The sequence below is a fragment of the Actinoplanes sp. CA-252034 genome (genome assembly GCF_050956125.1).
GTDB lineage: Bacteria > Actinomycetota > Actinomycetes > Mycobacteriales > Micromonosporaceae > Actinoplanes.
The window spans coordinates 6657472-6712890 of record NZ_CP191846.1; the positions used below are offsets into that span (position 1 = coordinate 6657472).

54 protein-coding genes, 1 tRNA gene and 1 pseudogene (1 of these 56 only partly in view) are annotated in these 55419 nt (G+C 71.6%); 24 read left to right on the plus strand and 32 right to left on the minus strand.

Translation table 11 applies throughout. The annotated features are described in order from the left end of the window. A protein-coding gene (locus ACQPZW_RS30790; RefSeq protein ID WP_433789542.1) for an MFS transporter crosses the window boundary here: on the minus strand, positions 1 to 933 show its 5' portion. The gene continues 243 nt to the left of window position 1, outside the view; only the first 933 of its 1176 coding nucleotides appear in the window; the start codon lies at positions 931 to 933; its stop codon lies off the left edge, out of view. 39 nt (positions 934 to 972) lie between these two features. Here ACQPZW_RS30790 and ACQPZW_RS30795 point away from each other — a divergent pair, with 39 nt between their 5' ends. The 4 genes from ACQPZW_RS30795 to ACQPZW_RS30810 all read left to right on the plus strand — a co-directional run bounded on the left by ACQPZW_RS30795 (position 973) and on the right by ACQPZW_RS30810 (position 3052). Next, a complete protein-coding gene (locus tag ACQPZW_RS30795; RefSeq protein ID WP_433789543.1) occupies positions 973 to 1521 on the plus strand; it encodes a hypothetical protein in 549 nt (182 codons plus the stop codon). A 370-nt stretch (positions 1522 to 1891) separates the two neighbouring features. Next, positions 1892 to 2218, plus strand: a complete 327-nt coding sequence (locus ACQPZW_RS30800; protein ID WP_433789544.1) for a DMT family transporter — start codon at positions 1892 to 1894, stop codon at positions 2216 to 2218. 65 nt (positions 2219 to 2283) lie between these two features. Beyond that, complete coding sequence (locus ACQPZW_RS30805) at positions 2284 to 2766, plus strand: TetR/AcrR family transcriptional regulator (protein WP_433789545.1); 483 nt, start codon at positions 2284 to 2286, stop codon at positions 2764 to 2766. Positions 2767 to 2842: 76 nt separating this feature from the next. Then, a complete protein-coding gene (locus ACQPZW_RS30810; RefSeq protein ID WP_433789546.1) occupies positions 2843 to 3052 on the plus strand; it encodes a hypothetical protein in 210 nt (69 codons plus the stop codon). Positions 3053 to 3079: 27 nt separating this feature from the next. Here the strand turns inward: ACQPZW_RS30810 and ACQPZW_RS30815 are convergent, their stop codons facing one another. Together ACQPZW_RS30815 and ACQPZW_RS30820 are read right to left on the minus strand one after the other, a co-directional pair. Then, on the minus strand, positions 3080 to 3742 hold the full coding sequence (locus tag ACQPZW_RS30815; protein WP_433789547.1) for a response regulator: 663 nt from the start codon (positions 3740 to 3742) through the stop codon (positions 3080 to 3082). Further along, on the minus strand, positions 3735 to 4718 hold the full coding sequence (locus ACQPZW_RS30820; RefSeq protein WP_433789548.1) for a sensor histidine kinase: 984 nt from the start codon (positions 4716 to 4718) through the stop codon (positions 3735 to 3737). The genes ACQPZW_RS30815 and ACQPZW_RS30820 overlap by 8 nt, the downstream gene beginning before the upstream one ends. Before the next feature lie 293 nt (positions 4719 to 5011). Between ACQPZW_RS30820 and ACQPZW_RS30825 the strand changes: the two genes are divergently transcribed. Genes ACQPZW_RS30825 through mnhG form a run of 7 tightly spaced genes read left to right on the plus strand, consistent with a single transcriptional unit; the run spans position 5012 to position 12049 of the window. Then, entirely contained in the window at positions 5012 to 5497 is a 486-nt protein-coding gene (locus ACQPZW_RS30825) for a cation:proton antiporter regulatory subunit (protein WP_433789549.1), read from the plus strand. Beyond that, positions 5491 to 8514, plus strand: a complete 3024-nt coding sequence (locus ACQPZW_RS30830) for a Na+/H+ antiporter subunit A (RefSeq protein ID WP_433789550.1) — start codon at positions 5491 to 5493, stop codon at positions 8512 to 8514. Before ACQPZW_RS30825 ends, ACQPZW_RS30830 begins: the two co-directional genes overlap by 7 nt. Further along, positions 8511 to 8933 (plus strand): Na(+)/H(+) antiporter subunit C, encoded by a 423-nt coding sequence (locus tag ACQPZW_RS30835; protein WP_433789551.1) that lies wholly within the window; start codon positions 8511 to 8513, stop codon positions 8931 to 8933. The genes ACQPZW_RS30830 and ACQPZW_RS30835 overlap by 4 nt, the downstream gene beginning before the upstream one ends. Beyond that, a complete protein-coding gene (locus ACQPZW_RS30840) occupies positions 8930 to 10417 on the plus strand; it encodes a Na+/H+ antiporter subunit D (protein WP_433789552.1) in 1488 nt (495 codons plus the stop codon). The genes ACQPZW_RS30835 and ACQPZW_RS30840 overlap by 4 nt, the downstream gene beginning before the upstream one ends. After that, the gene (locus tag ACQPZW_RS30845) at positions 10417 to 10977 is read left to right on the plus strand and encodes a Na+/H+ antiporter subunit E (protein WP_433797664.1); all 561 of its coding nucleotides are present in this window, start codon (positions 10417 to 10419) and stop codon (positions 10975 to 10977) included. Before ACQPZW_RS30840 ends, ACQPZW_RS30845 begins: the two co-directional genes overlap by 1 nt. Next, complete coding sequence (locus ACQPZW_RS30850; protein ID WP_433789553.1) at positions 10974 to 11612, plus strand: monovalent cation/H+ antiporter complex subunit F; 639 nt, start codon at positions 10974 to 10976, stop codon at positions 11610 to 11612. The genes ACQPZW_RS30845 and ACQPZW_RS30850 overlap by 4 nt, the downstream gene beginning before the upstream one ends. Beyond that, positions 11609 to 12049 carry a monovalent cation/H(+) antiporter subunit G gene (mnhG, locus tag ACQPZW_RS30855; RefSeq protein ID WP_433789554.1) on the plus strand — a complete coding sequence of 147 codons (441 nt, stop codon included), beginning with the start codon at positions 11609 to 11611 and terminating at the stop codon, positions 12047 to 12049. The genes ACQPZW_RS30850 and mnhG overlap by 4 nt, the downstream gene beginning before the upstream one ends. 77 nt (positions 12050 to 12126) lie before the next feature. On the opposite strand, the gene ACQPZW_RS30860 is transcribed toward mnhG, so the two are convergent. The 3 genes from ACQPZW_RS30860 to ACQPZW_RS30870 all read right to left on the minus strand — a co-directional run bounded on the left by ACQPZW_RS30860 (position 12127) and on the right by ACQPZW_RS30870 (position 16335). Then, positions 12127 to 14721: a putative bifunctional diguanylate cyclase/phosphodiesterase gene (locus tag ACQPZW_RS30860; protein WP_433789555.1), complete on the minus strand. Its 2595-nt coding sequence runs from the start codon at positions 14719 to 14721 to the stop codon at positions 12127 to 12129. Positions 14722 to 14795: 74 nt separating this feature from the next. Further along, positions 14796 to 15149 (minus strand): hypothetical protein, encoded by a 354-nt coding sequence (locus tag ACQPZW_RS30865; RefSeq protein WP_433789556.1) that lies wholly within the window; start codon positions 15147 to 15149, stop codon positions 14796 to 14798. A 64-nt stretch (positions 15150 to 15213) separates the two neighbouring features. Then, on the minus strand, positions 15214 to 16335 hold the full coding sequence (locus tag ACQPZW_RS30870) for a hypothetical protein (protein ID WP_433789557.1): 1122 nt from the start codon (positions 16333 to 16335) through the stop codon (positions 15214 to 15216). Between the two features lie 97 nt (positions 16336 to 16432). On the opposite strand from ACQPZW_RS30870, the gene ACQPZW_RS30875 reads away from it, so the two are divergent. After that, positions 16433 to 16927 (plus strand): hypothetical protein, encoded by a 495-nt coding sequence (locus ACQPZW_RS30875; RefSeq protein ID WP_433789558.1) that lies wholly within the window; start codon positions 16433 to 16435, stop codon positions 16925 to 16927. A 47-nt stretch (positions 16928 to 16974) separates the two neighbouring features. Here the strand turns inward: ACQPZW_RS30875 and cysK are convergent, their stop codons facing one another. The 3 genes from cysK to ACQPZW_RS30890 all read right to left on the minus strand — a co-directional run bounded on the left by cysK (position 16975) and on the right by ACQPZW_RS30890 (position 19291). Beyond that, complete coding sequence (cysK, locus tag ACQPZW_RS30880) at positions 16975 to 17895, minus strand: cysteine synthase A (RefSeq protein ID WP_433789559.1); 921 nt, start codon at positions 17893 to 17895, stop codon at positions 16975 to 16977. After that, positions 17892 to 18443, minus strand: coding sequence for a serine O-acetyltransferase EpsC (gene epsC, locus ACQPZW_RS30885; RefSeq protein ID WP_433789560.1), 552 nt, complete (start codon positions 18441 to 18443; stop codon positions 17892 to 17894). The genes cysK and epsC overlap by 4 nt, the downstream gene beginning before the upstream one ends. Positions 18444 to 18703: 260 nt before the next feature. Then, positions 18704 to 19291, minus strand: coding sequence for a TetR/AcrR family transcriptional regulator (locus ACQPZW_RS30890; RefSeq protein WP_433789561.1), 588 nt, complete (start codon positions 19289 to 19291; stop codon positions 18704 to 18706). A gap of 256 nt (positions 19292 to 19547) precedes the next feature. Between ACQPZW_RS30890 and ACQPZW_RS30895 the strand changes: the two genes are divergently transcribed. Beyond that, complete coding sequence (locus ACQPZW_RS30895; protein WP_433789562.1) at positions 19548 to 19958, plus strand: nuclear transport factor 2 family protein; 411 nt, start codon at positions 19548 to 19550, stop codon at positions 19956 to 19958. On the opposite strand, the gene ACQPZW_RS30900 is transcribed toward ACQPZW_RS30895, so the two are convergent. The 3 genes and pseudogenes from ACQPZW_RS30900 to ACQPZW_RS30910 form a co-directional block, all read right to left on the minus strand. Beyond that, positions 19946 to 20494 carry a DUF4240 domain-containing protein gene (locus ACQPZW_RS30900; protein ID WP_433797665.1) on the minus strand — a complete coding sequence of 183 codons (549 nt, stop codon included), beginning with the start codon at positions 20492 to 20494 and terminating at the stop codon, positions 19946 to 19948. The genes ACQPZW_RS30895 and ACQPZW_RS30900 overlap by 13 nt on opposite strands. A 96-nt stretch (positions 20495 to 20590) precedes the next feature. Further along, a pseudogene (gene lepB / locus ACQPZW_RS30905) lies at positions 20591 to 21193 on the minus strand (signal peptidase I); the annotation flags it as partial. Positions 21194 to 21304: 111 nt separating this feature from the next. After that, positions 21305 to 23653, minus strand: a complete 2349-nt coding sequence (locus tag ACQPZW_RS30910) for a putative bifunctional diguanylate cyclase/phosphodiesterase (protein ID WP_433789563.1) — start codon at positions 23651 to 23653, stop codon at positions 21305 to 21307. 208 nt (positions 23654 to 23861) lie between these two features. Here ACQPZW_RS30910 and ACQPZW_RS30915 point away from each other — a divergent pair, with 208 nt between their 5' ends. After that, the gene (locus ACQPZW_RS30915) at positions 23862 to 24263 is read left to right on the plus strand and encodes a hypothetical protein (RefSeq protein ID WP_433789564.1); all 402 of its coding nucleotides are present in this window, start codon (positions 23862 to 23864) and stop codon (positions 24261 to 24263) included. 42 nt (positions 24264 to 24305) lie between these two features. On the opposite strand, the gene ACQPZW_RS30920 is transcribed toward ACQPZW_RS30915, so the two are convergent. The 10 genes from ACQPZW_RS30920 to ACQPZW_RS30965 form a co-directional block, all read right to left on the minus strand. Continuing rightward, positions 24306 to 26003 carry an acyl-CoA dehydrogenase family protein gene (locus ACQPZW_RS30920; protein WP_433789565.1) on the minus strand — a complete coding sequence of 566 codons (1698 nt, stop codon included), beginning with the start codon at positions 26001 to 26003 and terminating at the stop codon, positions 24306 to 24308. A gap of 12 nt (positions 26004 to 26015) precedes the next feature. Beyond that, complete coding sequence (locus ACQPZW_RS30925) at positions 26016 to 26561, minus strand: PadR family transcriptional regulator (protein ID WP_433789566.1); 546 nt, start codon at positions 26559 to 26561, stop codon at positions 26016 to 26018. Between the two features lie 430 nt (positions 26562 to 26991). Next, a complete protein-coding gene (locus tag ACQPZW_RS30930; protein WP_433789567.1) occupies positions 26992 to 27807 on the minus strand; it encodes an oxygenase MpaB family protein in 816 nt (271 codons plus the stop codon). A 169-nt stretch (positions 27808 to 27976) separates the two neighbouring features. Further along, positions 27977 to 29395, minus strand: coding sequence for a vWA domain-containing protein (locus ACQPZW_RS30935; RefSeq protein ID WP_433789568.1), 1419 nt, complete (start codon positions 29393 to 29395; stop codon positions 27977 to 27979). 436 nt (positions 29396 to 29831) lie between these two features. After that, a complete protein-coding gene (locus tag ACQPZW_RS30940) occupies positions 29832 to 31010 on the minus strand; it encodes an AAA family ATPase (protein WP_433789569.1) in 1179 nt (392 codons plus the stop codon). A gap of 265 nt (positions 31011 to 31275) precedes the next feature. Beyond that, on the minus strand, positions 31276 to 32904 hold the full coding sequence (locus ACQPZW_RS30945; protein ID WP_433789570.1) for an ankyrin repeat domain-containing protein: 1629 nt from the start codon (positions 32902 to 32904) through the stop codon (positions 31276 to 31278). A 43-nt stretch (positions 32905 to 32947) separates the two neighbouring features. Continuing rightward, positions 32948 to 34525: an ankyrin repeat domain-containing protein gene (locus ACQPZW_RS30950; RefSeq protein WP_433789571.1), complete on the minus strand. Its 1578-nt coding sequence runs from the start codon at positions 34523 to 34525 to the stop codon at positions 32948 to 32950. Next, positions 34522 to 35616: a gala protein gene (locus ACQPZW_RS30955; protein WP_433789572.1), complete on the minus strand. Its 1095-nt coding sequence runs from the start codon at positions 35614 to 35616 to the stop codon at positions 34522 to 34524. The genes ACQPZW_RS30950 and ACQPZW_RS30955 overlap by 4 nt, the downstream gene beginning before the upstream one ends. A gap of 35 nt (positions 35617 to 35651) precedes the next feature. Next, a tRNA-OTHER gene (locus ACQPZW_RS30960) sits at positions 35652 to 35724 on the minus strand. Positions 35725 to 35761: 37 nt separating this feature from the next. Then, on the minus strand, positions 35762 to 36406 hold the full coding sequence (locus tag ACQPZW_RS30965) for a TetR/AcrR family transcriptional regulator (protein ID WP_433789573.1): 645 nt from the start codon (positions 36404 to 36406) through the stop codon (positions 35762 to 35764). A gap of 42 nt (positions 36407 to 36448) precedes the next feature. Between ACQPZW_RS30965 and ACQPZW_RS30970 the strand changes: the two genes are divergently transcribed. Further along, the gene (locus ACQPZW_RS30970; protein WP_433789574.1) at positions 36449 to 37192 is read left to right on the plus strand and encodes a DUF4386 domain-containing protein; all 744 of its coding nucleotides are present in this window, start codon (positions 36449 to 36451) and stop codon (positions 37190 to 37192) included. On the opposite strand, the gene ACQPZW_RS30975 is transcribed toward ACQPZW_RS30970, so the two are convergent. The 3 genes from ACQPZW_RS30975 to ACQPZW_RS30985 all read right to left on the minus strand — a co-directional run bounded on the left by ACQPZW_RS30975 (position 37097) and on the right by ACQPZW_RS30985 (position 39772). Further along, positions 37097 to 37426, minus strand: coding sequence for a hydrogenase maturation nickel metallochaperone HypA (locus tag ACQPZW_RS30975; RefSeq protein ID WP_433789575.1), 330 nt, complete (start codon positions 37424 to 37426; stop codon positions 37097 to 37099). The genes ACQPZW_RS30970 and ACQPZW_RS30975 overlap by 96 nt on opposite strands. Before the next feature lie 139 nt (positions 37427 to 37565). Beyond that, entirely contained in the window at positions 37566 to 38150 is a 585-nt protein-coding gene (locus tag ACQPZW_RS30980) for a hypothetical protein (protein ID WP_433789576.1), read from the minus strand. A gap of 116 nt (positions 38151 to 38266) precedes the next feature. After that, positions 38267 to 39772 (minus strand): glycoside hydrolase family 5 protein, encoded by a 1506-nt coding sequence (locus tag ACQPZW_RS30985; RefSeq protein WP_433789577.1) that lies wholly within the window; start codon positions 39770 to 39772, stop codon positions 38267 to 38269. Positions 39773 to 40190: 418 nt separating this feature from the next. Here ACQPZW_RS30985 and ACQPZW_RS30990 point away from each other — a divergent pair, with 418 nt between their 5' ends. Genes ACQPZW_RS30990 through ACQPZW_RS31000 form a run of 3 tightly spaced genes read left to right on the plus strand, consistent with a single transcriptional unit; the run spans position 40191 to position 43629 of the window. Beyond that, positions 40191 to 41660, plus strand: coding sequence for an APC family permease (locus ACQPZW_RS30990; RefSeq protein WP_433789578.1), 1470 nt, complete (start codon positions 40191 to 40193; stop codon positions 41658 to 41660). Further along, positions 41657 to 42502 carry a hypothetical protein gene (locus ACQPZW_RS30995; RefSeq protein WP_433789579.1) on the plus strand — a complete coding sequence of 282 codons (846 nt, stop codon included), beginning with the start codon at positions 41657 to 41659 and terminating at the stop codon, positions 42500 to 42502. Before ACQPZW_RS30990 ends, ACQPZW_RS30995 begins: the two co-directional genes overlap by 4 nt. Continuing rightward, complete coding sequence (locus ACQPZW_RS31000; RefSeq protein ID WP_433789580.1) at positions 42502 to 43629, plus strand: pyridoxal-dependent decarboxylase; 1128 nt, start codon at positions 42502 to 42504, stop codon at positions 43627 to 43629. Before ACQPZW_RS30995 ends, ACQPZW_RS31000 begins: the two co-directional genes overlap by 1 nt. 133 nt (positions 43630 to 43762) lie before the next feature. Here the strand turns inward: ACQPZW_RS31000 and ACQPZW_RS31005 are convergent, their stop codons facing one another. The 3 genes from ACQPZW_RS31005 to ACQPZW_RS31015 are packed head-to-tail and all read right to left on the minus strand — an operon-like array spanning position 43763 to position 47369. Then, complete coding sequence (locus tag ACQPZW_RS31005) at positions 43763 to 45382, minus strand: acyl-CoA dehydrogenase family protein (protein WP_433789581.1); 1620 nt, start codon at positions 45380 to 45382, stop codon at positions 43763 to 43765. Then, on the minus strand, positions 45379 to 46737 hold the full coding sequence (locus tag ACQPZW_RS31010) for a patatin-like phospholipase family protein (RefSeq protein WP_433789582.1): 1359 nt from the start codon (positions 46735 to 46737) through the stop codon (positions 45379 to 45381). Before ACQPZW_RS31010 ends, ACQPZW_RS31005 begins: the two co-directional genes overlap by 4 nt. Further along, positions 46734 to 47369 (minus strand): TetR/AcrR family transcriptional regulator, encoded by a 636-nt coding sequence (locus ACQPZW_RS31015; RefSeq protein WP_433789583.1) that lies wholly within the window; start codon positions 47367 to 47369, stop codon positions 46734 to 46736. Before ACQPZW_RS31015 ends, ACQPZW_RS31010 begins: the two co-directional genes overlap by 4 nt. A 225-nt stretch (positions 47370 to 47594) precedes the next feature. Between ACQPZW_RS31015 and ACQPZW_RS31020 the strand changes: the two genes are divergently transcribed. Then, entirely contained in the window at positions 47595 to 47906 is a 312-nt protein-coding gene (locus ACQPZW_RS31020; RefSeq protein WP_433789584.1) for a hypothetical protein, read from the plus strand. Between the two features lie 97 nt (positions 47907 to 48003). Here ACQPZW_RS31020 and ACQPZW_RS31025 read toward each other — a convergent pair whose 3' ends face one another. Next, positions 48004 to 49203, minus strand: coding sequence for a calcium-binding protein (locus ACQPZW_RS31025; protein WP_433789585.1), 1200 nt, complete (start codon positions 49201 to 49203; stop codon positions 48004 to 48006). Positions 49204 to 49337: 134 nt separating this feature from the next. On the opposite strand from ACQPZW_RS31025, the gene ACQPZW_RS31030 reads away from it, so the two are divergent. The 3 genes from ACQPZW_RS31030 (at position 49338) to ACQPZW_RS31040 (ending at position 51431) form a co-directional block, all read left to right on the plus strand. Continuing rightward, entirely contained in the window at positions 49338 to 49766 is a 429-nt protein-coding gene (locus tag ACQPZW_RS31030; RefSeq protein ID WP_433789586.1) for an Rrf2 family transcriptional regulator, read from the plus strand. Between the two features lie 79 nt (positions 49767 to 49845). Further along, on the plus strand, positions 49846 to 50712 hold the full coding sequence (locus ACQPZW_RS31035) for an ABC transporter permease (protein ID WP_433789587.1): 867 nt from the start codon (positions 49846 to 49848) through the stop codon (positions 50710 to 50712). Between the two features lie 128 nt (positions 50713 to 50840). Next, complete coding sequence (locus ACQPZW_RS31040; RefSeq protein ID WP_433789588.1) at positions 50841 to 51431, plus strand: SMI1/KNR4 family protein; 591 nt, start codon at positions 50841 to 50843, stop codon at positions 51429 to 51431. Positions 51432 to 51521: 90 nt separating this feature from the next. Here ACQPZW_RS31040 and ACQPZW_RS31045 read toward each other — a convergent pair whose 3' ends face one another. Together ACQPZW_RS31045 and ACQPZW_RS31050 are read right to left on the minus strand one after the other, a co-directional pair. Next, positions 51522 to 52472, minus strand: coding sequence for a hypothetical protein (locus tag ACQPZW_RS31045; protein ID WP_433789589.1), 951 nt, complete (start codon positions 52470 to 52472; stop codon positions 51522 to 51524). Between the two features lie 450 nt (positions 52473 to 52922). Beyond that, the gene (locus tag ACQPZW_RS31050; RefSeq protein ID WP_433789590.1) at positions 52923 to 53309 is read right to left on the minus strand and encodes a TetR/AcrR family transcriptional regulator C-terminal domain-containing protein; all 387 of its coding nucleotides are present in this window, start codon (positions 53307 to 53309) and stop codon (positions 52923 to 52925) included. 1 nt (position 53310) lies between these two features. Between ACQPZW_RS31050 and ACQPZW_RS31055 the strand changes: the two genes are divergently transcribed. Beyond that, positions 53311 to 53778, plus strand: coding sequence for a DUF1772 domain-containing protein (locus tag ACQPZW_RS31055; RefSeq protein ID WP_433789591.1), 468 nt, complete (start codon positions 53311 to 53313; stop codon positions 53776 to 53778). 397 nt (positions 53779 to 54175) lie between these two features. Beyond that, entirely contained in the window at positions 54176 to 54538 is a 363-nt protein-coding gene (locus ACQPZW_RS31060) for a YciI family protein (protein WP_433789592.1), read from the plus strand. 170 nt (positions 54539 to 54708) lie between these two features. Here ACQPZW_RS31060 and ACQPZW_RS31065 read toward each other — a convergent pair whose 3' ends face one another. After that, entirely contained in the window at positions 54709 to 55350 is a 642-nt protein-coding gene (locus tag ACQPZW_RS31065; RefSeq protein WP_433789593.1) for a hypothetical protein, read from the minus strand. Between the last annotated feature and the right edge of the window lie 69 nt (positions 55351 to 55419).

The window sequence follows — 55419 nt, forward strand, 5'->3', positions numbered from 1 at the left end:
AGCCACACACGACACCCCGAGCCCCAGCAGGCCGAAACCGGCGACGCCGGCCGCCGGGTGGTCGATCAGCAGGCCCAGGCCGAGACCGGCGGCGGCGATCAGGCCGCTGGCCCGGATCAGGGTCACCGGCCCGAATCGCCCGGCGACCCGGTCGCCCACGAGCCGGCCTGCGGTCATCAGGATGGCGAACGCCGCATACCCGTACGCGGCGAAGCCCTCCGAGGCGCCGAGGTCGTCACGCAGATAGACCGCACTCCAGTCGGCAGCCGCGCCCTCGCCCACCAGCGTGCAGAGCACCACGACCCCGAAGAAGATCAGCAATGGCCGGCCGCCGGATGTGGTGGGCTCGTCCCCGGCCGTCATGTTCGCCGCTGCCGGCGAGGACGGCAGGATCCACCTCGATGCGGCGCCGGCCAGCACGACCGCGGCCAGGCCGACACTGATCAAGGTCACGGCGACACTCAACCCGGCATGCGCGAACAGGCTGCCCACGATCGCGCCGAGGAACCCGCCGATGCTGTAGACGGCGTGGAACGACGCCATGATCGGCCGCCCGTGGGCCCGCTCGACCTCGGCCGCGTTGGCGTTCATCGCGATGTTGAGCGTGCCGTGCACCGCCCCGAAGACGAACAGAGCCACGCTGAGCAGCACCAGCCCGTCGGCGAGCGCCGGTGGGATCAGCAGAGCACCCTCCAGTAGGGCGGCTGGGACGAGCACACGTGAGCTGCCGAAACGGTCGGTCAGACGGCCGATCAGCGCCATCCCGGTAATGCAGCCGGCCGCGAACGCCAGCAGCGCGATGCTGAGCCGCCCGTCGGTCAGGCCGAGGTTGTCCTTGACCGCCGGAATACGGGCCGTCCACACCCCGAGAGCGGCCCCGAACATCAGGAAGACCAGGGAGGTGGCGATCCGGCCACGGCGCACGTGGTTCATGAGGGGCACATTAGACCGACCCTCTGACAAAATCGGCGCATGCCGATCGTACGGAAGGTGATCGCCCTGCTCATGCTGGCCGGCGCCGCCGGCTGCGGTGACGAGCCCGGCATCGTCGACCCGCCGCCCTCGCTCCGGCCCAGCGGAGCGGCCGCTCCGGTCGTCGGCTGCACCGACGCGATCGCCCGGGAGGACTCACCCGGCGAGACCTACCAGGTGGTCGCCGGTGCCGCGGCTGTGCCTTCGAGCGACCAGGTGCTGGAGCCGGCTGAGCACACCTCCGGCGAGGGCCCGACCCGCTTGTTCGCCAAGTGGGGACTGCTGGTGCGCAGCGGCGCCACCGTCGATGTCGCCCTGCTGCCCGGCTGGGCCGACCGGGCCCGCCTGAGCTGGGGCGATACCGAAGTCGAGCCGGCCGACGCGGTGCGCGTCACCGCATGCGGGGATGGTGCGGCGTGGTCGGTCTTCGCCGGCGGCACCTGGGTGGCCGAGGCCGACTGCGTCCCGATCAGGATCACCACCGCCGACGGCACGGAGGCCATCGCCGAGTTGTCGATCGGCGCGCCGTGCAGCCGGCCGGGCGGCTGACGCCTGCGCCCGGTTTCTGAGGCGCCGCACGGCCCCGCATCCGCATCCGCATGCGGTTGCGGTTGCGGTTGCGGTTGCGGTTGCGGTTGCGGATAAGCATTCGCACGCGGCAGCGGTTGCGCATAAGCATTCGCACGCGGCAGCCCTTGCGCGGCAGGCGATGAACGCCACCGGGCGCGGGATGGCCGAGGGCGCCGTGCAGCGTCCCGAGAGCTGGGGACGTCGCGCCTTGCCGGTGACTTTGCTGGTCATCAGCCTGGGCGCGCTGTCCGCCGCGATCGGTGTGGGCCTCATCGCGCTGGCTCTGCGATGGCGCCTTCTTGTACGATCGTACTTGTACATCCGTACAAGATAAGATCGAAGGCCCGCCGTGCACTACCTGTTCCTGTTCATCGCGATCGCCGCCGAGCTCCTCGCCACCGCCCTGATGAAAAGCACCCACGGCTTCACCCGCCTGTGGCCCACCCTCGCCGTCCTCGCCGGTTACGGCGTGTCGTTCATCCTGCTGGCACAGGCGGTCAAGAGCATCGAGGTGGGCGTCGCCTACGCGATCTGGTCCGGTGTCGGCACCGCCGCGATCGTCGCGATCGGCGCGGTCTTCCTCGGCGAACCACTCACGACCGTTAAGGTGGCGGGCATTGCCCTCATCATCGGCGGAGTCGTGATGCTCAATCTCAACACCGGCGGCGCCCATTGACCGCTCGCCGCACCCAGCGCGCCCGTGATCCCGAGGCCCGTAGGGCGGCCCTGGCCGCAGCAGCGATGGAGATCGTGGCGGAGAGCGGTGTGGGCCGGACCACCCATCGAGCGGTGGCCGCCCGCGCGGGCCTGCCCCTGGGCGCGACGACCTACTACTATCCGACTCTCGACGACCTGATCGCGGCTGGTCTGCGGCACGCCCTGGACACTCTGCAGACCGACCTCCGGGCCTGGGACGAGCGCCTGCGCACGGCGCCCGACATGCCCGAAGCCCTGACGCAACTGGTCCAGGAGTATCTCGCCGACCGCCGCCAGGTCCGCATCGAGTATGAGCTGTTCGTCGCGGCCGCCCGCGACGAGGCTCTGCGCCCGCTGGCCGAGGCCTGGCTGAACGACATCCCGGAAACCCTGGTCACCGCCATCGGCACCGCGAAGGCGCGCGACATCTGCGCCCTGCTGGACGGCTTCATCCTCCAGGCTCTGGTGAGCGACACCGAACTCGATGCCGCACGCTTGACATCCGCAATCCGAAAACTAAGTGCATAAGACCCTCCTCTGGTACGGGCCACCGCTCCCTCGACCACACCACCGCGTCCCGTGACTCCCCCGCGACGTCCGCCCGGTGCAGGACGACACCGCGCGCGCCGGGCTGAATCCCGGCGCAAGGCTCATCGCCTCCCCACCGCACCACCTCCCACCCCACCATCTGCGCGTCCTGCAGCAGGCCACCGCAAGCACGTCCTGGAGCGGGCCGCCGCCCGCGCGTCCTGGAGCGGGCCGCCGCCCGCACGTCCTGCAGCGGGCCACCGCGCTGTGCGGAGCCGGCGCCTGACAGGCAAGCTCGAACAGCCGTGGTGGATCAGGGCTCGATCAGGCCGGCCCGGATCGCGTAGCGGGTCAGCTCGAGACGGTCGCGGAGGCCGAGCTTCTGCAGCAGGTTGGACCGGTGCCGTTCGACAGTCTTGACGCTGATCACCAGCAGGTCGGCGATCTCCTTGGACGAATGGCCCTCGGCGACCAGTTTCAGCACCTCCTCCTCGCGGTCGGTGATGGCACGGCCGGAGGCTGGGTCCTCACCGTCGGCCACGCGCTCCAGATAGTTGCGGATCAGCGCGTTGACGGCCCCCGGATACAGGAACGGCTCGCCGCGGACAGCGGCCCGGCACGCCTCGACGAGGTCCCGGTCGGCGACCGACTTGAGTACGTAGCCGGACGCGCCGGCCTTGAGCGCCTCGAAGAAGTACTGCTCGTTGTCATACATGGTCAGGATCAGGATGCTCATGTCGGGCAGAAGCCGGGACAGCTCACGTGCCGCCTGCAGGCCGGTCAGCCGTGGCATCGCGATGTCGAGGATCGCCAGGTCGGGCCGCTCCGCGCGGGCCTGCGTGATCGCCTCGGCACCGTCGGAGGCTTCGGCGACGACGGTCAGATCGGGCTCGCTGTCGAGGATGAGCCGCACTCCGCGCCGGACCAGAGCGTGATCGTCGGCGAGCAGGATGCGGGCGGGGCCGCGGTCAGTCATGGTGTTCCTCTCCGCCGAGTGGCACTCGCAACAGGACCTCGGTGCCCCGGCCGGGGGCGGGGCCGACGGTGAGGTCGGCGCCGATCAGCAGAGCGCGTTCTCGCATGCCCCGCACACCGGCGCCCTCGGGGGCATCGCCCACGCCGCGGCCGTCGTCACGGATGCGCAGCTCGACCTCTCCCGGGCCACCGCTGTCGGGTGGCACGCCGGGCAGGTCGGTGAGGCTGAGGGCCACCTGTCTGGCACCGGAGTGCCGGGCCGTGTTGGTCAGTGACTCCTGGGCGACCCGGTAGAGCACGAGCTCCGTCTCCTTTCCCAGATCCGGCAGATCGCCGTCGATGCTGCAGCGCACGGTCAGCCCGGTCGTCGAGAACTCGCCCGCCAGTGACTTGAGGGCGCTGGCCAGGCCCAGCTCTTCGAGAACCCCGGGGCGCAAGCGGCGGGCGATCCGGCGGATCTCGTCTAGCCCGTTACGGACGGTCTCCTGGACCTGCCGCACCTCGCCGGAAACCGGCTCGGGCGCATGATCGGCGACTCGCTTCAGCTCCAGCAGGACGGCGGTGAGGGTCTGCCCCACCTCGTCGTGCAGCTCCTGCGCGATCCGCTGACGCTCGGCCTCCTGCGCTGACAGCGCTCGGGCGGCGCTGGTGGCGCGCTCGGCTTCGAGCCGGTCGAGCATCGTGTTGAAGCTGCGGATCAGATCGGCGATGCCGCTGCGGCCGGTGACGGCCAGACGGTGCCCGGGACGCAGCAGGTCGACAGTGTTCATGGTGCGGGTGAGCCGGTCGAGGGGCGCCAGGCCGATCCGCAGCAGGCCGGCGTTGGCGACGAGCATCACCACGAGGACCCCGGTGAGGATCATCGCCTCGGTGACCAGCACCGGTGTCGACACCGTGAACGGGCCGACCATGAGCAGCGCGAACGCCGCCGTCACGACCACCGCGTTGAGCAGGAAGATCCGCCAGAACAGGGACAACCGCTGTGGCCTCCTCGCCGGTGTCTCCTCCACTTTCGCACCCATCCGCCGGTTACCCGGCCAAGTCACGGTCCGATTCACCCCTGCCTGTCGAGGGGTGAATGTGATGACCGGCCAAGCGTGCCCAATCGGCGTACGGGCCGTCCATACGGGCAGCCACCCATTCAGGGTTCGGCTTTCCGAACCTCGAATGGGTGGCAGCCCGCACCTCGAATGGAGAGCTGCCCGGATGGTCAGCGGCGGCGCTCCTGGCTTGGATGGAGGACATACGAAAACGAGCAGGAGGTGCCGCGATGACGCTGGAACGGATCGGTCTGCCCGGGGTCGGCGTGTCTCACCTGCTCACCACGCGGGACGGGGACCGGCTGGCCGTCGTCGTCCGCCCGGACGGGTGCCGTGACCTGGCGATCTACGACCCGGCCGAGCCGGACCGGGTGGCCGGCACGGTGCTGCTGTGCGCTGACGAGGCACACTTGGTGGCCGACGTCCTGCACACGACCGTCGTTCTCGATCACGTCGGTGACCCGGCCGTGACCGCCGGCGGGCTCCCCTCGGGCGAGACGCAGGTGGTCCGGCTCAGAGTCCCGGCCGGTTCGGCGTGTGCGGGCCGGCCGCTCGCCGCACCCCACGGCGCCGACGTCGTCGCCGTGATCCGCGGGGTCCGGGTGCTCCCCCATCCGGATCCCGCGCTCGAGCTGCAAGCCGACGATGTGCTGCTGGCTGTCGGCAGCTCCCCCGCGCTGGCCCGCCTGCACGACCTTCTGGCGGCGCCGTGCTGATCCTGTTGGCTGTGCACCTGGTCGCCGCGCTGCTGGCGCCCGTGCTCGTCCGGTTCCTGGGTCCGCGCGCGTTCTACGTGCTGGCGATGGCGCCGCTGACCCCTTTCGGCTGGGCGGTGACGCGTCGCGAGGGTGAGTGGATCCACCCGTGGGTGCCCGACCTCGGGCTGAGTCTGGCTTTCCGGGTCGACGCCCTGTCGTGGCTGCTGATGCTGCTCGTCGGTGGGGTCGGGGCTCTGGTGCTGACCTACTGTGCCCGCTATTTCGCGCCGGACACCCCGGGGCTGGGCCGGTTCGCGGCGGTGTTCGTCGGTTTCGCCGGGGCGATGCTGGGCCTGGTGGTCAGCGACGATCTGCTGCTCATGTACGTCTTCTGGGAGCTGACCACGGTCTTCTCCTACCTGTTGATCGGGCACACCGGGACGGCCCGGCCGAACCGACGGGCAGCGCTGCAGGCGCTGATCGTCACGACCGCGGGTGGTCTGGCGATGCTCGTCGGCATCGTGATCCTGGGCCGGCACGCCGGTGGTTACCGCTGGTCACAGGTGGCGGCCGCGTTGCCGGACGGCCCTGTGCTGACGGTCGCGGTGGTCCTGATCCTGTGCGGGGCCCTGTCCAAGTCGGCGATCTTCCCGGTCAGCTTCTGGCTGCCCGCGGCGATGGCGGCGCCGACTCCGGTCAGCGCCTATCTGCACGCGGCGGCCATGGTCAAGGCGGGAGTGTTCCTGGTCGCCGGGTTCGCGCCGATGATCGCCGCGGCGGGCGGGACGGCGGCGTCCGTCTGGCGGATCCTCGCCGTCGGCCTGGGGCTGGTCACGATGCTCGTGGGCGGCTGGGCGGCCCTCTTCCAGCACGATCTCAAACTGCTTCTGGCGTACGGGACGGTCAGTCAACTGGGCCTGCTGACGGTGGTCCTCGGTTTCGGAACGGCGGGGACAGCCCTCGCCGGTGTGGCGATGCTGCTCGCGCACGCCCTGTTCAAGGCGGCCCTGTTCCTGGTCGTCGGTGTCATCGACAAGACCACCGGCACCCGGGACCTGCGTCGGCTCCGGGGCCTGGGCCGTCGGGCGCCGGTGTTGGCGACCGTCGCCCTCACGGCCGCGGCGTCGATGGCCGGTCTGCCTCCGGCGATCGGATTCGTGGGCAAGGAGGCCGTCTTCGGCGCTCTGCTCGACGCCGGGACGGCCGGCTTGGTGACGCTGGTGGGCGTGGTCGCCGGTTCAGTGCTGACCGTCGCCTACACGGCCCGATTCCTCTGGGGCGCGTTCGCCACCAAGAGCGTCGCGGCGTGCAGGTGGAAGCCGATGACGCGGAGGCCTGGGGAGATGTCGGCGGGTCCGGCCGTGGACACCGACGTGGAGGCGGGCGGCCCGGTCGGTACCGGTGGTGTCTCGGCGGATGGCCCGGCCGGCGTCGCTACGGAGCCGGAGGGAAAGGGCGCGTCCACGGTTGACACGGTCCCTGCACCGGCCGGGTCGTTGCTGGTCGCGCCAGCGGTGCTGGCGTTCGCCGGAGTCGTGGCGGGGTGTCTTGCCGGGATGGTCGAGAGGGTGCTCTCGCCGTACCACCGAGGTTTCGAGGGCGCCGGAGACGTCGCCCACCTGGCGCTGTGGCACGGACCGGGTGTGCCGCTCGCCCTGTCCGTGCTGGCCGTGGCCGGCGGGCTGGCACTGTTCCGGTGGATGCCGGCGGGGAAGGCCGGGCCGCGGCCGGGTGGCGGTGTGTACGAGCGGGTGATGACCGGGATGGACCGGCTCGCCGTCGAGGTCACGGGGGCTACTCAGCGGGGTTCGCTGCCGTTCTACCTGGCGGTGATCTTCATCGTGTTGATCGCGACGGCCGGGCCGGCCATGGTGGTCGGCTGGCCGGGGCGAGCCGAGTTCCGGTTGTGGGACACCCCGCTGCATCTGGTTCCGGTGGCGGTGTCGGTCGTCGCGGCGGTGTTCGCGGTGCCGGCTCCGAGGCGACTGACCGCGGTGATCCTCGTCGGTGTGACCGGGTATGCGAACGCGGGCGTGTTCCTGCTGCACGGCGCCCCCGACCTTGCGCTCACCCAGTTCCTGGTGGAGACGGTCACGCTGGTCATGGTGGTGCTGGTGCTGCGGCGGCTGCCGAGTCACTTCTCGCAGCGTCCCGGCTTGTGGCGGCGGCGGATCCGGATCGGCATCGGTGTCGCGGTGGGCACGGTGATGGCCGGTGTGGGCTATCTGGCGGTGTCGGCGCGGCAGGCGGTGCCGGTGTCGGTGGCCTACCCGGAGATGGTCGTGCCCTACGGTGGCGGCCACAACATCGTCAACGTCATCCTGGTCGACATCCGCGCCTGGGACACGATGGGCGAGGTCGCGGTGCTGGTCGCGGTGGCGACCGGGGTGGCGAGCCTGATCTTCCGGCGGGCGCAGCGGCTGAGCAGGCGCGGGCCGGTGGAGACGGCGTCCGAGCCCCCGCGCGACGAGCCGGTGTGGCTGATGGCCGGCCACACCGTGGAGGCCGGCCGCCGGTCGACCATGCTCGAGGTGGTCACCCGGCTGTTGTTCCACATCATCGTGCTGCTGTCGGTGTATCTGCTGTTCACCGGGCATGACACGCCGGGCGGCGGGTTCACCGGCGGGCTGGTGGCGGGCCTGGCACTGATCGTGCGATATCTGGCCGGCGGGCGGTATGAGCTGGCGGCGGCCGCGCCCGTCGACGCCGGGGCGGTGCTCGGCGCCGGGCTGCTCGTCGCGGTCGGCAGTGGCGCCGCCGGGCTGGTCGCCGGCGGGGAGGTGCTGCAGAGCGCAGTGCTCGACCTGCATCTGCCGGTGCTCGGCGACCTGCACCTGGTCACGTCCACGGTGTTCGACATCGGCGTCTATCTGATCGTCGTCGGGCTGGTGCTGGACGTGCTGCGCAGCCTCGGCGCCGAAGTGGACCGGCACGCGCTGGCGACCGCCGCCGACCACGACCCGGGACACGGGACGGGACACGAGACAGGACACGAGACAGGACACGAGAAACGGCCTCAGGAGGAGCTGGTATGAGACCGAGCATCGTGCTGCTGATCGCGGTGGGCGTGCTGTTCGCCGCCGGGACGACACTGCTGCTGGAACGAACTCTGACCCGGGTGCTGCTCGGTGTCATGCTGCTGGGTAACGGGGCGAACCTGCTGGTCCTAGCAGCGGCGGAGCCCGGCTCGCCACCGATCGTCGGGACCGCCGATCCGGCGGAGATGACCGACCCGCTGCCCCAGGCGATGATCCTGACCGCCATCGTCATCACGCTCGGGATGACCGCCTTCCTGCTGGCGCTCGCCTACCGCAGCTGGCGATTGAGCGGGCACGACGAGGTGCAGGACGACGCCGAGGACCGCCGGGTGCGTGAGCTCGCCGAACGCGACGAGGGCTCGGACGCCGAGGATCTCGACGCCGACGAGGCCGAGACCGCGGAGGTGCGCACATGACCTGGCTCGTGCCTCTCCCGGTGATCATGCCGTTGCTCGGGGCGGCGGCGACACTGCTGATGTTCCGGCGGCCCGGGGTGCAGCGGGCCATCAGTGTGAGCGTCCTGACCGCCACCCTGGTCGTGTCGGTCGTTCTACTGGTGCTCTCCGCCGACGGGCCCCTGGTCGTGGCGGTCGGTGGCTGGCCCGTACCCCTGGGGATCGTGCTCGTCGCCGATCAGCTCGCCACCCTGATGCTGGTCGTCTCCGCCGCGGTGACGCTGTGCGTGCTGCTGTACTCGATCGGGCAGGGCGGCTCGGACGGCGACGAAGAGCATCCACTGTCGGTCTACCACCCGACGTATCTGATCCTCACCGCCGGCGTGACCAACGCGTTCCTCTCCGGTGACCTGTTCAACCTGTATGTCGGGTTCGAGATCCTGCTGGCGGCCAGCTATGTGCTGATCACGCTCGGCGGGACGGAGAACCGGATCCGCGCCGGCACGACCTACGTCGTGGTGAGCCTGCTGTCGTCGGTCATCTTCCTGGCCGCCATCGGGTTGATCTACGCGGCCACCGGCACGCTCAACATGGCGCAACTGGTCGAGCGGCTCGACGCGCTTCCCGACGGCGTGCGCATGGTGCTGCAGGGCATGCTGCTGCTCGCGTTCGGGATCAAGGCGGCGATCTTCCCGCTGTCGGCGTGGCTGCCGGACAGCTATCCGACCGCGCCGGCTCCCGTCACTGCCGTCTTCGCGGGGCTGCTCACCAAGGTGGGTGTGTACGCGATCATCCGTACCGAGACGCTGCTCTTCCCCGGTGGCCGGGTCGCCGACCTGCTGATGGTCGCAGCACTGTCCACCATGCTGGTCGGCATCCTCGGCGCGGTCGCGCAGTCCGATCTGAAACGGCTGCTCTCGTTCACGCTGGTCAGCCACATCGGGTATCTGCTCTTCGGCGTGGGGCTCGCGTCACGGGCCGGCATCGCGGCGGCCGTCTTCTACACGCTGCACCACATCATCGTGCAGACGACGCTCTTCCTGGTGGCGGGGCTCATCGAGCGGCGGGGTGGCAGCACTGCGCTGGATCGGCTGGGTGGGCTCGCGCGTACCGCCCCGTTGCTGGCGGTCCTGTTCTTCCTCCCCGCGCTCAATCTCGCCGGGATCCCGCCGTTCTCCGGGTTCCTCGGCAAACTCGGACTCATCCAGGCCGGGGCCGACGACGGCGCCGTGCTGTCCTGGATGCTCGTCGCCGGGTCCGCGCTGACCAGCCTGCTCACCCTTTACGCCCTCGCCCGGGTGTGGAACCTGGCCTTCTGGCGGTCGCCGGCGTCGCCGGAGACGGTCCCGCTGCGGTCGTCGCGCCTGATGGTCACGCCGACGGCAGCGCTGGTCGTCGCGGGAGTGGTGCTCACTCTGGCGGCCGGGCCGTTGTACTCGCTCACCGACACGGTCGCCGAGGATCTGCTCGCGCGGACCCCGTATGTGGAGGCGGTGCTGCCGTGATGGACCGTGCCCGGGACCGGGTCGTCGCGATCATGATCCTCACCGTCGTGTGGATGCTGCTGTGGGGGGTGTTCTCCTGGATCACCCTTCTCGGCGGGCTACTGGTGTCGATGCTGGTGCTGGCGGTGTTCCCGCTGCCCCCGGTGACCTTCGCCGGACGGCTGCGGCCGGGCGGGCTGGTGCGGTTCACGACGCGGTTCCTGATCGATCTCGTGGTCGCCAGTCTCCAGCTCGTGTGGACGGCTTTCGGTGGGCGGCGGGTGCCGCGCAGCGCGGTTATGGCGGTCCGGCTCACCGTGCGGTCCGATCTTCATCTGACCCTGTGTGCGGAGGCCGTGTCGCTGGTTCCCGGAAGTCTGATCGTCGACATGGACCGGGCCGCGGGGATCCTCTACGTCCACGTCTTCGACGTGACCGGCCCGGCGGACATCGACCGGTTCCGGAGCGACGTGCGCGACCTCGAGGAGCGGATCGTCCGGGCGGTCGGCTCGGACGCCGAGATCGATCTGCTCACCGGAGTCGCCGCCGGTTCGACATCGACTGAAGGAGGATCGAGATGACCGTCGTCGCCGCCGTCACCGCGGTGCTTCTGGCCGCCGCGGCCGGCATGGCCCTGATCCGGATCATCCGTGGGCCATCGACCCTGGACCGGATCGTGGGCACCGATGTGCTCCTGGCGATCACCGTGTGCGCGATCGCCACCGAGGCCGCCTACAGCCGGGACGCGACCGGGCTGCCGATCCTGCTCGGGCTGTCGCTGCTCGGCGCCGCGGGGTCGGTGGCGGTGGCACGGTTCGCCGACCCGGTGGCGCGCCCCTCCCTCGCGGCCTCGCCACCGCCGCCCGCACCGTCGAACAGCGCGGGCTCGTCGGTGGTCGGAGACTCGGCGGAGGCATCGCATGAGGCCACCGCGGCGGAGACACTACCGGGCGAGGCCGGAACGCGGGACGCCCCGGACCTGCCAGGTGGCCGGCAAGCACCGGACGAGGCCGGTATGCCGGACGCCCCGGACCTGCCAGGTGGCCGGCAGGCACCGGGCCAGGCCGGAATGCCGGACGCCCCAGACCTGCCAGGTGGCCGGCAGGCACCGGGCCAGGCCGGAGCGCCGGACACCCCAGACCTGCCAGGTGGCCGGAAGGCACCGGGCGCGGCTCGCGTGCCGGTCACGTCGCCGCGATCGGAGGCCGGAGAATGACCGTCACTGCTGTTCTCGATGGCGTTGCCGCAGTGTGCCTGCTCGGCGGGGCGCTACTGAGCCTGGCCGCGGGCGTCGGGTTGCTGCGCTTCCCGGATCTGATGTCGCGGATGCACGCGGCTACCAAGCCCCAGGTCCTCGGCCTGCTGTTGATCCTGGTCGGAGCGGCGATCCGGCTGGGTACGGCGGTCGACATCACCACGCTGGTGCTGGTCGGCGCATTCCAGTTGGTCACCGCACCGGTGGCGGCACACATGGTGGGCCGGACCGCATACCGAGCCGGGCTGTTCCGTCGCGACCTGCTGCTCACCGACGAACTCGCCCCCGACCGCCGGAAGACGATCCGGCGGACCGACCAGGCGTCAGCGTCACAACGGTCCGGTCCGACGGCGGCGGCTACGGCGACCGGCCCGTCCACGCCGGGTTCAGTGTGCTGAGGCGCTGACCACGTGACGAGGGCGACGACTGAGGGCCGGTGGAAGGGCGGGACGGTGTGGGCCGGTGACCGGAGGACTCAGCCCGGAGGTCGCGTTTCGGCCCTGGGGCCGGACATGGCGGCGGGGACAGGTACGGGACCGTTCGGTGGCTCGTACCAGAAAGGAACCGGTGGGGTCGCCATCCGGGCGCCGCACTCCGCCGGTGGCAGGGGTTTCGCCATGAAGTAGCCCTGACCGTACCGGTAGCCCATGTCGCGGAGCCGCTCCAGCTGGGCCCGGCTCTCGATGCCCTCGGCGACCGCCTTCAGCTGCAGATACTCGACCAGTTGGGCGACGGCCGCCGCCACGGCGAGGCGTCCTCGGTCGGCGCCGTCGGCGATGCCGTCGACGAACGATTTGTCGAGTTTGAGTACGTCGACGGGGAAAGCGCGCAGCAGGCTCAGCGACGACTGGCCGGTGCCGAAGTCGTCGAGCGCCAACCGGACGCCCATCTCGTGAAGGGCTTCCAGCGCCTCGGTGACCTGGGGCCCGTCGGCCACCGACGACTCCGTCACCTCGATGATCAGGTGGCGTGGCTGGAGCCCGGTGTCGCTGAGGACGGCCGCGACCTCGTCGACGAACCCGCTCTCCCGTAACTGACGGACGGCCACGTTGACGTTGACGGCCTCGACCGCGTCGGCGCCGAGGGTCGTGCGCCATGCGGCGAGTTGGCCGCACGCCTCGCGGAGCACCCAGGCGCCGAGCGGGACGATGAGGCCGGAGCGTTCGGCGACGGGGATGAAGTCGGCGGGTGAGATGAAGCCGCGTTCCGGGTGCTGCCAGCGGACCAGCGCCTCGCAACCGTGCATCCGCCCGTCGACCAGGTCGTATACGGGCTGGTAGAGCAGTCGCAGCTGCCCGCCGAGGATGGCGTCGTGGAGCTCTCCGGCGAGGCGGGCGTGAGCGGTCATGTCCTGGCGCATCCGCGGCTCGAACCGCACCCAGGACGCCTTGCCCGACTCCTTGGCGGCGTAGAGGGCGATGTCGGCGTTGCGGAGCACCTCGTCGGCGGTCTCACCGGGCTCGGCAACCGCGATGCCCACGCTGGCGTGCAAGAGGAACTGCTGCTCACCGGCACCACCCGGCGGCGAGACAGCACCTCCGGGCGGCGAGACGGCTCCACCCGACGGCGACACAGGCGACACAGGCGAGACGGCACCACCCGACGGCGGCACAGGCGGCACAGGCGGCACAGGCGACGCGGGCGGCACAGGCGACACAGGCGACACAGGCGACACAGGCGACACAGGCGGCACAGGCGACACGGCACCACCCGACGGCGACATCGGTGACACCGCGTGCACCGGCCGGCCGACGATGGCCTGGAAGCGGGTGGCCGCGGCTTCGGCGACGGCCGGGCGGTCGGTGGGGAGCAGCACGGCGAACTCGTCGCCGCCGAGCCGGGCCACGCATTCGTCGAAGCCGGCGCCGTCCTGCAGGCGCTGGGCGACCTGGCGCAGCAGCTGGTCAGCGGCGGCGGGGCCGAGGGTGTCGTTGACCTCTTTGAAGTCGTCGATGTCGATGAACATGGCGGTGGACGGCTGGCCGGCGTCGAGTCGTTCGGTGAGCTCGATGAGGAAACCGGTGCGGTTGGCGAGGCCGGTGAGGTTGTCGGTGAGGGCCAGGCGTTCGATCTCGGCCTGCTGGCGGCGGATGCCGCGGAGCGCACGGGTGTTCTCGCGGAGGCTGAGCAGCTGCCGGATGACGATGATCGTGGCGATCAGGACGGCACCGACGATCACGGCGCGGCCGCGGAGGTCGAGGTCGCGGGCGGACACGATGATGACGAGGACCGCGGTGACGGCGACCGAGAGGAACTGCAGGGGGTCGGCGAACGACCAGCGCAGGTGGCGCGGTTCGACGTCGACGACGCGGCCCTGCCGGTAGGCGGCCGCGCTCATGCCGAGCCCGACCAGTGGATATCCGAGGTAGGACATCAGGGTGACGCTCAGGTCGTCGCCGATGAGGAACGCCAGCACCGTCGCGAGGCCGACGACGGGCTCCAGTGCCAGGATGCCGAGCGCGAGCGGGTCGACCCGGCCGTTGGGGCTCATCGCCGCCCGGCTGAAGATCACCAGTCCGAGCAGGCAGAAGATGCCGACCACGCCGGCCGCGGCCCGGGTGGCGAGCGGGGTGCCGTCGGGGACGGTGCGCAGCACGACGTACCCGAAGAAGACGACGCCGGCGACGATCACGGCGGCCCCGTCGAGCAGCAGCCGTACCCAGTCGAGCCTGGTGCGGGAGGCGATCGGCACGTGCCGGAACGCGATCATCGCGAGGCCCAGGCTGACCACGTTCGACGCGGCCTCGTAGGGCGGCATGTCGGCGTCGCCGCGAATCGCCGCGACGGTGGCTGCCAGGGTGCTGACCAGCAGGGCAGCCGCCGATCCGGCCCAGAGCCGCCAGAACGCGGAGACCGACGGGTCGGTGGCGAGGCGGCTGACCCGGTAGCAGGCGACGGAGGCGCACGCCGCGATCACGGTGCCACCGGCGATGCCGAGGAGAACGTCCTGCGGATCACGCCACGCCAGCCAGCCGAGCACAGCCGCCAGGGCGGCCAGACCCATGATCAGGAGTACGGCCAGCGTCCGGTCCCGTGGTGACGGACCCGGGGTGGCGTCCGATCCTCGCATTGTCGGCCTCTCGCCCGTCGGCAGCTTCCGGCACCCAGATCGGCCGGAATCGGGCTCAACTGAGCCGGTGGGGCTCAGTCCTGCGGCGGTTGTGGCGGGGCGGCGGGGGCGCGGGTGGCGGTGATGATGTCGGCGCTGAGCCGGGTCAATAGGGTGGCCAGACCGAGCCCGAGGATGCCGAACAGCCCGGACCGCAGCGGAGCGGTGTCGTCGAGGAACCCGCCGAGCACGCCCATCGACGTCGCTATCCCGGCGATCAGCGTGGTGGCCACGATCAGCGAGTAGACCCGAACGCGCGGCTTGGTCCAGAAGAGGACTCCGGCACGGTCCTGCCGGGTGAGGCGGAGGAGATACTGCGAGTCCCACATCAGGGACAGCACGAGCACCCCGAGCACCTGACTGAGGGTCGTGTAGAAGTCGTCATGCACTCCACCATGCTATGCGGCATCGATGTCCACACTGGATTCCGAAGATCCCCGGCGGCCGGTCCGGTCACCCGGTCAGTGCGGCGGCCGCGTCACCCGCCAGCGCGCGGGCCGCGGTCTCGGCCAGTTCGCTGTCGGCGGCCTGCACCACGACCCGGCTGAGGGTGTCGCCCCTGGCCAGGAGCAGCGTGCATCGACCGGCCGTGTGCTCGGATTCCTCGCAGTAGAGCAGTTGCCGTTCGACGCCCGGGGCGGCGGCCGGCGCGACCGGGTGCACGTCGTGGTATTCGGTTCCCTCGTCGGTGTACTTCTCGCAGCCGAGCCGCCCGTCGACCTGGGCGATCGCCTCGGCCGCGGTGATCCGCCCGTACGCGCCGGTGAACTGCCGGATCTCCGCGCCGGTCTCCACGTCGAAGTCCGGCTCGCGCCACACCCGCTCCTGCCCGAAGGCCGCCACGAGCGCTCCGAATCCCGGTCCGTTGCCGCAGAGGTGTGCCGCGACGTCCTCGACGGGGGCGGTGCCGGGGGTGAGCGGCGTCAGCCAGTCGACGGCGTCCGGGCCGAGCATGGCCCGGTCGGCGCGGCCAGGCGCACCGGACCGCATCGAGTCGGCCGTCTGCCGCAGCGGGGTCTCGGTGCCGCCCGCGCAGTCGGAGTGGCTCCGGATCTCCTCCGGGCCGGCCAGCTCACCCATGTCGCCGAGTGGCCGGGTCAGGTAGCGCACCTGTCGCGGGTCGGTTCCGGCCGGATAGGTGGGAACTCCGGGCACCTGAAGGTGGAGTGACTTGTGGAGTTCCCCGCCGTAGCCGTCGGTGTAGGTCGCGGTGACGCGGAAGTAGGTGGGCATCGCCGGGGCCAGCCCGTTGCTGCCGGCACGGACGGCGATTCGCTGAAACGGCTCGTCGTCACCGAGGGCCACGAACTCCCACGGCTGGCCCGCCGGATCCTTCGCCCCGGAGGCGGCCCACCAGAGGAGGGCGGCGTGATCGTCGTCCGGGAAGGCCGGCGGATCGTGGACCTCGACGCCGGACAGCGCGTCACCGGGACACGCCGGCGTGAACAGGTGATAGTCGTCGCCGATCCGGGCGACGCCCATCCTGTACTCCAGCTGGTCGCCGGGCGCGGCCGGGCATCCGGCGAGCACCAGTCCGGCGAGCACCGTGACGAGCACCGGCCACGTCCTGCGCACCGCACCCCCGCATGTCGACCAGGATGGACGGTCCAGCGTAACCAAGGCGTTGCCTACGGGGTTGCCCTCCCAGATCTAGATCAACTAGCTTCGCGCGATGATCAGCAAGCGCATCCTCACCGCCGTACTCGCCGGCGTCTCCGCTCTTTCGCTCGCCGCCTGTTCCGAGGAGGCACCCGCCACCTCCACGAAGCCGGCCGCCACCACCGCCGCGGCGCCCGCCGCCACCACCGAGGCCGCCGCCCCGCCGGCCGCCGCGGGGCTCTCCGACAAGGAGATCTGCGAGTCGGTGAACAAGGTGACCGACTCGATGAAGACCGCGATGATGACCATCGCTCAGGCCACCCAGGGCGGCGACATCCCGGTCGCCGACCAGAAGGCGATCCTGACCGACATGGCCAAGCAGCTCGACAAGGCCGTCGAGGGCAGCGACACCGAGGTCGCGAAGGCTGTGAAGCTCATCTCCTCGCAGGCGACCGAGGCGGCCGCGGCCAAGGACCCGACGGCGGCGCTCGACAACCCGGAGTCCGACAAGTCCGGCAAGGCGCTCAACGCCGCCTGCAAGAAGGCCGGCGTCACCACCCAGTTCTGATCTGCCCGGCGGCCCGGCGTGCGAGGCACGCCGGGCCGTCTCGCGGGTCAGGACTGGGTGAACAGCGGGGTGCTCAGGTAACGCTCGCCGGTGTCCGGGAGCACGACCACGATCGTCTTCCCGACGTTCTCGGCACGCCAGGCCAGCTCCCGCGCGGCGTGCAGGGCGGCACCGCTGGACACCCCGGCGAGGATCCCCTCGGTACGGGCCAGCTGCCGTCCCGCCTCCCGCGCCTGCTCCACGTCGACCCGGAACACCTCGTCGTAGATGGTCGGGTCGAGCACCTCCGGCACGAACCCGGCGCCGATGCCCTGGATGCCGTGCGGGCTGGACTGCCCACCGGACAGCACCGGCGACTCGTCCGGCTCCACGGCGTACACCCGCAGGTCGGGCTGTTTCTCCTTGAGGATCTGCCCGACGCCGGTGAGGGTGCCGCCGGTGCCGACCCCACCGATGAACAGGTCCACCTGGCCGTCGGTGTCGTTCCAGATCTCCAGCGCGGTGGTGCGGCGGTGCACGTCCGGGTTCGCCGGGTTGTCGAACTGCATCGGCAGCCAGGCCCGCTGCTCCTCGGCGATCTCCAGCGCCTTCGCCACGGCGCCCTTCATGCCCTCGGCCGCGGGGGTCAGGACGAGCTTCGCCCCGTACGCCAGGAGAAGCGCCCGCCGCTCCGCGCTCATGCTGTCCGGCATGGTCAGGGTGAGGCGATAGCCTCGCGCCGCCGCCACCAGGGCCAGGCCGATGCCGGTGTTGCCGCTGGTGGCCTCGACGATCGCCGAGCCGGGCCGTAGCTCCTCGGTGGCCTCGGCCGCCTCGATCATGGCGAGGGCGATCCGGTCCTTGACGCTGCCGCCCGGGTTGGCCGACTCGAGCTTGGCGATCAGCTTGGCCGGCAGTCCGGGCTCGAACCGGGTCAGCCGCACCATCGGGGTCCGGCCGATCAGCTCGGTGACGTCGTTGTAGATCATTTCCTCGCTCCTGAGTTGATGCCGGGGTTCGGTGTTGATGGAACAGTCTCGGCGGCGGGGGCGCGCACCCGGGCTCCCGCCGGAATGTCGGTGACGACCAGCGCGAGAGCGCCGATCTCGGCGTCGTCGCCGATGCTGACCGGGCCGAGGACGGTGGCGCCCACCCCGAGGGTGACCCGATCTCCCACTTCCGGGTGACGGCGGCTGCCCTTGGCGTCCCGCTGCCAGCCCCGGCCGCCGAGGGTGACCTGGTGGTACATGGTGACGTCGTCGCCGAGGCGGGCGGTCTCGCCGATCACCACCCCGGCACCGTGGTCGATGAACAGCCGCCGGCCGATCACCGCGCCGGGGTGGATCTCGATGCCGGTGAGGAACCGCATCAGCTGGGACACGAAGCGGGGCACGAACGGGATGCGGGCCCGGTGCAGCAGGTGGGCGGCGCGGTGGCCCCAGAGCGCCCAGAGGCCGGGATAGAGCAGCACCTCGGCCACGTTGATCCCGTACAGGGCGGGGTCGCGCCGGCAGTAGGCGCGGATGTCTTCCAGCACGGAGCTTTTCCTCGAGAGAACGGGAGCGGAGGGCGGCCTCACGGTGGCACACGCCGGGATCCGCCGGGCCGGCGGCGGGTGTCAGTCGCGCCGGCTGGGACAGCGCTCGTCGAAGACACGGCGCACGTGCGGGCCCGCCATCGGCACGGCGAACCGGTGACCGGCCATCCGCCGCGGGGCGCCCCACTCACTCATGACGGCAAGGCTAGCCGATCACAGCGGTGCTGTTCAGGGGCCGAACGGCCCGCCCCGTGGCGACGCTAGCGGATCAGCGCGCGAACCCCGTTCATGTAGAGCTGCCGGTCGATGTTGCCGAGCAGGATCCGCTGCAGGATGTAGCCCTGGACCAGTCCGAAGAACGCCGCGCCGATCCCGGCCGGGTCGGCGTCGGGCGGGATCTGCCCGCTCTCCTGGGCGCGCTCGGCGGTGCGGACCGCCCGGTCACGGACCCGCCCGTAGATCTCGGCGACCAGCGCGCCCACCTCGGGATCGTGCACCGCCTCGCCCCACACCTGCACGGCGATGCGGATGGTGCCGTCCTCGACCGCGGCGGCGTCGATCAGCTCGAGCAGCCGGTCCAGGATCTCCGGGATCGACGGCATCGGGTCGAGCGCCAGCAGCCCGTCGAGCGCGCCGGTCACCGCGCTGATCTTCTCCCCCGCGATCGCCGTGATCAACTCGTTCTTGCTCTTGAAATACCGGTAGAAGGCGCCGACCGACAGCCCCGCCTCCTTGATGACGTCCTGCATGGACGTCTGATGAAACCCGTTTCTGACGAAACACCGCGCCGCGGCGTCGAGGATCTGCCGGCGGCGGGCGGCGAGGTGGGCTTCGGAGACGCGGGGCACCCCAGAACCTTAATCATTCGGTACGACCTACTCGGAGCACCGTGCCCACCGCGCGGCGCGGGCGGCCCGTCCAGCCCGCCAAGGCGCCTCACGGGCGAGGCGGTCCCGCACCGGAATACCTCTCCGCAGCCGGGCCCGCTCGTCGCCGGGCCCGCTCGCCGCCGGGCACGGCGAGGAAGCCGGGCAGCAACCGAGATTGCCGGAGACTAGAACACGTTCTAGTCTCGACGTCATCGAGAACGGAGGGAGACGTCTGATGACATCGGTGCTGACCGCCCGTGACCTGGCCCGGCGCTCGCAGGCGGCGGCCGGCGCGAAGGACCGTGACACCTGGCTCGGCCTGTTCGCCGACGACGCCGTGGTGGAGGACCCGATCGGCCCGTCGCCGCTCTGCCCCGACGGTGACGGGCATCGTGGCGCCGAGGCCATCGCCGCCTTCTACGACAGCGTGATCGGCCAGGTCGACGCGATGCGCTTCGAGATCGAGCGCTCCTACCTGTGCGGCGACGAGGTGGCCGACGTCGGGACCATCCACCTGACCATGCCCGGCGGCCACACCGTCGGGGTGCACGGTGTCTTCACCTACCGCAGCGACGGTGCCGGCCGGCTCGCCGCCCTCCGCGCGTACTGGGAGTTCGACAGCGTCATGGGCGCTCAGTCGAGGTAGATCGCGGCCAGTCGCGGGAACCGCGCCCGGATCTGGGCGTCGTCCTCGTGATCGAAGTCGTCCCCGGTCAGTTCCAGGTCGAACGAGCCCGCGGGCAGTTCACCGCGTGCCGCGTCGAGGGCGGCGTAGAAGTCCTCCGCCGAGTCGAACGCCGCCCGGCCGACGCCGAGCATGTCCTCGCCCTCGAGGAAGTCGTCGTCGGGATCGATCCCGAGCTCGCCCAGGGTGTCCGGATCCTCGACGGCACGCTCCCACACCGTGCGGCCCTGCGCGACGAGCCAGCCGCGGAAGTAGTCGAAGGCGTCGTCCGAGCAGCCGCCTTTCATGAGGTAGGCGGCGCCCCAGAGGCTCCAGTCGTAGGACCGGGCGGCGAGCAGGTCGTAGCGCAGCGAGAATCCCACCGCCGCCTCCCGCCCCGCGGCGGCCAGACGCTCGTCGACACGCTCGGCCACCTCCTCGGCACCCTCGCCGGTGCGGGTGTCGTCGACACCCGAGCGGGCGGCCTCGACGACCGCCCAGAACTCGTCCTCATCCATGATCGCCACGTGCGCGATCCTGCCACGGCCCGGCACCCGCCGTGACGGGGTCCCGGTGACGGGAGAGCCCCGGACCGGCGGCTGCGCGTCACCGAGGGGCCGGGACCTCGGCGAACGTGGGGGAACCCCCAGAGTCCGGGCCCTCGACGGTGGCCAGAAGGTCACGAATGCCCGGCCCACCAGCCGGTCCTCGGGGACGGTCCCGTTCGCGGCGTCGAGGTGCTCACGCGAGTCGCCGGAGGCGCTGCGATGGTCACCGAGGACGAAGACGCGGCCCGCGCCGACGATCACGTCGAACGGTCGATCGGAGGGTGCGTCCCCGGGGAACAGGTAGTCCTCGTCGAGAGCCTGTCCGTTGACGGTGATCCGCCGGTCCCCGTCGCAGCAGACGACGTGGTCGCCGGCCACGCCGATGATCCGCTTGATGTAGTTCTGCCCGGGAGCAGCCGACCATTCCACCGGCGGCTCGAAGACGACGATCTCCCCGCGCCCCGGTGACTCCGCCCAGTAGGCGGTCTTGTTGACGAGAACCTTGTCGTCCAGATGCAGCGTCTGCTCCATGGACGGCGACGGGATGTAGAAGGTCTGGACGAGGAAGGTCCGGACCACGGCCGCGACCACGACGGCTACGACGATCAGGACGAGGAACTCGACCCAGTTCGCCCGGCCGACCTTGGGAGCATCGGTGCTTGTGGACATTCACCGCACCTTACAAGCACCACCTGTGGTCTGCCGTCATCCGGGCGACGCGAGTCGGTCGCCGAGATGGTCGCGGAGCAGAAGGTGCCAGGCACGTTCCTGGGCGAGCGGCTACACCGAGGCGGGAACGGCAGACGCGGCGGGAACGGTAGACGCGGCGGGAGCCGGCCGGAGCTCGCTGATCCGCTCGGGCGGGACCGGGCGTGAGTAGAGGTAGCCCTGGCCGTACTCGTACCCTAGGCCGCGCAGCAGGTCACGCTGCTCCTCGGTCTCGATGCCCTCGGCCACCGACCCGAACTCCAGGGCCGCCGCCATCTGGCTGACCGCGGTCGCGACCGCCGCCTGACGGCTCACCGTGGTGATCGACTCGACGAACGAGCGGTCCAGTTTCAGCGAGTTGACCGGGCAGGTGAGCAGCAGGCCCAGGGACGACGCGGCGGTGCCGAAGTCGTCCAGGGCCAGCTTCACCCCGAGCGCCCGCAGCGCCTCCATCGTCCGGTGCGACTGCTCGTCGTCCACGACGGCCGTCTCGGTGACCTCGATGACCAGGCTCCCGGCGGGCAGGCCGGTCTCGGCGAGGACCGCCGCGACGTCGGCGACCAGCTCGGGGTCGCGCAGCTGCGGACCGGCCACGTTGACGCCGACCTGCAGCGGGGTCTCGTCAGGTGACTCGGCGATCCAGGCCGCGGCCTGCCGGCACGCCTCCCGCAGCACCCACCGGCCGATCGCCACGATCTGCCCGGTGCGCTCGGCGACCGGGATGAAGTCGACCGGCGACACCAGGCCGCGGACCGGGTGGTTCCAGCGGATCAGCGACTCGACACCCATCAGCCGGTCGTCGGAGAGCCGCACGATCGGCTGGTAGACCAGGATGAACTGCTCCTGCTCGACGGCCAGGTCCAGCTGGCGGATCAGCACCGCTTCGGCGCTGATCCGGGCGCCCATCTCGTCGGCGTACGGGATCCACATGCCCTTGCCACGGTGCTTCGCCTCGTACATGGCGATGTCGGCGTTGGCGAGCAGCGTCGACGGGTCGTCGCCGGGGCGTGCGCCGGTCAGGCCGATGCTGGCCTTCACGATCACCGTGTGCTGCAGGAGCACGATCGGCGCGGCGAGACGCCGCAGGATCTGCGCGGCGACCACCTCGGCGCCGTCCGGCCCGGTGCCCGGGAGCAGCATCGCGAACTCGTCACCGCCCAGCCGGCACACCACGTCGTCGCCGCGGACCGCGTCGCGCAGCCGGGACGCGACGATCACCAGCAACGCGTCGCCGGCGGCGTGACCCATCGTGTCGTTGATCGTCTTGAAGTCGTCGAGGTCGATGAGCAGCAGCGACGAGTCGGCGGTCAGCAGGCGGGTGATCTCGGCGCTGAAGTGGGTGCGGTTCGCCAGCCCGGTCAGGCCGTCGAAGGATGCCTGCTCGCGCAGCTGCACCTCTTGGTCACGCAGTTCGCCGAGCGCCACGTCGAGGCGGGTGATCAGGCTCATGTTGTCGTGGAAGGCGACCAGCTGACGGCCGGCGACCAGGCAGGTGATCACCACGACGCCGGCGGTCGCGCCGACCAGCTGCGACGACGCGGTGCCCGGCAGCATCAGGAAGAACACCACGAAGGTGACGGCGATCATCCCGTACGGCAGCAGGCTGTAGGGGCGGCGCTTGGTGGTGTGCCGCGGGTCCCCGACGCGCACGACGATGACCTGCATCCACGGGCCGATCGCGATCAGGACGCTGGGCAGCAGGCGGATCGCGTACACGTACGCATGCTCGAGGGTTTGGAAGTCGCCGGGCAGCAACGTGCTGACGCCCTGGACCATCGCGGCGGAGACCATCGGCCAGGCGGCCATCCGCGCCATCGGCGGATGCCGGATGAGCGCGACCTTGGTCGCGGAGAACGTCGCGACCAGCACCAGCGCCGCCGTGACGCTCGCGTTGACCCGGTCGGTGTGTGTGCCGTCGAGGGGGTTGAACGCGAAACACCAGGCCACCACACCGCCGCCGACGAGCACGGTGGTGGCGTCGAGCCAGAAGACGAACCGCTCACGGGAGGTCTGGAGACCCTGCGGGAAGATCAGGCAGGCGATGACGTTGCTGCTCATGCCGATGGCGAAGAACACGGTCTGGACGGTGCCGCCCGTGAGCGACGGCACGCCGGGCGAGATCAAGATCTGCACGGCGTGGTACGTGTCACCGACCGTGAACGACGCTCCGGCGAAACTGATCATCGACCAGAAGCGGCGGTAGCGCTCGTGGGCGAGCCGTCGCAGTCGCCAGCCGCCGAGCGCGAGCGCCGCGTCGAGCGGCACCTGCCACAACCAGAACACCTGGGACTGCCGGGTCGAGTTCCCGCTGAACAGCACGAACAGCACACACCCGAGCAGGGTGAACCCGATCAGCCCCCGCAGCACCGGATCCCGGAGCAGGTGGCCGATCGGCCGCGGGGCCGGTCGTGTGTCGGTCAACGGTCGTCCTCTCCCTGGTTCTCCCCCGCTGTATCGGACGCCCGGCCCGGGATCCGAGGAGTCCGCGGGTGAACAGCTGATCAACCGTCCGCCTCGTCGGTCGCCGGACGACCGGGGCCCGACCGTCGATAGACGATCAAAAGACTTTCGATGGACCGGCCGCGAATGATGAACGCACGGTCACGCAGGGCAACATCTGGGAGTAGACGTGCGGAGAACAGCAAGACGGATCGCCACTGGTGTCCTGGCGACGGCGACCACCGTCGCCGTCGCGGTCACCGCCGGCGGCGTCACTCCGGCTTTCGCCGGCTGGAGCGGTGGCATCGGCACCATCGGCGGCCGGTGGTACGCCGACGGCGCCGGATCGTTCTGGTGGGACGACTACGGCGAGCACCTCACGATCAACGACAACAAGGCCGACGGCGCGGGCGTGGCGGTGCGGATCTACGGGTCCAGCCTGAAGACCTACACGTTCAGCGGTGGCGCCGGTAAGAGCGGGTCCTTCAACCTGTCGTACGCCGAGGGCACCGCGCTCGACTTCTACGTCTGCATCTCGGACAACGGCACCATTCAGGAGGACACCTGCAACTACTGGCCGGGCCAGGCCTGATCGAGTGGCCGCCCTCCGCGCCGGGAGGGCGGCCGTCTGGTGTCAGGGGCGCATCTCGTAGGCGCCGGCCAGGGCGAGGACCTGCTGCCACACGGCGGCGTCGCGGGCCTCGTCGACGACCGGGCGGCGGATGGTGGCGAGCGCCCAGTCCGCCTGCTCCGGCGTGGTAGCGGCCTTGCCGTGCAGCTCGGTGACGTAACCGGAGAAGTCGCGCACCAGGATCGCGAAGATCTCGTCGAGCAGGTGGTCGTCGACGCCGCCCTTCTCCAGGATCAGCTGCCCGTAGACGATCAGGGCGAACAGGTGCCCGATCGCCAGGAGGAAGTCCAGGTCCTTCTGCTGCTCCCCGGTGGGGGCGTGCCTACTCAGCAGGTCGCAGAACGCGTCGGCCTGCTCCCGGAAGCGGGCGACGTTCGGCAGGGTGGCGTGCGCGTCGTACGCGGTCCGCCAGTCGTGGAACCGGATGGCGCCGAGCCCGCGCGCCGGGCCCTGCCGGAACAGGAACTCGTCGTCGGCCGGGTCGTGCCGGGTCGGCACCGGCGCGTACTCCGTCGTCGGGTTGAACAGGTAGTTGGGCATGAACTTGAGGATCAGGGCCAGGTTGACGTGCACCGTGCCCTCCAGCTTGGGCAGGCCGCGGATGTCCATGGCGGCCTTGTCGAAGTAGGTGTCCGCCTCGAAGCCCTTGGCCGCGATCACGTCCCACATCAGGTCGACGACCTTCTCGCCCTCGGTGGTGACCTTCATCTTCGTCATCGGGTTGAACAGCAGATAACGACGATCGTCGGGTCCGGCACTACGGAAGTAGTCGACGGCCCGGTCACTGAAGAGCTTCATGGCGACGAGCCGGGCGTACGCGTCGGTCAGCTCCCGTCGCACGTGCGGGAACGCGGTGACCGGCTTGCCGTAGAGGACGCGCTGGTGGGCGTGGGTGACGGCCTCGTACATCGCGTGCTCGCAGATGCCGATCGCGGCCGTGCACAGGTTGAACTTGCCGATGTTGACGGTGTTGAGCGCGGCATCGAACGCGGCCTTGCCGGTGTGCAGCACATCCTGCTCGCGCACCGGATAGTCACGCAGCTCGAAGGTGCTCACGTACATCTGCTTGTTCACGACGTTCCTGATCAGGTGGTAGTCCTCGTGCCTGCTGTCGGCGGCGAAGAACACATACCCGTCCGGGCCCTCGACGTCGGCGCGGCGCCCGAACACCGACACGAGACCGGCGACGTTGCCGTTGCCGATGTAGTACTTGGTGCCGCTCGCCGTGAACCCGCCGTCCGCGGTCGGCGTGAGGATCATGTCGGTGGCGTAGATGTCGGCGCCGTGGCTGCGCTCGGACAGCGCGAACGCCATCACGTGACCCTCGTCGAGCAGCTCGGCGGCCCGCTGCCTCTGGACGTCGTTGGCGCTCTGCCACACCGGGCCGAGACCGAGAACGGTCACCTGCCACGTGTACCAGTAGTCGAGCCCGTAGAAGCCGAGGATCTCACTGAGCGCGGCGTTGCGGGCGGTGTCCCAGCGCTTGTCGCCGTCACCGTCGGCGGCGGGCGTCAGGAACGTCGCGAACAGTCCCTCCTTCGCTGAGAACGCGAGGAAGTCGTCGTACCACGCCCGGTCGATATAGCTTTTGACCAGCGCGTTCTTGCCCCGCTCCTCGAAGAAGGCGACGAGCGCCCGCAGCAGCCGGCGGCTCTCGTCGTCGAGGTGCGCGGGGTCGTAGGTGTTCGGGTTGAAGAGCACGGAACGGTCCTTTCAGAGTGCTCGGAGCGTGTCGAGGACGTCGTCGAGCCAGTCGAGCAGCATCCGCTCGTAGGCGATGCCGCCCCGCAGCACCACGTGCTGAAGCCGCTGCCCGACGTCCAGACGATCAAGATCAGGAAAATCCCTTTTTCCACCATTCATGTACGTGACGAGCAGCGTCTCGTGATCGGCCCGGTAGCGTTCCACCTCACCGATGAGCGCCGCGCGGCCCGCAGCATCGGTGAACGCGGCCCCGCGGATCTTGACGGCAAGCTCATGCCGCACCGCCTCCGGCTGCACCGGCGCCCGCAGCCACTCGACGAGGGCCTGCTCCCCGGCAGTCGCGACCGAGAAGCTGCGCTTGTCGGGCCGCCCGTCCTGGCCGATCTCCTCGGCGATCACCCAGCCGTCCGCCTCCATGCGCTTGAGGACGCGGTAGATCTGCTGGTGGGTGGCCGTCCAGAACCGGCCGATCGACCGCTCGAAACGCCGGGCCAGCTCATATCCGGACCCGGGCTGCTCCAACAGGGAGACCAGGATCGCGTGCTCCAGCGCCATGCCCGCATCATGCTATGCACATCGTTGCTGTGCAACTAGTTGCATAATCCGGGCCCTCAACGGTGTTCGGCGGCCTACATCGGCGACCGCTGCACCCACGCCCATCCGTCACACCGGGCGCCGGGGCCGGGGCCGGGGCCGGCGGGCACCCGATCCCAGGATGCCGCCCGCGACGGCGTCGTGCTGCTGGACGGCGAAACCAACCGGCCGACACCATGCACCTGCCGCAGCCACGTTTCGGCCGATGCCGCCGGTACCGGCGATGCACGGACAACCGTTCCGCGACACGACCCCTGTTCCCGCTGGAGCCGATGCCACCCTCCCCCTCGGTGACCCCACCGCCTCCCCTCCGCGACTCGGTTCGCCTCGCCTCGCCTCGCCTCGGTGAACTCCGCCGCGCACGGCCTCGGCCGGTTCTCGTCGGTGATCGCTACCGCCCGTCGGCGCTCAGCGGGTTGCGTCGCCGGGACAGACGCCGGCGCAGGTCGTTGAGGTAGTGGTCCTTGACGAGGTCACGCACTCTGCCGGGCAGCCGCGGGTAGATCAGCTTCGTCACACCGAAGAAGCCGTCGAAGAGCCGCTGCCGCCGCGGTGACCAGGTGTAGCCGAACTGCGCCCGGATCGGCTCCGGCAGCAGCCCGACGGTGACCAGCCGGTTCAGCGGCTTGGCCGGGCGCATCACGACCGGGAGGTTCTTCGGCCGCATCAGCGCCGCCGCGATCTCCCGCCCCGCATCGCTGACCCGCAGCGTGCTGACGGTGCGCTCCCAGTAGGCGTCGAACGTGTCGCGGTCGGCCGGCCACGCGTCCTCCGGGCAGCCGATCGACGTGGCGAGCACGCTGTACTGCCGGAAGCACTCGTCCAGCTCGGCAGGCGACAGCGGACCGAAAACCCGCTGATAGATCAGGACCGCGGTGTCGTAGAGGGTGGCGTTGACCCAGACCTGCAGATCCGGGTCGTCGGCGTAGTAGCCCGGACCGGTCACCCCGCGGTGCACAGCAGCGACGGCACGGCTGACCACCCGGCCCTCCTCCACAGTGCCGAAGAGCACACCGAACACATAGCTCATCGTGGTGCGCAGCCGGTCCAACGGCCGCTCGGCGAAGTCGCTGTGGTCGTGGACGCCCTGAGCGACGGCCGGGTGTGCGATCTGGAGCAGAGTGGCCCGGCCACCCCCGGCGAGCAGAAGCCCTTCGCGGGCCACGCGCCGGATGACCGCGCTGTCGTCGAAGAGACCGTCATCCATCCCAAGAAGGTAAACCACGATTAACTTCTGCCGGAAGGTCAACAGTTCCTGCCGCACTTCGCAAGGACTGCGCCCGCCTCGATCCGGTCCCGCGGGGTCCGAATCGGGCGTCCACAGCCGACGCCGGCCGGCAGTCGGCGTCACCGGCCGTGGCGGCCTTCGCCCGGCGTCACCGCCCGGTGGCAGTCAACTGGTCCAGCGGAATGGTCACCGTCTCGATCCAGGACGGTGGAGGCGCGGCGCCCTCGCCGACCAGGCCGGCGATGACCCGGACGTTGCCGGGACGGTTGTCGGGCCACGGTGTGTGACCGTCGGTCAGGACGATGACGATGTGCGCTCGCTCCGGACCGCGGAGCGCATGGTCGATCCCGACACGCATGTCGGTGCCGCCACCACCGGCCAGAACCACGTCACCGATCGTGTTGGCGCGGCGGACGGCGTGGACGTCGGCGTCGCAGGCCAGAACGCTCACCCGGTTACGGCCGATGCCCACCGCCCGCAACACACCGCCGACCTCGCCGAGCACGGCCCGCAACTCGTCGTCGCCCATCGACCCCGACGTGTCGACGACCACGGCCACCCGCGGCATCGGGCGGCGAAGGCTCGGGAAGACCACACGGGGTACGGCCGACCCGCGCCGTGACGGCCGCTGATAGGTGTAGTCGACCGCCCCCGAAGCCCACGACGCGGCCTCGCGAACCGCACCGGTCAGTGCTCGTCGCCAGTCGACGACCGGTTCGAGGATCTCGTCGGCCCAGCGGCGCCAGCCGTCCGGGATCCGGCCCCGTGCCTTGGCGTGGGCGCGCATCTCGTTGGCGGTCTGCCGCCGGATCGCCGCCGCCTCGACGGGGCTCACCCGCGCGGCGTCGGACACCTCCCACGGCATCGACCGGCCGTGGGCACCGGAGCCACACTCGGGAGGATGCGGCGTCGGTGGGACACCCGGCAGATACTCCTCGAACATCCGCCCGTCCGGCAGCCCGAACGTCGCCGGCCGCAGCGCGTTCTGCGGCAACGAGGAGATGTCGTCGTTGATCTCGCAGTCCTGCGCGATGTTGACCCGGTGATGGTCGTGCCGCACCTCCGGCGCCACCAGCATGGCCCGGCCGTGATGGTCCCGCAGCAGATGGGCGACCTCGTGCACCCAGACCGCGGCCAGCTCGTGCACCGGCGTCGCTTCGACGAACCCCGGATTGACATAGCACCGCCAGTGCCGGTCGACGCCCATGGTCGGCACGTCGTGGCTGGGCACCACGGTCAGGCTGTAGAGCGCGGACGCCAGGTACGGCTGGGCGCCGGCCGCTTTCAGGCGCGCGGCCAGCAGTTTCGTCCGGTCCAGAGCCCGGCCGGCATCGGCCGCCCGTTCCCGGCCGTCGCCCCCGACCCCACCCTCGGCCCGTTCCCCACCGGCAACCCGCTCCGCCTCAAAGACCCGCTCCCCACCGGCAACCCGCTCCCCACCGGCGACCCGCTCCCCACTGGCGACCCGCTCCGCCTCGGTGGAGGCATCTGGAAGTGACCCAGGGTCGGACGACGCTCCAGCCGGCCGGGCCCACGTCGCAGAACCGGACGGAGCAGCCCGCTGCACCGGCGCAGCCCGGGTAGGCCCCGCCGGCGCCGACGGCACAACCCCATGGACCGGCACCGACAGGACAGGCACCACCGAACCGGACCCAGCACCCCGCTGCACCGGCGCAGCCCGGGCAGGCCCCGCCGGAACCGACGGCACAACCCCATGGACCGGCACCGACAGGACAGGCACCACCGAACCGGACCCAGCACCCCGCTGCACCGGCGCAGCCCGGGCAGGCCCCGCCGGAACCGACGGCACAACCCCATGGACCGGCACCGACAGGACAGGCACCACCGAACCGGACCCAGCGCCCCGCTGCACCGGCGCAGCCCGGGCGGGCCCCGCCGGAACCGACGGCACAACCCCTTGGACCGGCACCGACAGGACGGACTCGGCAACCCGTTGGGCGGGCGCCGGGCGGGTGGACGCCGTAGGGCCGGGCGGCGCCGGGTCAGGAGCCACCGGTCAGCAATCCGGAAGCGGTGAGCACACCGCGGAACGCGTCGATCGATGCCGGGACCGGCCAGGACGGCTCGCGCATCCGGGCCAGGTCGAACGCCGCCCGGGCCGCCACGTCTGGCACGCCGGCGTCGACCGCCTTGGCCAGCACGGTCCAGCCGGCCTCCCATCGCTCACGGGTGACGCGGCCCTCGATGGCGGCGATCACCGCGGTGAGGAACGCCAACTGGCGGTCTCCGCGCTCGGGGAGCGCGAAAGCGGCCGGGTTGGCGAGGACGCGCTCCGGGTCGGGCAGGTCGAGCTCGTCCAGGTAGGTGGTGAGCTCGAGGCCGGGGCCGTCGCCGACCGCGCCGATGATCGCGGTGGCCAGCGCCTCCCGGCTGGTGCCCGCACAGAAGTGGAAGACGAGCAGGCGCAACGCCATGTCCCAGGTGCGCGGGGACGGCCAGGCGCCGCCACGGGCCTCGGCGTCGGCCGGCAGGTGGTGGGTGAGACCGGGCCGGGCGGTGAGGAACCCGGCGATGACACCGCGCGCCCGGGCCAGCGCGCTGTCGGCACGGTCGGCGGTGACGACGGGCACGTCGATGCGCGGCCACACGCCGGCCAGGCCGCGAGCCACGACCCGTGGGTCATGGGTCCAGTGCAGGTGGACGAAACGGTTGGCCAGCGGCGGGCTGAGGTGCCAGCCGTCGGCCGCGGAGGACGGCGGATTGGCGGCGGCGACGATCCGCACCTCGTCGGGGAGCGTGAGGCTGCCGACCCGGCGCTCCAGGACGACCCGGAGCAGGGCGGCCTGCACCGCCGGTGGCGCCGACGACAACTCGTCGAAGAACAGCAGGCCACGGCCGTGGCGGGCGAGCCGGACCGCCCAGTCGGGCGGGGCCATCGGGACGCCCTGGACGGCCGGGTCGTCACCGACGATGGGGAGCCCGGCGAAGTCGGACGGCTCGTGCACGCTCGCGATGACCGTCTCCAACGGCACGTCGAGGCCCTCGGCGAGCTGCGCGAGGGTCGCCGATTTCCCGATGCCGGGCTCGCCCCAGAGCAGCACCGGCAGATTCGCGGCGACGCACAGAGCGAGGGCGGCGGCCCGCGGGTCGGCGACCGGCTCGGTCCGGGTGACCCGGATCCGGCGCAGCAGCGCGTCAGCGGCGTCGAGGCCGGCGGTCATGCTCTCTCCCCGAGACAGACGGTCACAGCTTTCCGACTCCTCATCGACGCCTCCCCCAAAGCCGACTTCGCCGCGGAGCATACGCGAGCCCACCGACATTTCCGGCCACGATTCGCACGCCACCGTACGGAGGCGGTTGATCACCGCGAGGGAAGCCGGGGCGCGTACGCGGAGCGGAAAAGCCCTGGAAGGGGCGGGTTCGGTGCCACCGCACCGAAGCAAGTGCCACCGCGCCGGAGCGGACGAGCCCCCACCGACATCTCTGTCAGGGCGACCGCTCGCGCAGGTAGGCGACGGCCGTCTCGAAGTCGGGATCGACGTCTTCGAGGTAGTCGAGGATCTCGAGGATCTCGTCGCAGTGCTCGATCACCGACATGTCGTACTGGTTGGGCAGGCGGGGGTCGGCGCCGGCGTCGGCCAGGGCGATGATCAGGTCGGCCGGCCAGCGGTGGACGACGGCGAGGTAGAGCGGCGTGCTGCCCTCCTTGTCGCGGGCGTTGACGTCGAGGCCCTCGGCGAGCAGGCGCGGGAGCAGGCGCCCGTAGTCGAACGAACGGGCCCGGTGCATCAGCGTGCGCCCGCGGCTGTCGCGCAGGTGGGGGTTCATACCGGCGTCGAGCAGCTCGAACACGGTCCGGGTACCGCCGTGGATCATGAGCTGCCACAGGTCCTCGCGGTGTGCCCGCAACCTCCGGGGCAGCCGGCCCGGTTCGCCCTGCCAGGCCTGCTCCGCCGCGAAGCACCCGCTGACGGCGCCGCCGAAGGCGCCCAGCGCGCGTTCCCTTCGCCGTTCGGTGTCGGTGTGCCCGGGGAGGTCGAGCCGGCCGAGGCGGACGCCGATCTCGTGCCAGTCGCCCCGGCATCGCACCCGCACCGCCCCGGCGACGACCGCCGGCGCGGGAGCGGCGACCGCACCGCGGCCGGCCGATGGCAGGGGCGGGGCGCTGGGGAACAGGGCCGCACGGACCATCGGGTGCACCTCGGCCGGAGTGATCCGGCCGGCCCTGATGAGGTCGAGGTCGACCTGATGGCGGACCAGGTCCGGGTGGAGGCGGGGCAGGCTCCACGCGGTCGTGGTGCGGTAGTCGCCGACGGACTGCCACGTGGCCCGCACGGTGTCGCCGTCCACGTCGCATCGCAGATGGTCGCTGTGACCGGCCCAGAGGGACCACGTGGTCACGCCGGTCTGCCGGGTGACGAGCCGAAGGTGGTGTGCCAGGCGCACCGGGTCGACCACCCGCAGGAGCTGTTCGTCCTCGTATCCGGGCCAGGGCGTCGCCGGGTCTTCGCCGATCACGAACCCGGCCTCGGCGAACGCCCCGGCGGGAGTGGGTGTCAGGCGCGCCCGCTCGCCGCGGGACGCCGGGTCGTCGGAGGACCCGAGCGCCTCGGCCGGCAGTGGATCACCAGCTCCGGTGAACGCGGGCGCCCGTGTGGTGGAGCCGCCGATCGCGGCGCGCAGGTCGTCGGCGTGCCGGGCGTCCCACAGGTGGGCGGGCACCAGCGAGACCTCGCGGAGGTCCAGCTCGTCCCAGCGGGCGGCGTCGAGTCTGAGCCGCTGGGAGCCGTACATCGACAGGAGCGCCTGCACGACCGGCACCACGGTGTCCGGGCCGATCACCGCGTCGGCCGGCACCAGCACGTGAGGCTGGTCGACGGCGAGGGTGGTGTGGCCGCCGAGCGCCCGTGGCAGGTGCCAGCGCAGCAGGTCCGGGGCGAGATGGGTGACGAGGTCCGCGGCGGCCTCGGACACGTCGATCCGTCCGGCGGCCCAGGCGGCCCGCCGGTCGCCGCGCTCCCGGGCGTCGGCGCACTCGGCGATCATCCGCGGCGGGACGGCATAGCGGCGGACGCGCTGCCACTCGGCGAGCGCGAGTGGGTCGTGACCGCTCACCGCGCCCCCTTCCGAGCCGAGCGGAGCATACGCGACCGGCCGGTCACCGCGCCCGTTCGCGCAGGTGCTCCAGCGCCTCCCGGAACTCGGTGCGCAGCCGGCTGCCGTACTTCAGCGAGGTGACCGCGTAGTCGCGTGCCGACTCGCCCTGCCGGTTGCGGATCCGGGGATCGGCGCCGGCCTCGAGCAGAGTGGTGATCACATCGGCCGGGCCGTGCTGCACGACGATCCGGTGGAGAGCCGTATATCCCTCCTTGTCGACGGTGTCGAGGCCCACCCCGGCAGCGAGCAGGCGGGGCAGCACCCGCCGGTGGTCGAACGCCGGGATCCGGTGGATCAGCGTGCCGCCGGCGCCGTCACGCAGCTGTGGGTCGAGGCCGTCGTCGAGGAGCTCGAGCAGCGTACGGGTACCGCCGTGGATCAGCCGCTGCCACAGGTCGGCCCGGTAGGCACGCAGTCGTCGTGGCAGCCGGCCGAGCGCCCCGTACCACAACTGCTCGACCGCGAAGCAGCCGGTGACCGCGCCGCCGAAGGCTCGCATCGCGCGTTCCCGCTGCCGCTCCTCGATGGTGTGCGCGAGGGGGTCGAGCCGTCCGAGCCGGGCCTCGATCTCGTGCCAGACCCCGTTGCAGCGGACCCGGACCAGCTCGCCGTCGGTGGGCACGAACGGGTCGGCCGGAGTGCCGGGGAAGAGCACGTCACGCACGAGCGGGTGCAGGGCGCCGGGCCGCAGGTGGCCCTGCCGGACGAGCTCCAGGTCGGCGGCATACCGCACCAGGCTGATCTGAATGCCCGGGTCCAGCTCGCGAGTGGTCCAGGTGACGCGCACCGCACCGTCGCCGACGACCACGGTGAGGTAGCGATAGGAGTACGCGCAGAGGGTCAGGACGCGCTCGCCGAGGCGGTCGGCCAGCCAGCGGACGTCGTGCGCCAGCCGCAGCGGGTCGAGTGGCTCCAGCTGCCAGTTGCGGTCGGCTGCCGCCCATTCGTCGTCCTGTCCGGCCGTGAGCTCGAAACCGGCCTCGACGAAGGCCTCGCGGCGCCGGGGCGCCCGCCACACCCGTTCGGCGCGGGCGGGCAGGTCGTCACCGATGCCGAGGGCCTCCTCCGGCCGCGGCTCCCCCGCTGCGGTGAGCAGCGGAAGACGCTGGTCGGAGCCACCGAGCGCGGCGCGCAGCCCGGCGGTGTGCCGGACGTCCCAGAGGTACGCCGGAACGGGTGCCGCCCGTCCGCCGCGCAGGTCGGCCGCCCCGCGCACGGCGCCGAGAAGCAGCCGTTGCGGCCCGTCGTGCGTGTCGGACGATCGCACGGTCAGCAGAACGGTGCCGGACGTGACCGGTTCGTCGGGGATCAGCAGGTAGCGTTGGCCGGCGGCGAACCCGGTCGATCCGTGCAGGGTCCGTGGCAGGTGCCAGCGCAGCAGGTCCGGTGCGAGGTGGACGGCCCGCGCGGCGGCCTCGGCCTCCAGACCGGGCGGGAGGTCGACGTCGATCCGGGCGGCCTCGCAGGCGGCCCGCCAGTCGCCGCGCCGGCGTGCCTCGGCGCACTCGGCGATCATCCGGGCCGGCACCGCGTACTTGCGGATGTTGCGCCAGTCGGACGGGAACAGCGCACGACTCACCGGTAGACGCTCACGATCGCGCTGATGTCCTCGTGCGGTGTGCCGGCCGAGCGTGGGGCGAGCCGTCGCATCCGCCGGGGCACGCCGCCGTTGATGCCGAGGTGGTCGAGCCCGGCACCGGCGGCGAGCAGCAGTTTGGCGCCGCGCCCGCCGATGCCGGTGAACCGGACGTCGAGGCGGCGCAGGGCACTGCCCGGGAGGGTCTCGGCGAGGAGGGCCGCGCCGGTGTCACCGAGCGAGTTGGGGCGGCCGCCGAGCGCGCGCTCGGAGGGTGGGCGGGACAGGTCGAGGGCGGTCCACGAGCGGAGGTTCGCGGCCAGGGCGGTGACGTCGGTGATGCCGTTGCCGCCCAGGCCGAGCGTCATCGCGTACTCCCGGAGGTCCTCGGCGAGCGCCGTGATGCCGGTGTCGCCCAGATGGTTGACGGCGAGGTAGAGCTCGCGAACCCCGCCCTCGCGGACGAACCGGGAGAGCACCGGGACGGCGTCCGGCCGGAGGCCGTTGCCGCCGAGGAAGAGGCGCTCGAGACCGGCGGGACGGGCGGCGAGGGCGTCGGCGAGCGGCTCCAGGCCGGCGGCGGTGAGGCCGGTGTTGACCAGGTCGAGCGTACGCAGAGCGCGGTTGCCCCGCAGTGCGGACGCCAGCCGGGCCACTCCCTCGTCGCCGATCGGGTTGCGCTTGAGCCACAGTGCGCGGATGCCGTCGTCGGCGGCCAGCCGGTCGGCGAGGGCGCCGGCCCCGTCGGCGTCGATCCGGTTGCATCCGAGGTAGACGGTGCTGATGCGGTGCCCGCCGGGCAGGGCGCCGGCGACCGCGCGGGCGCCCTCGGGGCCGAGCCCGTTGGTGCCGAGCAGCAGGTGGGTGGCGTGCGGGGAGCCGGCGGCGACCTCGACGACGCGGGCCGCCTGGACCGGGCCGAGGCCCTGTTTGCACAGGTCGACTCGGCCGTCCGGGCGCAGCAGGCCGCGCGCGAACTCCTCGGTGGTGGTGACCGGGCCGGGCGCGGCGAGCCGGCCCAGGATGCCGTCGAAGTCGGCGGGGTCGGCCAGGCCGCGATCCGGATCGGTGATCGCCGGGCACCGCACCTGCATGTCGCCGCCTCCCCCGGGCTCGCGAAGTAGGGCGGCGAGACCGGCCGGATTCGAACCGGCGTCCTCCTGCTCGATGCCAAGGCGCGACGACCTCTGCGCTACGACCTCGCCGCGCCGGAGCATACGCGAGCCCTCCGACATCTCCTCAGAGCGGCGGATCGCGGCGTGCCCGGTCGAGACCGTCGAGCAGCAGATCCAGTGTGAACTCGAACTCGACCCGGCTGTCGCACCACCCCAGCTCGGCATCGTGCGCCTCGCTCGCGACCATGGCCACCAGGTTGGGCAGCAGGTCCGCGGCGGCGCTCAGGTCGCCGGCGCCGTCGGCGGAGGGGCTGAAGGCCTCCTGCACGAAGCCCAGCGGCATGCTGCCGAAGGCGTGCAGGGCGCGATGGGCGATCCGGTACGAGAAGCCGGCGCCCACCATCACGCCGATGATCGCGTCGTAGTGCCGCAGCACCCCGACCGGCACCGTGGTCCGGGTGTTGAGCAGGCCCGGCCCCCAACGGTGGCGCAGCATCACCTCCCGCGCCGCGAGGAACCACGCCCGCAGCCTCGCCCGCCAGTCCCGGGTCTCGTCGACCGCGGCGACCGCCGTGAGGATCTCGTCGACCAGTGTCTCGGCGACCCCGTCGAGCAGCGCGTCCTTGCCGCGCAGGTGGTGGTAGAGCGACATGGCCTCGACGCCCAGCTCGGCGCCGAGGCGCCGCATGGTCACCGCGGGGAGGCCGTCGCGGTCGGCGATGCCGACGGCCGCCCGCAGGACCCGCTCTCTGGTCAACGCCTTGCGCACGGGCGCTACCTTACATCGTAAGGTTCTTCCTCGGGAGCAGACATGCCGCAAATCGACCGCTCACACCTCGTCCGGACCGCCCGCATCACTGGTTCGCTCTACCTTGGCCTGGCCGTCGCCGGCCTGCTCGGGTTCCTGATCACCCGCCCCCGGCTCTTCGACACCGGCGACCCCGCCGCGACCCTCTCGAATCTGGTCGACCAGCCCGGCCTCGCCGCCGCGCTCGTGGTGTTCGAGCTGCTCATCGTGCTCACCCAGGCGCTGGCCGCGGCCTGGTTCTACCGCCTGTTCCGTCCCGGCGATCCGGTGTCGGCGCTCGGTATCGGCGCGTTCGGCCTGGTCAACGCGGTCGTCATCCTGATCAGCGCGGCCCTGCTGTCGGCCGCCGACAACATCGCCGCGGACCCGTTCGGCGCGGCGGCGGACACCGTCCAGCTGCTCTTCGTGACCAGCGGCGAGCTGTGGGCGGCCGGGGCGATCTTCTTCGGGCTGTGGCTGATCCCGATGGGTACGGCCGTGCTGCGCACCGGATGGATGCCCCGCCCACTCGGCTGGGTGCTGATCGTCGGCGGCCTCGGCTACCTGCTGCACGCGTTCGTCGGGTTCCAGCCGCTGACCGTCCCGGCGACGGTCGGCGAGTTCTGGATGATCGGCTACCTGCTGTTCCGGGGCGTCGCCAGGACGGCCGGGTCAGGCGACCTCCATCGCGACGATGTCCAGCTCGCGGCCCGTGGTGACGGTGACATCGGCACTGCCGCAGGGGCAGAGCGGGATCAGGTCGGGTAGTCGCTGCTCGATCCGGCAGGTCCGGCAGAACACGACGGCCGGGCGCAGGTCCAGGTCGAGCGCGGCCCCGTGCGCGGCCGTCCCGGTGGCGGCCAGCTGGAAACAGAACCGCATGTGGTCGGGCAGGACCGCGGTCAGCGCTCCGATCCGGAGGATGACCCGCCGGACCGGCCGGCCCGCGGCGCGGGTGCAGACCGTGTCCACGATGTTCTCGGCGATCGCCAGCTCGTGCATGAAACCCTCCCCGGCTGTGTACCCCGGTCAGGTGGCGCGGATTGACAGTCTCCCACGTCCACGAGAACCCTGTTACCGGCGTCACACCAAAGGGAGAGTGATGGGCCGCGGTCGCGATGGGCGCGACCGCGGTCCGATCTCAGTGGGTGTACGGCTCCAGGCACCCGAACTCAGCGTTGGCGCCCCGCACCTCGACCAGCAGCCGCTCCGGGCGGATGTCACCGACCACGCAGCCACCGACCCCGAACCGCACCTCGAACACCGCGCCTTCGGGCACGTGATCCATCCAGGACGGCTGCCGCATCGGGGTGACACCCACCCGCTCCGGGTCCAGTCTCAGGCCGATCAGCGCGGCGCGGGTCGACTCGGGCGCGAAGTCACCGGCCGCGCGCAGCCTCGCCAGCGCCTCCTCGACCCGCGCGGCGAGCCGGTCGCCCTCCTTCTGCTCGGCGGCCGTCAGCCCGTGGCGCTGCTTCCACCCGTTGTTGTCGGCGTGGTTGGGCGGCCCGTCACCGGGCGGCCCGGCATCCACCGAGGCCGGGGCCGACACCGTCGCCGAGGCCGGGGCCGTCGCCGGGGCCGGGGCCTTCGCCGGGGCCGACACCGTCGCCGACGGCTCTGGGGTGGAGAACACCGGTCCAGCGGTCCGCCGGCCGGCACATCCGCCGAGCACCGACAGGACGACCAGCCCCGCCGCACCGTACAACCCGAGCGTTCCACGCATTCGCCCCATGCTAGGAGCGGCTGTCCAGCCCGTCCGGGCGCGTCGGCGCCGATGGTGGTGACCGCCGGGATGCTGCTGTCCGGAGCATCCCGGCGGTTCTTCGCCCGGCCGGTGGCCTAGCGGGGGCTGCCGACGCCGGTGAGGATGCGGCTGCGGATGTAGCGGCCCGACTCGGTCAGCACGCCGGTGCCCGCGAACGTGGAGCCCGCGCAGGTGCCCTGCTTGAAGGCCGAGTTGGTCTCCCGGCCGTCGGAGAGGCTCCACATGCCGTACCCGATCTTGTTCGCCTTGAGCAGGTCGAGCCACGCGTCGGTGCTGGCGAAGTCGTTGCCGCCGTCACCGGTGAACGTCTGGGTGCCGAACTCGCTGACGAACAGGGGCAGCTTCTTCGCGGCCCGGGCCACGACGGCCCGCCGGTCGGCGCCGTGCGACGCGGCGTAGAAGTGGAACGTGTACATGATGTTGGCGAACTTCACCGGGTCGTCGACGATCTCGGTCTCGTCGCTGCCGTCGGTGAGGCCGAGCGACGAGAAGCCGCGGGTGCCGACGAGCACCACGCTGTCCGGGGCGTTCTGCCGGATCACCGGGATGACCTGGTTGGCGTAGTTCAGGATGCCGTCCCAGCTCACGCCGTTGGGCTCGTTGGCGATCTCGTAGATGACGTTGTTCTTGGCACGGTGCGCGGCGGTCACGTCGGCGAAGAACCTCTTGGCCAGCGCGGTGTTCACGTTCGGGTCGCCGGGCGTGAGGGTGTGGAAGTCGACGATCACGTACAAACCCTGCCTGGTGGCCTCGTTCACCAGCCCGTTGACCTTGGCGGTGAACCCGGCCGGGTCGGTCTCCAGACCACCCTCCTGGACGTACATGCTGAGCCTGATGAAGTCGGCCTTCCAGTCGTTGCGCAGCGCGTTCAGCGAGCCGGGGTTGACGCAGTTCGGGAAGAACTGCAGGCCGTGGCTGCTCATGCCGCGCAGTTGGATCGGCTGGCCGGCCTGGTTGCAGAGGTTGACCCCGCACACCTTGAGGCGCCCGTTGACGGCGACCGGGGTGCCGCCCGCGGGGGCGGCGGTGGTCGGTGCGGCCGGCGGGGCGGTGGTGGCCGGCGGCTTCGCGGGGGCGGTCGTGGGCTTGGCCGGCGGCTTCGTGGTGGCGGCCGGCGCGGCGGTGGACGGCACCGCGGTCGGCTGCTTCACGGGGGCGCCGCCCTTGGTGTCGAGCTTGCAGGGCGCCAGGCCCTCGGAGTTCAGATCGGGGCGTGCGGCGTTGCGGGCGATCGCCGTCTCGATCCGCTCGATGGTGGCGAAGCGCTTGTCCTTCAGCGGCCCGAGGATCGCGTTCTGGATGAAGTTCGGCCCGCCCTGCCCCTTGGTGCTGACGATGCGCTTGTTCGCCTCGTCGATCTGGGTGTTGAGCAGCTCCAGGTTGCGCTGCACGTCGGCGCGCTGCTGGGCGGGCACGGCGATGCCGATCCTGACGGCCGGGCAGCTGACCGTGGGCGTGGCCTCTCCGGCGGAGGCGACACCCAGCCCGACGCCGAGCCCGACGACGGTCACACCGGCTACCGCGCCGATCTGCCACCTGCGGGACCGGAGACGGGACTTGTCGAAACGCGATCTGTACATTGGGAGCCTCCACTGAGCCTGCGCTACGCCCGGCTATACGGGAGCGCTCCCAGATCGGATCAACGCAGTACCCCGGCATTTCGCCGCGGCGCGAACCGACACTCAGATCACCGATTTTGCCTGTTTCGATCCGTGCGGCACGTTTTCGGATCTTTGATGCGGTACGTCGTCGCTCGATGTCGTGAACGATGCAGCTCTCGGTGATACGTGCGTGTAAGTGTTACGTACCGCCTGGTCATGAGGGCGACTCGGCGCGCACGGGCGCCGCACTGATCCGTTCCCTCACGGGCGTGAAAGGCGGGTCTCCGCCGCTCAAGCCCGTCCCTGCAGTCAACCTCTCGGGAGGCTCCGCAATGCGCGGATCGTTCGGTGCCCAGTGCGCCGATGTCCTTTTCGTGCCGTGCCCGGTGGTGAGCCGGTGAGGCCCGGGATGACGGTGCTGGCCCGCTACTCGATGGGCCCCGCGGCGCTGGCCGGAGCGGCCATCGTCGCGTCGTCGCCGCAGACCGTGCTCAACGGCGGCATCCCCGCGACCTACGCCGCGACCGGCGCCGCCGGCGTGCCACTGTCGTTCCTGGTGATCATGACGGTCATGGCCTTCCTGGCCGTCCCCTACGTGGCGGTCGGCCGGCACGTGCCGCACGGCGCCCCGTTCTACGCACAGCTCGCCCGCGGCGGCAACCCGACCTGGGGGCTGGCCGGCGCGGCGGTGACGTTCATCGGCTACAGCGCGCTGCAGGCCAGCCTGTACCCGCTGCTCGGCAGCACGGTCGCCGGCCTGGTCGGCGCCGGCGAGTGGTGGATGTGGGCGATCGTCGCCTGGCTGGCCGTGCTGCTGCTCGGCCAGTACCCCGGCGCGGTCGGCGCACGGGTCCTCGGGGTGCTGCTCGCCCTGGAGATCGCCGTGGTGCTGCTGTTCATCCTCGCCGGGCTCACCCACCCCGCGGCCGGCGCAGGCACGGCAGCGGGCGCGGGTCTCGCGTTCGCGCCGTCGAGCCTGGTCGTCGCGGGCGCCACCTCGACCCTGCTGGTGTACGCGGCCGCCGCGTTCGCCGGCACCGAGACGGCACTGGCCTACGCCGAGGAGGCGACCTCGTACCGCGCCATGGCGATCGGGTCGGCCGCGGCGATCGGCGGCGGCGGGCTCCTGTACTGCCTGGCCTCCTGGGCCTACGGCGCCTGGAACGGCTTCGCCGACGTGCGAAACGGCACGGCCCGGCAGCCGCTGGCGCTGCTCGGCGAGGTGTACGGCTCCGGCATCGCCGAGCTGTCCACCCTGCTGCTGGTCACCAGCATCCTGGCCGCACAGGCGTCGTTCGGCGCCGCCATCGCCCGCAACGTGTTCGCCCTCGCCAGAGAGGGCGTGCTGCCCGTCTCGTGGCAGAAGGTCAGCCCCGGCGCCAAGGGCGGCGCCCCGCTCGGCGGGACCGCGGTCCAGGCCGTCACCTCGGCCGTGGTGCTGACCGTCATGGCGCTCGCCGGAGCCGACCCGATGACCACGATCTTCCCGTGGCTGTCGACGATCGGCGCGGTGTGCGTGCTGGCGCTGCTGACGGCGACCTCGTGGTCGGCGTACACCTTCTTCGAGAAGGGTCTCGGCGGCAACGAGAACGTGTTCGTGCGCCGGGTGTGCCCGGTCGCCGGTGGGACCCTCGGCGTACTGGCCCTGTTCTTCATGGCCGGCAGCATCGGCACGCTGCTGGGCACCGAACCGGGATCGACGCGCCCGTGGCTGGTCACCGCGGTGATCGGCGGCGGCGTGCTGACGGCGATGCTCGTCGGACGGCGCCTGCGGCGGACCCGGCCCGACGTCTACCGGGGCATCGGTCGTGGTGTTCCGGACGGGCGTACGGTCCTGGACCCGGCTCTGGAGGACGTGGAGGTATGACAGCTCTCGCCGAACCCCAGTCCGGGGCCCACCCGCCGTCCCTGCCGCTGAACCGTTCCGCCTACCCGGTCCCGGCCGACACCGGTGGCTGGCAGTCACCGGCCGAGCGCCACCGGGAGCAGGAGGCGGCCGACGCCGAGACCCTCGTCCGGCAGAACCTGGAGTGGTCGCTGTTCGAGCGCGCGCACGCGTTGAGCGTCCGGCACGCGTCCGCCGCCTGGGAGCGCCGGTTCCGCCGCCCTCTCGTCCCGTACGCCCTCGCCGCCCTGTTCCGGCAGCGGACCGCCGACGGCATGGTGGTCACCGCGGCCACCCGGCTGTGGCTGGCCGGGCCGGAGCCGTCCGATCCCGTCGACCTGCTGACCGCACTGGTAGCGCTGGCCCGCGACCGGGACCCGCGGCACCCGTGGGACGTGCGGACGGCGCTCGCCAACCGCCACGACGTGCCGGACCAGGCCGTGTACACCGGGCTGGCGCTGTCCAGCCTCGACACCCGCACCGGCACGTTCGCCGAGGCGTGCGCGGACGCCCGGTCGGAGCTGAACATCCCGGGGACCATCCTCTACCTGGCCGGTGATCCGGCGGTGCACGGTGGGCAGCGGGCGCTGGTCGCCGACCGTCGTGGCGCCGACGGCCACAACGCCCTGACCATCTCCAGTCACGAGGCGCTCAGCACTCCGGTCATCCTGTCGCGGTGGCCGTACACCCGGGTCGCCCTGTCCCTGCTGTACGAGCGTTCCGGCTACGGCCGGGTGCTGCAGAGGATGTCCGAGCTGGACAGCGAGATCAATGCCGCGGACGCGCAGAGGCGCGGTCCGTTGTCGTGGTGGAGGAACCACTGATGGCCGGGGACCGCTGCTACGAGCTGGCGTTCCCCGGCGCCACCGACCTCACCTACCGGCACCTGGCCGGAGTCGTCACCGGACGGCTGCTCAACAACGTCGGCGATCCGTTCGAGCACGGGCACGGGCGCAACCACACCAAGGACGTCGAGGTACGGGTGGTGCGCTGGCTGGGCGAGCTGTTCGGCGCCGGTGACGACGTGTGGGGCTATGTGACCGGCGGCGCCAGCGAGGGCACCCTGCACGCCGTCGACGAGGCCGCCACCGCCCACCCCGACGTGGTGGTCTACGCCTCGGCCGCGGCCCACTACTCGGTGGCCAAGGCGGCCCGCCTGGTCCGGGCGCCGCTGGTCCGGGTCGACACCGACGAGCGGGACCGGATGAGCCTGGACCGTCTGCGGGACCGGTTGCTGGAGCACCCGGGACGGGCGGCGATGGTCGTCGCCACGGTGGGCACGACCGAGCGGGAGGCCGTGGACGACGTCGCGGGCATCGCCGGTCTCTGTGACGATCTGCGGATCGTTCGGCGGCGCCTCCATGTCGACGCGGCGCTGGCCGGCATCCCGCGGGCGCTGCTGCCGGACGGGGCGCGGCCCGGGTTCGGCTTCGGCGCGGGCGCGACCAGCCTGGTGATCAGCGGGCACAAGTTCCCGTCGACGCTGACACCGTGTGCGGTGATCCTGTATCCGCGGCGCCCGTCGGGTCCGGACCAGCAACGGATCTCCTACATCGGCTCGTCGGACACGACGATCGGCGGCTCCCGGTCGGGGCACACTCCGCTGCTGCTGGCCGCGTCGCTGCTCGGGCAGGGCCATCGCGGGCACCGGCGGCGGGCGCAACGGTCGCGGGACCTGGCGGCGTACACCTACGACGCGCTACGCCGGATCGGCTGGCCGGCCCAGCGGCTGCCGGACGCGTTCACGGTCACCCTCGCGCAGCCGGGACCGTTGCCGCGGCCGTGGGTGCTGGGCGGCGACGAGCGTACCGGCCGGATCATCTGCATGCCCGGCATCGAGCAGGCGTGGATCGCCGAGCTGGTCGCCGACCTGGACGGTCTGCTCCGCGGGCGCATCCACGTCCCGGTTCCCCGCCGGGGTCACCGGCGGCCGGAGACGGCGGCCAGGTGAGTGGGCGCCCGGCGGCCGGAGACGGCGGCCAGGTGAGTGCCGGCCCGGGCCACCGGCGGCCGGAGACGGCGGCCGGGTGAGTGGGCGCCGGGGTCGTCGCCGGACGGTGACGGCCCCGGCGGCGACGTGCGTGTCAGGCGCGGGCCGCGATCGTCGCGAGGGACAGCCCCGGGTCGAGGGCGCCGTACTCCAGGCTGCGATCGGGTCCGAGGCGGGCCGCCACGAAGGCGTCGGCGACGGCGGCCGGGGCTTCGCGGATGAGCACGGCCGCCTGCAGGCCGAGAGCCAGGGACTCGACGACTCGGCGGGCCGAGGCGCCGGACGTGGACGGGTCGGCCGCGACGCCGGCGATCAGCCTGCGGGTGGCGGCGACGTGGGCGTCGTACGCCGCATGCGCCCCCAGCGCCGACGACAGCTCCCGGTCGACCGCCTCCACCGACGCGGGCTCCCGGGACATCGCCCGCAGCACGTCGAGGGCGATGACGTTGCCCGAGCCCTCCCACACGGCCATGACCGGCTGCTCCCGATAGCGCCGGGCCAGCGGGAAGCTCTCCGTGTAGCCGTTGCCGCCGAGGCATTCGAGCGCCTCGTACGCGTGGTTCGGCCCCCGTTTGCAGACCCAGTACTTGCCGACCGCCGTGGCCAGCCGCCGGAAGGCCACCGACTCGTCGTCGTCGCTGTCGTAGGCGGCGGCCAGGCGCAGGGCGGTCCAGGTGGCGGCCTCGGCCTCGAGCTGCAGGTCGGCGATCACCGACATCATGGCCGGCTGGTCGATCAGCACCGCCCCGAACGCGCTGCGGTGCCGCACGTGCCAGGCCGCCTCGGCGACGGACTGGCGCATCCCGGCGGCGCTGCCGAGCACGCAGTCGAGCCGGGTCTGCGCGACCATCTCGATGATCGTGCGGACGCCGCGGCCCTCCTCGCCGAGCAGCCGGCCGACCGTGCCGTCGAGCTCGATCTCGCTGGAGGCGTTCGACCGGTTGCCGAGTTTGTCCTTGAGCCGCTGGATACGGAACACGTTGCGGTCGCCGCCGGGCAGCACCCGGGGGACCAGGAAGCAGGACAGTCCGCCGGGGGCCTGGGCGAGGACGAGGAACGCGTCCGACTGCGGCGCCGAGCAGAACCACTTGTGCCCGGTCAGACGCCAGGTCCCGTCGCCGGCCGAGTGGGCACGGGTGGTGTTCGCCCGTACATCCGATCCGCCCTGTTTCTCCGTCATGGCCATGCCGAAGATCGCCGACGTCTTCACCGCGGGGTCTTCCAGCGCCGGGTCGTAGACCCGTGAGTAGACCTTGGGCAGCCACTCGTCGGCCAGTTCGGTGCTCAACCGCAGCGACGGCACGACCGCGTGGGTCATGCTCACCGGGCAGGCGTGCCCGGCCTCGACCTGCGCGAACAGCATGAAGGTCGCGGCGCGTGCCACGTGGGCGCCGGGCTGGGGCGCGGACCAGCAGCCGGTGTGGGCGCCGTGCTCGATCGCCGCGCCGATGACCCGGTGGTAGCCGGGGTGGAAGTCGACCGCGTCGACCCGGTGGCCCCAACGGTCGTGCGAGGCGAAGACCGGCGGGTGCGTGTTGGCGAGTTCGGCGTCGCGCTGGAAGTCCGCGCCGCCGACCAGCTCGCCGACCGTGGTCAGGTCCGGTGCCGCCCAGCTCGCGCCGTGACGTGCGACGGCCTCGGTCAGCGCCGGATTGATCAGGTATTCGTTGAGGCCGGTCCGGGGCGGGGCCTGGTTGACGACGTCGTGGGTCACCGCAGCTCCTTCAGGACGGTGCGGGCGACGGCCGCCGCGGCGTCCCGGGCGGCCCGCAGCGCGGTCTGGTCACGTTCCAGGCGGCCCGGCAGCGGGTCGTCGACCCGGGGCGCTATGCACAGCGTGCTCAGACCGTGCGACCAACCGTCGCGGACCTGCTGCAACGTCTCCCGGTAGCGGTGCGGCCGGCCCCGGTAGGCGGCTGCCAGCTCCGGGTTGAGCCGGCGCAGGTAACGCTCGACCACGACGTCCGCGGCGCCGTACGCCGGTTGCGTGCCGGGTGGCCGGGTGGCCAGCACGATCGCGTGGGTGGCGCCCCGCGCGGCCGCGGTCAGCACCGGCACCGCCTCGACGATCCCGCCGTCGAGCCAGCGGCGGCCGCGCAGCTCGACCGGGTCGCCGGCGAGCAGCGGCAGCAGTCCCGAGGCGTGCAGGCAGCCGACCAGGTCGTCGCGGTCGGTGAAGCCGGTGAGCGCCTCGGCCCGGCCGGTGTCGATGTCGGTGGCCACCATGACGAGCTTCTCGGCCTGCGCCGTGCCGGCCAGCGCCCCGAACCCGAACAGCTCGTCGACCCGCCGGACCAGCAGCGGCCCGTCGATCACCGGCCGGCCCCGGACGAACCGGCGCACGTCGATGAACTCGGGCGAGGAGAAGATCTCGGCGTAGGAGTCGGCCATCGGGCCGGCCGCGCCGACCGCCACCGCGGTGGCGTTGACCGCGCCCGCCGACGTGCCGACGATCAGGTCGACCGTGTCGAGGAAGCCCTCCTCCTCGATCGCCGCGGCCATCGCGGCCGACACGATGCCGCGCATGCCGCCACCCTCGATGACCAGCGCGACGGTGGCCCCGTCGTCGTTGTCGCCGGTGCGCCGCCGCCGGGTGAGCACCTCCTGCACGGTGGGCCCGCCGCGACCGGTTCGCCGTGGCGGGATCGACGGGGAGGCCGGTCCCATGATCGTCCCCTGTGCGACCGCCACCAGGAGCGCGCTGCCGTCCTCGGCGACCGCGTGCAGCTCGCACCGGCAGGCGGCCCGGCGGCCCTCGGCGCGCAGCACGGTGCCGGTGGCCCGCAGGGTGCGGCCGTGGGCCGGGGCGAGGTAGTCGACGGTCAGGCCGGAGGTGACGACGTCGGGTCCGAGGGCGGCGGCGCCGGCGAACGCGATGGCGGTGTCCGCCGCGTAGGCGACGATACCGTCGTGGACCGCGCCGCGGTGGTCGCTGATGTCCGGGCGGATGTCGAGCTCGACGACGGCGCTGCCCCGGCTGAACGCGACCAGGCGTGTCCCGAGCATCCGGCTGACGGACTGGTCGGCCAGCGCCTGCTGGGCGGTGGCCAGGGTCGGTGACACGGTCATCGGAATCCCCCCGCGCAGGACACGCCGAGGGCCCGGAAGCAGAACCCGCGGATGCCCTCGATCACGTTGTCCAGCTCGCCCTCCGACGGCTCCGGGCTGTCCGGCCGGATCCACCCGACCAGTGCCTCGGACACCGCGCCCATCACCGCCGACGACGCCAGCCGGGGATCCTGCGGCACGAACGCGCCGCTGGCCAGCCCGTCGCGGATGATCTGCTCGCCGATGTCGGTGTAGGAGCTGCGGTAGACCAGCCGCTCCGCCTCGACGACCGGGCTGACCGGCTCGAACAGCAGCGCCCACGCCATCCGCCGGCCGTGCAGGGCCCGGCCGCTGAAGATCCGGATCAGCTCCCCGATCCGCTCCGACGCCTGCTGTCCGGCATCCGACACGGCCGCCCGGACCAGGTCGATCTCATGACTGGCGGCGCTGCGGAAGACCTCGGCCAGCAGGCGGTCGCGGCTGTCGAAATAGGAGTAGACCGAGCCGACACTGGCCTGGCAGCGGGCGGCGATCGCGGCTACGGTGGCGGCTTTGAAGCCGTCGTCGGCCACCAGCGCGCGGGCCGCCCGCAGGAAGCCGTCGCGCTTGTCCTCCGCGTTCTTCCTGGTCAACGCGGTCGGGCGATAAGGCATCCGGAGACCCCCAAACTCTGAATCCGGATTCATTCCGAAGGCAAGGAGTGAACCACGATTCAAATCAACACCGCAACCAGGGGGTACGGTCCACCACACCCCGACCGCAACCATCGTGGTCCCGGGCCTACCACGCGACCCGGGCGGGCCGTCCCGGCCGCAACGCGACCGCCGGGCCGGGGCGATCCGATTGACCCGCCCGCGAACCGGGCATGGATCATCCACATGACTGTGGTGAGGAAGCGCTCCCGGCTGATCACCGTCGACGGCGTCGTCTACCGCTGGCGGGTCCGCCGGCACCCCGCCCACCTGGGCCCGCTCTCGTTCGCGATCGAGCGCGCCGACCGCCGCGGCACGGTCCTGATCGCCACCACCCCGGACACCCGTCCCACCGACTGGGTCGGCACCGCCACCCCGCCGGCCGTCCCGTCGATCGTGGCCGCGATGATCCGCGAGGCCCAGGAACAGGGCTGGCGCCCCGACGCCCCCGGCCCCTCGTTCCCGCTGACCGTCGACGCCCGCTCCTGGCCCACCTGACTCTCCGGACACGGAAACGGCCGGGCCACGCGGCCCGGCCGTTCCTCAACGCATAACTGCCGCTCCCTCAAGGCGTCACTGCCGCTCCCTCAAGGCGTCACTGCCAGGAGAGCGAGTCCGGCGAGAGGGTGCGCCGCTTCATGCCTTCCTCACCGCCGTCGTCCGGCTGAGCCTCGCAGCCGGTCACGCTCGAGATGTCGGTCACGTAGCAGTGGTCGCCCGCTGCGGTGTGCCCGCCACCGTCCACCTGGTCGGCCGCGGACGGCTCCTCGATCAGGCCGATGTACTCGTGGATCTTCTCGCCGGCGAGCAGATCGTCGCCGTCGCCACCCCGAACCTGGTCGTTGCCGGCGCCACCGGTGATCCAGTCGTCCCCGGCGCCACCCTCGATCACGTCGTGGCCGTCCCCGCCGAACACGAAGTCGGGGTCCTCCTCGCCGAAGATGACGTCGTCGCCCGCGCCGCCGACGACGATGTCGGTGTAGCGCCCGCCGGCCGGCGACGGGTGATCCCCGGCGCCGGCCCAGACGTGGTCGTCGCCCCCTTGGCCCTCGATCACGTCGGCGCCGGTGGACCCCCGGAGGATGTCGTCGCCGCCACCCCCGTCGATCCGGTCGTTCCCGGCCTGGCCGTAGAGGGAGTCCTCACCCGAGAAACCGTAGAGGGAGTCGTCGCCGTCACCGCCGGCCACGATGTCGTCGCCGGTCTCGCCGAAGACGGTGTCGTTCCCGGCGTCGCCCCAGATCCGGTCACCGCCGGTGCCGCCCCGGATCGAGTCGTCGCCCGCGCCGCCGCTGATCCGGTCGGCGCTGGAATCCCCGAGCAGCCGGTCGGCGCCACCGTTGCCGTACAGCCGGTCGGCGCCGGTGCCGCCGTTGAGCCCGTCCGGGCCGGAGCCGCCGTGCAGAGTGTCGGCGCCCGAGCCGCCGGTGGCGCTCAGGGCGACCGGCGTCCTGTTGCGCAGGGTGTCGTTGCGGTCCCCGAGCGAGACGGTGAGCTGCGACGTCGCCCGGGAGGTGGTGCACCGGACCTTGGTCCGGTCCCCCTTGACGGCCTTACAGCCCTTGCCCGCCTTGATCGCCACCCGGTCGTCGAGCGTGACGGTTCGGCCCGAGATGGTGATGGTCAGGGAGTTGGTGCTGCCGGCCGAGGCCTGGAACTGCACCTTGCCGGCCCCGACTACCTTGGCCGAGCCCGCGCCGGCCGCCGAAGCCGGCGACGAGAAGAGGAAGGGCGAGGCCACCACCGCGAGTGCGGCGGCCCCTGTGGCGGACAGCGTCCGCCGATCGATGAGCATCCGATGAGACCCCCGTTTCATTCGAGCGGCCGAAAGTGGGATCCGACCGCGTCCGCAGCAGCGTAGGGGGTGGATTGAGGACAGTCGAGCCCGGTTGATCACGGACGGCCGTCGCTGTAATAGGGTCGGTTACGATGGCGGCGAACAGCAGGGTGACGATAGCGGCACACGCATTGGCGTGGCTGGAGCTGGCGCGACAGCGCGGCCGACCCTGGCTGACCTCGGACGAGGTGGCCGCGAGCGTCAAGACCAACCCGGTGATCCTGCGGCGCAGTCTCGGCGACCTGCACAAGGCGGGGCTGGTCCGGTCCCGGCGCGGCGCGGGCGCCGGTTTCTCGCTGGCCCGCCCGGCCGAGGAGATCACCATGCTCGACGTGTGGAACGCGGTCTCCGCCGAGCCGCTGCTGGCCCTGCACCGCAGCGAGCCCAACCAGGATTGCCCGGTCGGCGCGGGCATCACGCCGGCCCTGACCGACACCTACGACGAGGCCACCGAGGCGTTCCGGGCGACGCTGGCCCGCCGCACGATCGCCGGGATCCTGGAGAAGATCCTCAACCCGTGATCCCCCCGGCTCTCCGTCCGTCCGTTACGGTGACGCCATACGAATGACGGCTGCCCTTTCACCACGAAGGAGACCGCCGATGTCGGAGACCGGCGTCATCCATGACATCGGGTACCAGCGTTACTCCGGTCCCCGGCTGGGCCGCCTCGCGATGCAGCAGGCCCTCTTCGTGCACGGGTTGCGTGCGGCCTTCGGGCTCGGCCGCTCCGCCAAGGCGAAGATCTTCCCCTGGCTCGTGGTCGGCATCATGCTGCTGGTCGCCGTCATCGTGGCGGCCGCCCGCTCGATCACCGGACAGGTGTTCTTCACCTACTTCCAGTACGCCGACCAGATGAGCCTGCTGATCATCTTCTTCGCGGGGATCGTCGCGCCGCAGCTGGTCTCCCGTGACCTGCGGGCCGGGGTGCTGCCGCTCTACTTCAGCCGTCCGTTGCGGGCCGCCGACTACGTGATCGCCAAGGTCGCCGCCATGACGGCCGCGGTCTGGCTGCTGCTCGGCATGCCGCAGCTCATCATGTTCCTCGGCGCCGCGTTCACCACGAAGACCGGCGCCAGAGGGGTGCTCGACGAGCTCGGGGACCTGCTGCCCGGCTGGGCCTACAGCCTGCTCTGGGCGGTGACGTTCGCCGCCGTCAGCCTGCTGATCGCGTCGCTCACCGGAAAGCAGGCGTTCGCCGCCGGTGGCGTCGTGGCGGTCTTCATGATGACCGTTCCGGTCGTCGGCGTGCTGGCCTCGCTGCCGAGCACCACCGCCAACAGCCTGTCCGGGCTGGCCAGCCCGATCTTCCTGATCGGAGGCGTCGGCGAGTGGCTCACCGCCGGCGAGAGCCAGCTCGACGTGGGCGTGGGCAGGTTCGGCCCGATCTACGGCATCGAGGCGGCGTGCCTGGTCACCGCGTGCCTGCTGCTCCTGCTCGCCCGCTACCGGAAGATCGCCTCGCTGTGAGCACCCGGGTCCTCATTCCGGGCCGGCAGACCGCCCCATCGCGAGAAGCGGCACAGGTCAGAGCCGACCGGCCCGGGCGTCCTGCCACGCCTGCCGGGACACCGCGTACGCGGCCTCATGATGTGTCGATGTTGCGTGATGAGGATCTTGCCCGTTTGGAAGCGGCCTGGCGCACTCAGCAGGCACCCATTGCCGGCAAGCTCCTACCCGGTCTGACGGATGCCCGGCGAGAAGAGCTCGAAGCCGCGCATGACGTGGTCGTGCCGGCGGAGTTGCGCTGCTGGTGGGGATGGCATGACGGGGTCCTGGGTGGCGGCCGGCGGGGCGGGTCGGACAGCGTCATCGGCGCGCCCTGGAACTTTCTGTCGCTGGAAGAGGCACTCGACGTGCGGCGGTTCCAGCTCGAGCGGGATCCGGGCCCGTTCCCGCAATCCGCGGAGCTCTGGAACGGTGAATGGGCGCCCTGGTGGCTTCCGGTGCTCAAGGCGGGATCCGCCCACTTCTTCGCCGACCTGTCCGCCTCGACCGATGGCGGCGTGCCGATGCACCTGTGGGCGCAGCAGCCGGATGACCCGTTCACGGCGGTGTTCGCCTCACTCGGCGAGATGATCCGGTGCTGCGCCATCGGCATCGAGCGACGGCATTTCGCGTGGTCGTCCGATCTTCAGGAGTGGGAGATCTCCGACTCCATCTCGGCCGACGCCATGCGGCTGCTCTGAGGCCGGCTCACCGTCGCCGGTGACACCCTCACCCTCGACCTCGCGGAGGAGCAGCCCGCAGGGACCCGTCAGGTCCCTGCGGGCCGGGGCTCAGACGGCCGGGGTGGTCAGGGCCGCCACGCGAGCGAGCGCGTGCTCGTTCACCGCGGTCCACCACGCCGTGCGCGCCGCGGCGTTCTTCTGCTCGGCAAGCCAGAGCTTGCGCACGGCCGGGGCGTCGACCTTGAGCAGGCGCCAGGTCGGGCTGGTCGACGTGGCGGCGGTCGTCGCGGTCCGCTGCCAGTCGTCGATCTGGACCTGCGTGGACTCCTGGTGGGCCGCCCAAGCGGCCAGCGCCGGGGATGCCTGCGCACCGACCGCTTCCCAGGCTCGCACCGCCTCGGCGCGGGCCGGCTCCGCGGCGTCCCCGACCGCGTCCCGCGCCAGCTGCTCGGCGCTCTCCGCCGCGACCACCGCGTCGCGGACATCCGTCCACCGGACGAACTCGGCGGCGACATGATCGGTGCGGAACACCTCGATGTCCACCTCGGCCGAGATGGCCCAGCGGTACAGCAGGAACTCCGCGATGGCGGCGTCGGTGCCGTCCGTCACGGCACGAGCCGCGCGTTCGCGCGCCACCGGGCTCAGGGCACTGACGGCCAGCTCGGCCACGAACGTCCGGTCCTCCGGGACCACGCCGCCCGCACCGGTGTCGAACGGCACCTTGTCGCGGTCCTTGGCGGCGGCGGCACTGTAGCCGGTGCTGGAGAACTCGGCGATCCTGGCCTCGGCGCCGTCCAGCGCCCGCAGGCCGGTCGCGTTCACCCAGGGGTGGTAGATCGCCAGGTGGGTACGGACCATCCGGGTCGCATACTCCGTCTGGCGCGCACGCGTCGCCGCGATGTCCGGCAGCACCCGGGTGTAGGTCTCGGTCAGGAAGGTGGTCCTCGCGGCCTGGTCGGACAGGATCGCCACGCGGGCGCGGCTGCGGATCATGGCTCGCGGGTCCTGGGTGGACAGCCAGCGGACGAACATGCGTTCCGCCTCCGCCTGCGTTTCCACCTGCGTCTCCGCCGCCATGGCCCGTGTTGCCGTCAACGGCACCGACGCCATGGCCACGACTGCCGCGACCAGTACATTTCTGCGCTTCACAACTCTCCCCGTATTGCCGATCGGCTTTCCTCGCCGTGTCCGATCGGACCACGGCGAGACAACGCGACAGTAGCCGCTGATCGAATTCGATGCGCCCCGTCGGTCGATCGACCGAGGACGGACGCGCGGTCTGCTGCCGTTACTCACCGAGTCGTCGGCCTCGATGTCCGGGAAGGCGTAGTCGCCGGGGCCCGCAAGCCTCGTCCGTGCCAGCCGCGAGATGGCGCGCCAACTGCTGGTTGCGCAAAACCCTCCACTCCTCCGCGGCCGCCAGGATGGAGTCGTCCCCGCATGAGCGGGGGTTTCCCGACTGGTCCGTGGACGTGTAGGTGAGACCCAAGGGGATACGGCCGAACCCGCTCAGCCAGTCGTGGGGGTGCTGCCGGCGAGGGTGAGGAAACGGTCGACGGCCAGTTCGGCCTCGGCGCGGAGGCGATCGGGTGGGGGTGCCGGCTCGCCGAGCAGCGACCGGATCTGCACGTCGCGGACGACCAGCCCGTACAGCAGCTGGAAAGCCTCGGCGGGGTCGCCGGAGCGCAGCCGGCCCTCGTCGGTGAGCCGGGTCAGGTAGGTCTCGACCAGCGGCCCGGTGGTGTGCCGGCCGTGCCGCAGCAGCAGGGCGGCGAGGTCGGGGGAGGTCATGGCGGCCCGGTTGAGCGCCACCGAAGTGTCGCTGGTGAGCAGCCGCAGCAGGTTCCCGGCGATGGCGGTCAGGGTCGCCCGCGCCTGGACCCTGGGGTCGGCCACCGTGGCCACCGGCCTGATCGCCGGGTTCTTCTACGCCTACGCCTGCTCCGTCATGCTCGGGCTGGCCCGGGTCGACGACCAGACCTTCATCGCCGCCATGCAGTGGATCAACGCCACCGTCCGCAACGGATGGTTCGCCGCCAGCTTCTTCGGCGCACTGCCGCTGACGGCCGCGGCCGCGATCCTGCACCTGCGCCGCGACGGCAGGCGGGTGCTGCCCTGGGCGGTGGCGGCCCTCCTGCTCTACGGGGCCGCCTTTGCGATCACGATGGGCATCAGCGTGCCGCTCAACGAGGAGCTCGCGGCGGCCGGCGATCCCGGTGCCATCAGCGATCCCGGCGCGGTGCGGGCGGCGTACGAGGATGTCTGGGTGCGCTGGAACCTGGTTCGTACGCTCGCCTCGACCGCCGCTCTGATCTGCCTGGCCCGGGCGCTGATCGTGCACGCCCGGCCGGCCGTCCACGCCTGACCGCCCACTGACCGACCGCCCTGCCCCGACTGGAGACCGCCTGATGGCTGACATTCCCGCCACGCCCCTGGCCGATGGGGCCGGTGAGACCTACATCGGGCTTCCTGTCGCTGCCCTGGCTGCTCGCGTTCGGTGTCGCCAAGCTGGCCCGACGCGGCACGCCGACATCTGATCCGGCGGCGGGTCCCGGACCGGATCCGGCGCCGCCGTCACAGCCCGGACCGCCGTCCGACTAGGGACGGCGCTCGGCCTCAGCACAATGTGGCGGGCCCCACCCCGCGCGGGCGCCATGATAGGCCGATGAAGGCGCGATGGCCGGCGGCGTCGGATTCGCCGGATGCCGTTCGTAGCGTATGTGGAGACGGACACCGGGTCCGGACGAACAGTGGGAGCGAGCATGCCCGAGTACCTCATCTACTTCAACCAGCAGTGGGTGGGCGACCACACCGAGGAATGGTTCCGCGGCCGCGGTCCGCTCTCCAAGGCGGTCGTCGAGGAGATCAAGGATGCCGGGGCCTACGTCTTCGCCGGAGGCCTGGAGGAAGAGGACGGCCCGGTCTTCAGTGCCGACGCCACCAGCGGTTCGGTGATCTTCACCGATGGGCCCTACGTCGAGACCAAGGAGTTCCTGGGCGGACTGACCATCGTGGACGTGCCCGACGAGGAGACCGCCCGCATGTGGGCCGGGAGGATCGCGGAGGCTTGCGGCTGGCCCCAGGAGGTTCGCCGCTTCAAGCCGTGGCGCAGATCCGGCGATTGAGATCGTCGTCCACCGGTCGAGCGGGACGACTCCGGGCGAGGTGGGGAGATGACACGGGTGAGTTTCGTCTGCAGCCTGGTGATCTGCTCGCGCAGCCGCCCCGCGGTCGCCGCTGTGGTGGTGAATACGGGGCTGGACGGGCCGCCTGGCCCGCCCAGCCCCGTGCCACGTCAGGCGCAGGCGCCGACCGTGGTGTTCAACTCGACGCCGGCACCGCTGGTCCCGTCGAGACCGATGGCATCGCCGACCGCCAAACCATCCGTCGAGGTCAGGGACAGGCCGACCCGGAAGGACAGATCAATCTCGGTCGAGCAGGCCGACCGGGGGTCGAAGCGGCTTCCGCCGCCCTGGTAGAACGGGCCGGTAGCGCCTGCCGAGTGGCTGGTCCGCTGGCCGTACCAGTCTGTTCCGTCGAATGAGCTCTCGAAGTAACGGCTGGCCTTCGTCCCAGCCGCGGTGGTGAGCCATCCACTCATCAGGTACTGGGCCGGCTTCAGCTCGGCCAGCTGGTCGAGCTGGAGGCGCACTCGCAGCTCGCATTCGATGGCGACACTCCGCTGGCCGACGGCGGGATACGCGTTGAGCAGTAGTGACGCGTCCCCACCGGCCTGCGCCTGGACGTCGAGCCAGTTGTCGCCCAGGTGAATGGCGGGCTGGCTGCACCCGTCACCCGCCGTCGACAGCAGCTCGGCCGAGACGACCAAGGGCACGTCCAAGCCTGGATCCGCGAACGCCGGCGTGCTGGTCCCGGCAACAACGGCTGTCGCGGCCATGGTGGAGAGAAACGCGGCACGAAGCCTGTTGATCAACATGTCATGGACCCTAATCGATCAACGCCACCACGTCCTTTCCGGTCGTGGCGGCCGGGACGTGGTTCGCGG

What these genes read in the sequence shown, in the direction of transcription:
- ACQPZW_RS30795 (WP_433789543.1), top strand. Translation starts at nt 973, where the DNA reads ATGCCGATCGTACGGAAGGTGATCGCCCTGCTCATGCTGGCCGGCGCC.
- ACQPZW_RS30805 (WP_433789545.1), top strand. Translation starts at nt 2,284, where the DNA reads ATGGAGATCGTGGCGGAGAGCGGTGTGGGCCGGACCACCCATCGAGCG.
- ACQPZW_RS30815 (WP_433789547.1), bottom strand. Translation starts at nt 3,742, where the DNA reads ATGACTGACCGCGGCCCCGCCCGCATCCTGCTCGCCGACGATCACGCT.
- ACQPZW_RS30825 (WP_433789549.1), top strand. Translation starts at nt 5,012, where the DNA reads ATGACGCTGGAACGGATCGGTCTGCCCGGGGTCGGCGTGTCTCACCTG.
- ACQPZW_RS30835 (WP_433789551.1), top strand. Translation starts at nt 8,511, where the DNA reads ATGAGACCGAGCATCGTGCTGCTGATCGCGGTGGGCGTGCTGTTCGCC.
- ACQPZW_RS30840 (WP_433789552.1), top strand. Translation starts at nt 8,930, where the DNA reads ATGACCTGGCTCGTGCCTCTCCCGGTGATCATGCCGTTGCTCGGGGCG.
- ACQPZW_RS30845 (WP_433797664.1), top strand. Translation starts at nt 10,417, where the DNA reads ATGGACCGTGCCCGGGACCGGGTCGTCGCGATCATGATCCTCACCGTC.
- ACQPZW_RS30850 (WP_433789553.1), top strand. Translation starts at nt 10,974, where the DNA reads ATGACCGTCGTCGCCGCCGTCACCGCGGTGCTTCTGGCCGCCGCGGCC.
- mnhG (WP_433789554.1), top strand. Translation starts at nt 11,609, where the DNA reads ATGACCGTCACTGCTGTTCTCGATGGCGTTGCCGCAGTGTGCCTGCTC.
- ACQPZW_RS30860 (WP_433789555.1), bottom strand. Translation starts at nt 14,721, where the DNA reads ATGCGAGGATCGGACGCCACCCCGGGTCCGTCACCACGGGACCGGACG.
- ACQPZW_RS30875 (WP_433789558.1), top strand. Translation starts at nt 16,433, where the DNA reads ATGATCAGCAAGCGCATCCTCACCGCCGTACTCGCCGGCGTCTCCGCT.
- cysK (WP_433789559.1), bottom strand. Translation starts at nt 17,895, where the DNA reads ATGATCTACAACGACGTCACCGAGCTGATCGGCCGGACCCCGATGGTG.
- ACQPZW_RS30895 (WP_433789562.1), top strand. Translation starts at nt 19,548, where the DNA reads ATGACATCGGTGCTGACCGCCCGTGACCTGGCCCGGCGCTCGCAGGCG.
- ACQPZW_RS30900 (WP_433797665.1), bottom strand. Translation starts at nt 20,494, where the DNA reads ATGGATGAGGACGAGTTCTGGGCGGTCGTCGAGGCCGCCCGCTCGGGT.
- ACQPZW_RS30925 (WP_433789566.1), bottom strand. Translation starts at nt 26,561, where the DNA reads ATGGCGCTGGAGCACGCGATCCTGGTCTCCCTGTTGGAGCAGCCCGGG.
- ACQPZW_RS30930 (WP_433789567.1), bottom strand. Translation starts at nt 27,807, where the DNA reads ATGGATGACGGTCTCTTCGACGACAGCGCGGTCATCCGGCGCGTGGCC.
- ACQPZW_RS30940 (WP_433789569.1), bottom strand. Translation starts at nt 31,010, where the DNA reads ATGACCGCCGGCCTCGACGCCGCTGACGCGCTGCTGCGCCGGATCCGG.
- ACQPZW_RS30955 (WP_433789572.1), bottom strand. Translation starts at nt 35,616, where the DNA reads ATGCAGGTGCGGTGCCCGGCGATCACCGATCCGGATCGCGGCCTGGCC.
- ACQPZW_RS30970 (WP_433789574.1), top strand. Translation starts at nt 36,449, where the DNA reads ATGCCGCAAATCGACCGCTCACACCTCGTCCGGACCGCCCGCATCACT.
- ACQPZW_RS30975 (WP_433789575.1), bottom strand. Translation starts at nt 37,426, where the DNA reads ATGCACGAGCTGGCGATCGCCGAGAACATCGTGGACACGGTCTGCACC.
- ACQPZW_RS30980 (WP_433789576.1), bottom strand. Translation starts at nt 38,150, where the DNA reads ATGCGTGGAACGCTCGGGTTGTACGGTGCGGCGGGGCTGGTCGTCCTG.
- ACQPZW_RS30985 (WP_433789577.1), bottom strand. Translation starts at nt 39,772, where the DNA reads ATGTACAGATCGCGTTTCGACAAGTCCCGTCTCCGGTCCCGCAGGTGG.
- ACQPZW_RS30995 (WP_433789579.1), top strand. Translation starts at nt 41,657, where the DNA reads ATGACAGCTCTCGCCGAACCCCAGTCCGGGGCCCACCCGCCGTCCCTG.
- ACQPZW_RS31000 (WP_433789580.1), top strand. Translation starts at nt 42,502, where the DNA reads ATGGCCGGGGACCGCTGCTACGAGCTGGCGTTCCCCGGCGCCACCGAC.
- ACQPZW_RS31010 (WP_433789582.1), bottom strand. Translation starts at nt 46,737, where the DNA reads ATGACCGTGTCACCGACCCTGGCCACCGCCCAGCAGGCGCTGGCCGAC.
- ACQPZW_RS31015 (WP_433789583.1), bottom strand. Translation starts at nt 47,369, where the DNA reads ATGCCTTATCGCCCGACCGCGTTGACCAGGAAGAACGCGGAGGACAAG.
- ACQPZW_RS31020 (WP_433789584.1), top strand. Translation starts at nt 47,595, where the DNA reads ATGACTGTGGTGAGGAAGCGCTCCCGGCTGATCACCGTCGACGGCGTC.
- ACQPZW_RS31025 (WP_433789585.1), bottom strand. Translation starts at nt 49,203, where the DNA reads ATGCTCATCGATCGGCGGACGCTGTCCGCCACAGGGGCCGCCGCACTC.
- ACQPZW_RS31030 (WP_433789586.1), top strand. Translation starts at nt 49,338, where the DNA reads ATGGCGGCGAACAGCAGGGTGACGATAGCGGCACACGCATTGGCGTGG.
- ACQPZW_RS31035 (WP_433789587.1), top strand. Translation starts at nt 49,846, where the DNA reads ATGTCGGAGACCGGCGTCATCCATGACATCGGGTACCAGCGTTACTCC.
- ACQPZW_RS31040 (WP_433789588.1), top strand. Translation starts at nt 50,841, where the DNA reads ATGTTGCGTGATGAGGATCTTGCCCGTTTGGAAGCGGCCTGGCGCACT.
- ACQPZW_RS31060 (WP_433789592.1), top strand. Translation starts at nt 54,176, where the DNA reads ATGCCCGAGTACCTCATCTACTTCAACCAGCAGTGGGTGGGCGACCAC.
- ACQPZW_RS31065 (WP_433789593.1), bottom strand. Translation starts at nt 55,350, where the DNA reads ATGTTGATCAACAGGCTTCGTGCCGCGTTTCTCTCCACCATGGCCGCG.